This is a genomic window from Anaerovibrio lipolyticus DSM 3074, assembly GCF_900141865.1.
GTDB classification, from domain to species: domain Bacteria; phylum Bacillota; class Negativicutes; order Selenomonadales; family Selenomonadaceae; genus Anaerovibrio; species Anaerovibrio lipolyticus.
In genome coordinates this window covers 1-57,671 of sequence record NZ_FQYW01000007.1, presented here as the reverse complement: position 1 = coordinate 57,671, position 57,671 = coordinate 1, and the positions used below count along the sequence as shown (strand labels likewise).

At 40.7% G+C, this 57,671-nt stretch carries 51 protein-coding genes (1 of these 51 running past the window's edge); 42 read left to right on the top strand and 9 right to left on the bottom strand.

Going from position 1 to position 57,671, the window contains the following annotated elements; translation table 11 throughout:
* On the top strand, positions 1-186 hold the 3' portion of the coding sequence (locus tag B6K08_RS04360; RefSeq protein WP_080325494.1) for a hypothetical protein. The gene continues 123 nt to the left of window position 1, outside the view; the window shows 186 of its 309 coding nt (coding positions 124-309); its start codon lies off the left edge, out of view; its stop codon occupies positions 184-186.
* A 287-nt stretch (positions 187-473) separates the two neighbouring features.
* Here B6K08_RS04360 and B6K08_RS04355 read toward each other — a convergent pair whose 3' ends face one another.
* Entirely contained in the window at positions 474-1,592 is a 1,119-nt protein-coding gene (locus B6K08_RS04355) for an IS110 family RNA-guided transposase (protein ID WP_080325493.1), read from the bottom strand.
* Between the two features lie 128 nt (positions 1,593-1,720).
* Between B6K08_RS04355 and B6K08_RS04350 the strand changes: the two genes are divergently transcribed.
* The 9 genes from B6K08_RS04350 to B6K08_RS04310 all read left to right on the top strand — a co-directional run bounded on the left by B6K08_RS04350 (position 1,721) and on the right by B6K08_RS04310 (position 11,617).
* Positions 1,721-4,234: an ATP-binding protein gene (locus B6K08_RS04350; protein WP_080325492.1), complete on the top strand. Its 2,514-nt coding sequence runs from the start codon at positions 1,721-1,723 to the stop codon at positions 4,232-4,234.
* A 76-nt stretch (positions 4,235-4,310) separates the two neighbouring features.
* The gene (locus tag B6K08_RS04345; RefSeq protein WP_080325491.1) at positions 4,311-5,126 is read left to right on the top strand and encodes a dioxygenase family protein; all 816 of its coding nucleotides are present in this window, start codon (positions 4,311-4,313) and stop codon (positions 5,124-5,126) included.
* A 28-nt stretch (positions 5,127-5,154) separates the two neighbouring features.
* On the top strand, positions 5,155-6,162 hold the full coding sequence (locus B6K08_RS04340) for a hypothetical protein (protein WP_080325490.1): 1,008 nt from the start codon (positions 5,155-5,157) through the stop codon (positions 6,160-6,162).
* Between the two features lie 410 nt (positions 6,163-6,572).
* Positions 6,573-7,682, top strand: a complete 1,110-nt coding sequence (locus B6K08_RS04335; protein ID WP_080325489.1) for a cyclic nucleotide-binding domain-containing protein — start codon at positions 6,573-6,575, stop codon at positions 7,680-7,682.
* Between the two features lie 84 nt (positions 7,683-7,766).
* On the top strand, positions 7,767-8,660 hold the full coding sequence (locus B6K08_RS04330; RefSeq protein ID WP_080325488.1) for a YitT family protein: 894 nt from the start codon (positions 7,767-7,769) through the stop codon (positions 8,658-8,660).
* Between the two features lie 151 nt (positions 8,661-8,811).
* Entirely contained in the window at positions 8,812-9,093 is a 282-nt protein-coding gene (locus B6K08_RS04325; RefSeq protein WP_027406558.1) for an ArsR/SmtB family transcription factor, read from the top strand.
* A gap of 47 nt (positions 9,094-9,140) precedes the next feature.
* The gene (locus tag B6K08_RS04320; RefSeq protein WP_080325487.1) at positions 9,141-10,808 is read left to right on the top strand and encodes an FAD-dependent oxidoreductase; all 1,668 of its coding nucleotides are present in this window, start codon (positions 9,141-9,143) and stop codon (positions 10,806-10,808) included.
* Positions 10,809-10,829: 21 nt separating this feature from the next.
* The gene (locus B6K08_RS04315; protein WP_080325486.1) at positions 10,830-11,033 is read left to right on the top strand and encodes a 4Fe-4S binding protein; all 204 of its coding nucleotides are present in this window, start codon (positions 10,830-10,832) and stop codon (positions 11,031-11,033) included.
* Positions 11,030-11,617, top strand: a complete 588-nt coding sequence (locus B6K08_RS04310; RefSeq protein ID WP_080325485.1) for a hypothetical protein — start codon at positions 11,030-11,032, stop codon at positions 11,615-11,617. Before B6K08_RS04315 ends, B6K08_RS04310 begins: the two co-directional genes overlap by 4 nt.
* 121 nt (positions 11,618-11,738) lie before the next feature.
* Here B6K08_RS04310 and B6K08_RS04305 read toward each other — a convergent pair whose 3' ends face one another.
* Positions 11,739-12,476, bottom strand: coding sequence for a PrsW family glutamic-type intramembrane protease (locus tag B6K08_RS04305; protein WP_159446686.1), 738 nt, complete (start codon positions 12,474-12,476; stop codon positions 11,739-11,741).
* Between the two features lie 189 nt (positions 12,477-12,665).
* On the opposite strand from B6K08_RS04305, the gene B6K08_RS04300 reads away from it, so the two are divergent.
* The gene (locus B6K08_RS04300; RefSeq protein ID WP_080325483.1) at positions 12,666-13,193 is read left to right on the top strand and encodes a hypothetical protein; all 528 of its coding nucleotides are present in this window, start codon (positions 12,666-12,668) and stop codon (positions 13,191-13,193) included.
* Between the two features lie 62 nt (positions 13,194-13,255).
* On the opposite strand, the gene B6K08_RS04295 is transcribed toward B6K08_RS04300, so the two are convergent.
* The gene (locus B6K08_RS04295; RefSeq protein ID WP_080325482.1) at positions 13,256-13,591 is read right to left on the bottom strand and encodes a helix-turn-helix domain-containing protein; all 336 of its coding nucleotides are present in this window, start codon (positions 13,589-13,591) and stop codon (positions 13,256-13,258) included.
* Between the two features lie 477 nt (positions 13,592-14,068).
* Between B6K08_RS04295 and B6K08_RS04290 the strand changes: the two genes are divergently transcribed.
* From B6K08_RS04290 to B6K08_RS04255, 9 genes are read left to right on the top strand one after another with little or no spacing between them, the layout of a single operon-like run.
* Entirely contained in the window at positions 14,069-15,547 is a 1,479-nt protein-coding gene (locus B6K08_RS04290; protein ID WP_234985208.1) for a phosphoadenosine phosphosulfate reductase domain-containing protein, read from the top strand.
* 16 nt (positions 15,548-15,563) lie between these two features.
* Complete coding sequence (locus B6K08_RS04285; RefSeq protein ID WP_234985206.1) at positions 15,564-16,454, top strand: DUF4007 family protein; 891 nt, start codon at positions 15,564-15,566, stop codon at positions 16,452-16,454.
* 11 nt (positions 16,455-16,465) lie between these two features.
* A complete protein-coding gene (locus B6K08_RS04280) occupies positions 16,466-20,071 on the top strand; it encodes a hypothetical protein (RefSeq protein ID WP_080325479.1) in 3,606 nt (1,201 codons plus the stop codon).
* 18 nt (positions 20,072-20,089) lie between these two features.
* The gene (locus B6K08_RS04275) at positions 20,090-21,229 is read left to right on the top strand and encodes an aminotransferase class V-fold PLP-dependent enzyme (RefSeq protein WP_080325478.1); all 1,140 of its coding nucleotides are present in this window, start codon (positions 20,090-20,092) and stop codon (positions 21,227-21,229) included.
* Positions 21,230-21,260: 31 nt separating this feature from the next.
* Positions 21,261-23,438, top strand: coding sequence for a DUF262 domain-containing protein (locus B6K08_RS04270; RefSeq protein WP_080325477.1), 2,178 nt, complete (start codon positions 21,261-21,263; stop codon positions 23,436-23,438).
* Positions 23,439-23,463: 25 nt separating this feature from the next.
* Positions 23,464-25,638, top strand: a complete 2,175-nt coding sequence (locus B6K08_RS04265) for a DEAD/DEAH box helicase family protein (RefSeq protein WP_080325476.1) — start codon at positions 23,464-23,466, stop codon at positions 25,636-25,638.
* Positions 25,626-25,790, top strand: a complete 165-nt coding sequence (locus tag B6K08_RS13705) for a hypothetical protein (RefSeq protein ID WP_159446685.1) — start codon at positions 25,626-25,628, stop codon at positions 25,788-25,790. Before B6K08_RS04265 ends, B6K08_RS13705 begins: the two co-directional genes overlap by 13 nt.
* Before the next feature lie 9 nt (positions 25,791-25,799).
* A complete protein-coding gene (locus tag B6K08_RS04260; RefSeq protein ID WP_080325475.1) occupies positions 25,800-27,809 on the top strand; it encodes an AAA family ATPase in 2,010 nt (669 codons plus the stop codon).
* Between the two features lie 5 nt (positions 27,810-27,814).
* Positions 27,815-28,366, top strand: a complete 552-nt coding sequence (locus B6K08_RS04255) for a hypothetical protein (protein WP_080325474.1) — start codon at positions 27,815-27,817, stop codon at positions 28,364-28,366.
* 181 nt (positions 28,367-28,547) lie between these two features.
* Here B6K08_RS04255 and B6K08_RS04250 read toward each other — a convergent pair whose 3' ends face one another.
* Positions 28,548-28,739 (bottom strand): hypothetical protein, encoded by a 192-nt coding sequence (locus B6K08_RS04250; protein WP_080325473.1) that lies wholly within the window; start codon positions 28,737-28,739, stop codon positions 28,548-28,550.
* Between the two features lie 295 nt (positions 28,740-29,034).
* On the opposite strand from B6K08_RS04250, the gene B6K08_RS04245 reads away from it, so the two are divergent.
* The 12 genes from B6K08_RS04245 (at position 29,035) to B6K08_RS04190 (ending at position 39,098) form a co-directional block, all read left to right on the top strand.
* A complete protein-coding gene (locus B6K08_RS04245; protein ID WP_080325472.1) occupies positions 29,035-29,880 on the top strand; it encodes a KilA-N domain-containing protein in 846 nt (281 codons plus the stop codon).
* A 206-nt stretch (positions 29,881-30,086) separates the two neighbouring features.
* Positions 30,087-32,192 carry a PcfJ domain-containing protein gene (locus B6K08_RS04240; protein ID WP_080325471.1) on the top strand — a complete coding sequence of 702 codons (2,106 nt, stop codon included), beginning with the start codon at positions 30,087-30,089 and terminating at the stop codon, positions 32,190-32,192.
* A 45-nt stretch (positions 32,193-32,237) separates the two neighbouring features.
* Complete coding sequence (locus tag B6K08_RS13700) at positions 32,238-32,387, top strand: hypothetical protein (protein WP_159446684.1); 150 nt, start codon at positions 32,238-32,240, stop codon at positions 32,385-32,387.
* Positions 32,388-32,439: 52 nt separating this feature from the next.
* Positions 32,440-32,574, top strand: coding sequence for a hypothetical protein (locus B6K08_RS14165; protein ID WP_268761929.1), 135 nt, complete (start codon positions 32,440-32,442; stop codon positions 32,572-32,574).
* Positions 32,575-32,623: 49 nt separating this feature from the next.
* The gene (locus tag B6K08_RS04230) at positions 32,624-33,364 is read left to right on the top strand and encodes a hypothetical protein (protein ID WP_080325469.1); all 741 of its coding nucleotides are present in this window, start codon (positions 32,624-32,626) and stop codon (positions 33,362-33,364) included.
* Between the two features lie 736 nt (positions 33,365-34,100).
* On the top strand, positions 34,101-35,102 hold the full coding sequence (locus tag B6K08_RS04225; protein WP_080325468.1) for an HNH endonuclease domain-containing protein: 1,002 nt from the start codon (positions 34,101-34,103) through the stop codon (positions 35,100-35,102).
* A gap of 30 nt (positions 35,103-35,132) precedes the next feature.
* Entirely contained in the window at positions 35,133-35,492 is a 360-nt protein-coding gene (locus tag B6K08_RS04220; protein ID WP_080325467.1) for a hypothetical protein, read from the top strand.
* Between the two features lie 461 nt (positions 35,493-35,953).
* Positions 35,954-36,478: a hypothetical protein gene (locus tag B6K08_RS04210; RefSeq protein WP_080325465.1), complete on the top strand. Its 525-nt coding sequence runs from the start codon at positions 35,954-35,956 to the stop codon at positions 36,476-36,478.
* A 632-nt stretch (positions 36,479-37,110) separates the two neighbouring features.
* Complete coding sequence (locus tag B6K08_RS04205; protein WP_039212438.1) at positions 37,111-37,440, top strand: 7(1) septoil knot domain-containing protein; 330 nt, start codon at positions 37,111-37,113, stop codon at positions 37,438-37,440.
* 60 nt (positions 37,441-37,500) lie between these two features.
* Complete coding sequence (locus B6K08_RS04200) at positions 37,501-37,869, top strand: ACT domain-containing protein (RefSeq protein ID WP_080325464.1); 369 nt, start codon at positions 37,501-37,503, stop codon at positions 37,867-37,869.
* 32 nt (positions 37,870-37,901) lie between these two features.
* Complete coding sequence (locus B6K08_RS04195; protein ID WP_080325463.1) at positions 37,902-38,429, top strand: GNAT family N-acetyltransferase; 528 nt, start codon at positions 37,902-37,904, stop codon at positions 38,427-38,429.
* Between the two features lie 96 nt (positions 38,430-38,525).
* A complete protein-coding gene (locus B6K08_RS04190; protein WP_080325462.1) occupies positions 38,526-39,098 on the top strand; it encodes a cob(I)yrinic acid a,c-diamide adenosyltransferase in 573 nt (190 codons plus the stop codon).
* 48 nt (positions 39,099-39,146) lie between these two features.
* Here the strand turns inward: B6K08_RS04190 and cydC are convergent, their stop codons facing one another.
* The 5 genes from cydC to B6K08_RS04165 form a co-directional block, all read right to left on the bottom strand.
* Positions 39,147-40,811, bottom strand: coding sequence for a thiol reductant ABC exporter subunit CydC (gene cydC / locus B6K08_RS04185; protein WP_080325461.1), 1,665 nt, complete (start codon positions 40,809-40,811; stop codon positions 39,147-39,149).
* Entirely contained in the window at positions 40,804-42,396 is a 1,593-nt protein-coding gene (locus tag B6K08_RS04180; protein WP_143254830.1) for an ATP-binding cassette domain-containing protein, read from the bottom strand. The genes cydC and B6K08_RS04180 overlap by 8 nt, the downstream gene beginning before the upstream one ends.
* Positions 42,386-43,396: a cytochrome d ubiquinol oxidase subunit II gene (gene cydB / locus B6K08_RS04175; RefSeq protein WP_080325459.1), complete on the bottom strand. Its 1,011-nt coding sequence runs from the start codon at positions 43,394-43,396 to the stop codon at positions 42,386-42,388. The genes B6K08_RS04180 and cydB overlap by 11 nt, the downstream gene beginning before the upstream one ends.
* Positions 43,396-44,778 carry a cytochrome ubiquinol oxidase subunit I gene (locus B6K08_RS04170; RefSeq protein ID WP_080325458.1) on the bottom strand — a complete coding sequence of 461 codons (1,383 nt, stop codon included), beginning with the start codon at positions 44,776-44,778 and terminating at the stop codon, positions 43,396-43,398. Before B6K08_RS04170 ends, cydB begins: the two co-directional genes overlap by 1 nt.
* A gap of 170 nt (positions 44,779-44,948) precedes the next feature.
* On the bottom strand, positions 44,949-45,929 hold the full coding sequence (locus tag B6K08_RS04165; protein ID WP_080325457.1) for a diaminopimelate dehydrogenase: 981 nt from the start codon (positions 45,927-45,929) through the stop codon (positions 44,949-44,951).
* A gap of 182 nt (positions 45,930-46,111) precedes the next feature.
* On the opposite strand from B6K08_RS04165, the gene B6K08_RS04160 reads away from it, so the two are divergent.
* The 10 genes from B6K08_RS04160 to B6K08_RS04115 all read left to right on the top strand — a co-directional run bounded on the left by B6K08_RS04160 (position 46,112) and on the right by B6K08_RS04115 (position 57,299).
* The gene (locus tag B6K08_RS04160; RefSeq protein WP_080325456.1) at positions 46,112-48,706 is read left to right on the top strand and encodes an EAL domain-containing protein; all 2,595 of its coding nucleotides are present in this window, start codon (positions 46,112-46,114) and stop codon (positions 48,704-48,706) included.
* A gap of 87 nt (positions 48,707-48,793) precedes the next feature.
* Entirely contained in the window at positions 48,794-48,985 is a 192-nt protein-coding gene (locus B6K08_RS04155) for a helix-turn-helix domain-containing protein (RefSeq protein ID WP_039207939.1), read from the top strand.
* Between the two features lie 76 nt (positions 48,986-49,061).
* The gene (locus B6K08_RS04150) at positions 49,062-50,045 is read left to right on the top strand and encodes a DNA-directed RNA polymerase subunit alpha (protein ID WP_039207942.1); all 984 of its coding nucleotides are present in this window, start codon (positions 49,062-49,064) and stop codon (positions 50,043-50,045) included.
* Positions 50,046-50,189: 144 nt separating this feature from the next.
* Complete coding sequence (locus B6K08_RS04145) at positions 50,190-51,122, top strand: exonuclease domain-containing protein (RefSeq protein WP_080325455.1); 933 nt, start codon at positions 50,190-50,192, stop codon at positions 51,120-51,122.
* A gap of 66 nt (positions 51,123-51,188) precedes the next feature.
* Positions 51,189-52,280, top strand: a complete 1,092-nt coding sequence (locus B6K08_RS04140) for a hypothetical protein (protein ID WP_039207946.1) — start codon at positions 51,189-51,191, stop codon at positions 52,278-52,280.
* Between the two features lie 185 nt (positions 52,281-52,465).
* Positions 52,466-54,298: an indolepyruvate ferredoxin oxidoreductase subunit alpha gene (iorA, locus tag B6K08_RS04135; protein ID WP_039207949.1), complete on the top strand. Its 1,833-nt coding sequence runs from the start codon at positions 52,466-52,468 to the stop codon at positions 54,296-54,298.
* Entirely contained in the window at positions 54,291-54,887 is a 597-nt protein-coding gene (locus tag B6K08_RS04130) for an indolepyruvate oxidoreductase subunit beta (RefSeq protein ID WP_039207952.1), read from the top strand. Before iorA ends, B6K08_RS04130 begins: the two co-directional genes overlap by 8 nt.
* 41 nt (positions 54,888-54,928) lie before the next feature.
* The gene (locus B6K08_RS04125) at positions 54,929-56,164 is read left to right on the top strand and encodes a phenylacetate--CoA ligase family protein (protein WP_039207954.1); all 1,236 of its coding nucleotides are present in this window, start codon (positions 54,929-54,931) and stop codon (positions 56,162-56,164) included.
* Positions 56,165-56,326: 162 nt separating this feature from the next.
* Complete coding sequence (locus B6K08_RS04120; protein WP_039207956.1) at positions 56,327-56,602, top strand: hypothetical protein; 276 nt, start codon at positions 56,327-56,329, stop codon at positions 56,600-56,602.
* A 61-nt stretch (positions 56,603-56,663) separates the two neighbouring features.
* The gene (locus tag B6K08_RS04115; protein WP_052212085.1) at positions 56,664-57,299 is read left to right on the top strand and encodes a hypothetical protein; all 636 of its coding nucleotides are present in this window, start codon (positions 56,664-56,666) and stop codon (positions 57,297-57,299) included.
* The last annotated feature ends 372 nt before the right edge of the window (positions 57,300-57,671 follow it).

Here is a 57,671-nt window from a genome sequence, read left to right as displayed (position 1 = left end):
GGCGTTGTTTTGCAGTCTGGTGTAGCCATGACTACGGATTCAGGGGTGTACTACGGCTTTGACGCAGAATTTATGTATAAAATTGCCCAGTATGCCAATCTTAAGCCAATTTTTCATCCATATAAGGACAATGTTGAAATGTTCAAGGGACTGATATGTAATGACCTCTTGTCAAGTATAAAATGACAGGAATCACCACAGACATGTTCATTTTTCTGAAGACATCGGGAAAGAGCCTCGGAGTATCAGTTCCCGGCTTTGGCCACTCTGATATACGTGGATTGATTACCTACAGGTCAATGGTCCGCCGTGAACTCTACTGTCTAGCTGCGTGGATCACAGATTAAACTGTGCCAACATAGTCCCGTCGTAGATAGCTCGAACCTTGAAATGACCGAAGCCCCTTCAAGATGCCTTCAGTTATTAAGTTATTATTGGCCAGATGTAAGTGGCACCAGCCATCTTACATTTGATTAAGCTATGTTATCTGTCATCATACCCCACATAAAACAGGCGAGCTCTCTGGCTATCGCAGTTTTGGCTACGTTGTGTTTTTTACTTTTCCCAAGAACCATTTTGAAAAATTTTCGTTTTAATCTCTCATTGGCTTTGTCTGCGTATGCAATAACCTGAGGAGTATTGCCTTTCTGACGTGCTTTTAGTGCTTTGGGTTTATATCCAACTGCACCTCTTGTATAACCCTGAGTAGCTTCTGTTAGCAAAACTCGCACATGGCGATTGCCTGCCTTGGTAATACCAAGTCTTGTAGTACTGTCGCCACTGGAATTTTCACCTGGAACAAGCCCTAAATATCCAGCGAATTTTTCTGCTGATGGAAAACGCTTGAAATCACCTACTTCAACCAGGACTGATAAGGCAGTATGCGTCCGCACACCAATGAAACAGCATAGTTTCTTCACTGATTCTCTGTATTCGTCCTTGGCGGCAAGTTCCTCTATTCTTTTATCAATGCGCTCAATCTTATCACTTAAGGTTGTATACGTCAGCAAATATTCATCGAGGATTTCCTTATAAAGAGCCTCAGGATTTAGGTTTTTCAACCATTTTACATGTCCTACAGTCCAATGACTTTTTCCCTCATAACGATAGTTATGCCTCAGGCAGAAGGATAGTATCTGCTGCTTAATCCTTTTTAGAGCAAGTTTATGGTCATCTCTCATTCTGAGATATTCCTTGGTTTCTTCATCAGTGGCTGTAGGGATGTGAACAGGACTGTAATTGTGTTGGGCGAGGCATTTTGCAATTAATTCAGCATCCCGCTTATCAGTTTTTATTCTCTTTCCACTACGTTTTTCAAGCATAGTAGTAGGTGCAAGAATAACGCAGTTAACGTTATGATTTGTTAGCTGATGATATAAAGTATAGCCGAGGCAACCGGCCTCATAACCGCATACAAAGATAGTATCCCTTCCGTAGATGGTTCTAAGGAATTCAAGGTATCTTAAGACTTCCTTATAATCAGCAGGCATGTGTCTGAAATGTGATGCTTTTTCTGTTTCGATCTGGTATTCACATAGAGTAAAACTTTCCTTATGTACGTCCATTCCTACGAAAATTGTGGTATTATTCATATAGTGACCTCCTTTTGTATGCGGTAATCCCTGTTACCCTTTGATTTATCATCTTTAGTATACAGGTAAATCCACGTTGCTACAAAGTGGAGGTCATTACATATTGTCTAGATGATGGGGACATACAGATGGCCCTCGGTATTTCACCTAATCCTGAAAGGCTTGAGAGGTTTTTATTTGGCAGCCATGGATTATTTACCAGTCAGGCCAGCATTAGGGTGCGTGACGATGACCCACGATTCAGCTATGGCAATCCTACCGAATACAATGGCAAGGTTTTGGGTGTAGTGAAATCATCCATTATGTATGATCGGGCCAGGGAGTGGGCCAGCAAGAACGATATTCATCCTATTTTTAAGACCTATGATAACGATGATGAACTTCAAGAGGCTATGAATAACGGAGAAGTGGATGGCATTGTGACCTATGGGTCGAAGCTGACCCACAATTATCGGGCTTCCTTTAATATTGTTGCAAATACCTATTATCCTATTTTTTCAAAGGACCAGATGGCCTTGAAAAATAAGGTGGATGCTGCCATGAGCAGGATTCTCTACGAGGATGTGCGCTACCCTGAAAAGCTCTATGATAAATACCGTCATTTCCATTATCAGGATAGTATACCTCTTTCTGTTGAGGAAAAAGAATATATTGCCAATCATCCGGTGCTGAAGGTGGCAGTCCATGGAATGAATCCACCTATTTCCTATGTGGACAGCAATGGGGATATCCGTGGTGTAGCACCTGACCTGTATAAGCAGATAGCTCAGGAATTAAATTGGCAGGTGGAGTTTGTTGTTTTTAACGATCGTGAAGAGATAGCCAAAGCTCTTAAAGAGGGAGAGGTGGATGTTTATGGCGTGACCTCTCAGGACATAATTGGCAGTGAAAATATTGGCCTGGCCATAACAAAGACATATTTTACTCTTAGCATTTTATGCTTGCGACGTTCTGATGTGGCAGAAATCCATACAGCCGCTTTTGTGGGTATGGTACCGCCAAATGTGGAAAATGCCATAAGGGAAGGGGCACCAAATATGGAGCTTATTTCCTTCCCAACCATTGAGGAATGCTATGAAGCCATGAGCTCCCATAAGGTGGATGCGATATATTGTAATATGGCACAGCTGAACTGGCTGACGGCAAAGCATGGTTCCGGAAACTTTACGGTAGAAGGCGTGGATGATCTGGGGATCGAGTTCAGCGGTCAGCTCATGCCGGGTAATTCCGTCCTGAATTCTATTCTTAGCAAGACTGTCCAGGGTGGTAAAATCAATATTACCAATATCCTCAGCAAAAACTTGTACACGGATCAGACCATTAAGGACTATATCCGTTCAATACCTACCAGTTTGGTGGTAATACTGTTTGTCCTGATTTTGGTTATTACCATCATGGTAAGCTATGCCATGTATACATCCCATAAAAAGCAGGTAAGTGCTGAGCTTAGTGCCAAGCAGGCGGCTCTTGATGCATCAGAGCAGGCCCGTCAGGCAGAGAGCAACTTCCTGTCCACCATGAGCCATGATATGCGCACGCCGCTGAATGGTATTTTGGGATATACCAGATTGGCCCGGAGAACTGAAAATATGGATGAAATCCAGCAGTATCTGGAGCGAATCGACAGCTCCAGTAAATTGATGCTGGCTCTGGTAAATGATGTTCTGGATCTTTCCAAGCTTTCCAGTGGCAAGATGGAGCTTCGTGAAGATAGAATAGTGCCTCATGAGCTGTTTAACATTATCAAGGATGCCATTACCATGAATGCCAATAATCACCACATTGATTTTAAGGCTGATCTCCATGTGGATGATGATGTGGTGGTATATTCCGACCGCCTTCGTCTACAGCAGCTGGCCATGAATCTTCTCAGCAACGCGGTGAAATACACCAAAGCTGGGGGCCATGTGGTTTGGGATGTTCATGTAAATGTGGAGGGTGACAAATCAACTCTTGTTGAAATAATTCAGGATGACGGTATTGGCATGAGTGAGGAATTCCAGAAGCACATGTTTGATGTGTTTACTCAGGAGGTGCGCCAGGAAACCGTAAATACCAGGGGGACTGGTTTGGGCCTTTCCCTGGTGCATAAGTTTATTACCATGATGGGTGGTACCATAGAGGTAGAAAGTAAGCTGAATGAAGGCACTACCTTTATTTTCAGTGTTCCTATAAAGACCGTAAGAGAGGACGCAAAGGCATTGGCTGCGGAAGGAAATTCCGATACAAATAATAGCGAGGCAATATCCAAGGACTTGCTGAAGGATATGCCTATATTATTGGTGGAGGACGATGAAATCAATGCAGAACTTGCTCAGCTTATGCTGGAGGATTACGGGGCAAATATGATTGACTGGGCCCATAATGGCCTGGAGGCTGTGGAAATCTACAGTGTCAGTGAGCCATCCCATTACAAGCTGATTCTTATGGATTTAAGAATGCCGGTTATGGACGGTCTTACTGCCACCAGAAAGATTCGTATGCTTCATCGCCCTGATGCAGGTGTTGTGCCGATAATTGCCATGTCCGCAGATGCCTATGAGGAAGATATTCGCAACTGTATAGAGGCCGGAATGCAGAACCACATAAGCAAGCCGGTGGATATCAATAAACTTATGAAGGCTATTGTAGATGTGCTTTGATTTACTAGGATGCTTTAGATATTTTTGTGTTATACTAAAATATGGAATGATTGTATAGAAACTCGAGGAGAATATTATGGATGATATAAGGATGCCGGTCATTTTTTCCGGACATGGAAGCCCCATGACGGCTCTGGATATGAATGACATTACCGCAGGGATGCGGGCTGTAGGGGAATCTGTCCTCAGAATATTTGGCAAGCCAAAGGCTATATTGGCTATTTCTGCCCATTGGTTTACGGATGGTACCTATATTCAGAGTGCAGCCCAGCCAAAGCAGGAATACGATTTTCAGGGCTTCCCGGAGGCGCTTTCCCAGGTGGCCTATCCTGTTACGGGCTGCGCTGATTTGACTCAGCGGGTGCAGGAGCTGCTGGGGGATAAGGTGTCTGTAAATGACGAATGGGGTATTGACCATGGAACCTGGTCCATACTGGTTCATATGTTTCCGAAGGCAGATGTACCCGTTGTACAGTTATCTGTAAATAAAAATTTCACGGCCCAGGACTGCTTTGATTTGGGCAAAGCCCTTGTGCAGCTTCGCAGTGAGGGATATCTTATCATTGGCAGCGGCAATGTGGTATATGATCCGGAGAAGGTGGGCTATACCTCTGACAAGGTGGCTCTTAGAAACCGGGAGGGCACCCAGGAGGCTATTGCCTTCAATAACTATATTTGCCGTGCTGTGGAATACCACCATGAGGACAGGGCCCTTAATTGGGAAATTGGCCCAAATTCTGAGTATGCTGTGCCAACTGTGGATCATTATTGGCCATTGCTCTATACTCTGGGGGCGGCAGACGGCGACGACGGAGTGGCTGTAAACAGAGTATTTACCATGGGTTGCGTAGCAATGACCATGTTTGCTTTTGGCATGTTCCCAAAGCAGTAATAAATCACCTTGAAGGGGTGGGTGTAATATGAAGGAATGTAGGCTCCTGCTTTTGGCGATTTCCATGGTGTGGGGAGGCTGTTGCTTTTTCCTTGGGACTAATCCCGTAATGGCGGCAGAAACCTTGGAAACAGTTGAACAGGTTGAAATGGAGGAAAACACTTATGCCGTGTCTGATACGGCATATCTTAATCTCGATTGGCTGGCGGGGGCCGGCAACGAGGATGCAGCTACCATATTGAAGCTAATCGGCAATCGGACTATTGCTGTGGACAGCAGTTTGCCGGATTTTAAGCGTATCAGCAATATGAACCAGACCCTTCGGCGAATAAACTATGATGCCCTTAATCTTTATTGTCTGGCCCACGGCTATACGGAAATAATGGAACTGGGCTGTGGCTATTCCCCAAGGGGCATTTATATGTGCGAGCGGGGAAAAAACTACACGGGCTGTGATTTTGCCTCGGTGATACGGGATATGAGAAAGCTCACTTCATATCTGACTCCACAAGAAAAGGCATTTCTCCATTATAAGATGGCCGGAGTCACCAGCGGGACGGAAATGCAGCAGGCCTCTCAGGAAATAAAGGCTCCGGTGTGCATGGTAGCCGAGGGCTTGTGGATGTTTCTGGGCAATGAGGAAAAAAAGAAGGCGCTTTCAAATATTAAAATGATTTTGGACGCCAAGGGTGGCTGCTTTATCACCACGGATTTCAGCTTTAAGGAATACGGCTGGAATGTGGCTGAGGCCCTGTATCCGGGCCACGGGGAGGCCATAATGGATGAAACCATGGAGCTTTATGATGTGGTTTCCAGGGATGATACAGGCAGTAAAATTTTTAAGAGTCCCCAGGAGGCGGAGAAATTTATTAAGTCATGTAATCTTCAGGTGCAGCGGGTTCCGCTGATTTTTGGCAACTACGAAATGGACCCCAATAATTGTCTTTCCGACGAGCAGGAGCACCAGCTGCTGAATGTGTTGGCAGAGCATTATTTGTGGGTTATTACCTCAGACAGCAAAAAACCACAAATGTAGTTTTTAAATTATAACTGGAAAATAACGGCAGGGCCCGGAATAGGGTCCTGCCTTTTAAAATGCATTAAAAAGCTATTAAAATTTTGTTATAGGACTTATGCTTTGACAGTAAAACTACGATTATAAGGTCAAATAAAGCACATAAAGGTAGTTATACTTTACATAAGGGATTGTATAATTGCTTCAGTGCACAAAAGCGGCGAGTAATCCCCTAAGAAGATGCTGTTTACGAGCGGTATCCTCTTAGGGGATTACCAATTTTCGGGGTTTTCCTTTTTTGATTTTCGAAAATCGGTTATTTGTCCTATATATTTGCTAGTAAATATATAGGGTTGATGTTAATATTAAATGGGAGATTTCGATAAAATTATCAGAAAGGATTCAAAGTTTAGAGAAGGAGTCTCTGTGTCATGGATGTTATTTCAACCAATTCCAAGCCACGGTTCAGGGTGGGCAATGTAAGCTCCACCATGATGGATGAGCTTAGGAAGATATATGGCAATAATATAAAGGATATTGTGACTGTGGATGAGGAGGAGCTGAAGGTCCTAAATGAAAAGGGGCAGCACTCCAGAGCCGCTGTGCAGGCTATTTTCCGCGTGGGTGGGAGAATTGCGCCCGTGTCCTATTTGGGTTTCCTTCGTGACGAGGTTATGAGCGACCCTTATCTGCGGACCAATTATTATTTTGGCAACGGCAAGCTGTGGCGTATTATTTTGAATTCCAACACCATTCAGCCTGTGTTTAGGGCGGCGGATTCCCTGGGCCCAAATGATTTGATGGATACCATGCACCGCATTGCTGAGGCAGACCGTCGGCGTCCCTTCGATTTACGGAAGGGAAAGCTGCTTCGCATGTACATTTTCCGCATCAGTAACGAGGAGTACATGTTCCTTTTGAGTTGGCCACTTTTGATAGACAAGCATTGGACCCCTCACAATCTGTTCCACCATCCGATGATTACTTACAGCAGAATGGAGGAATTCAGCGTTGCTGAGACCGTTACTATGGAAGGCAATGAGCTGGAGTATAATATAGGTCTTCTCAGCGAGACCCCGCTTCTGCTTAGTCTGAATAAGACTCAGATCAGGTCCCTTTTGGATTCCTGTTGGGTGACCTCCTACCAGAAGGATGATGTTATCCTTAATGAAAATGTGAACCAGACCGCCATGCTGGTGCTCCTTACGGGCAGGGTGGCCCGCTTCAGCAAGGGGGATGACGAGTGGATGAAGCCTCTTGATGAGGTGGAGGAAGGGCAGCTGCTAAATCCACAGGTGGTGCTGGGAGTACCTTCATCATTCCTGCTGGAGGCAGTGGAGGAATGCCAGATTTTGCACATTCCGCGAATGCAGTTCAAGCATTTGCTGCAGAACCACAACGATGTGGGCTGGCAGGCCTTTAAGGCCATTACCAGGGAACTGGACCATTATCAGAAGTGCTGGACCAAGGCCCAGGAAAGCGTTAAAAATAAAAATAATGCTCCAGAAGATCAAGAGGAAAAAGAGGATAAAGTAGTTTGACACCCGTTGTGTTGATGGAGAAGCCCCACATAGGGGAGATAATCGGCACCAGCGGGTGTTTTGTTGGGAAAGCAGGTGTGGTATATGACAAAATCGGCAGTTAAGGTTATTTTGAGACTTTGCCTGATTTTATTGGGATGTTTTATAACGGCAATGGGATTTAACCTATTCCTTATTCCGGCCCATCTCCTTACTGGTGGTATAAGCGGTATTTCAATGATCGTGTACTATCTGACGGGGTTGCCGGTGGGTGCCCAGAATCTGGTGTATAATCTGCCAATTTTATACCTGGCCTATAGAATTTTTGGCAAGCGGTATTTCATGGATACCATAATAGGTACGGTGGCCTTTTCTCTTATCCTTGATGCCACGGCCTTTGTTATTGACTGGAGGGTGTGTGCCGATCCTATTTTAAACGCAGTATTTGGCGGCGTATTAAGTGGTATCGGCTTCGGTCTGGTGTTCCGTGCCAATGCCAATACCGGGGGCCTGGACGTGCTGGGGGCAGTTATAAAGAAGTTTTACTCTGTGGATTTGGGTACTGCGGTGGCGGTACTGAACTTTGCCATTGTGTCAGCCTCTGCATTTATGTTTGAGCTGGAGGAAGCCCTATTGTCCTTTGCGGGAATATATGTAACTGCTGAGCTTACCAACCGCGTGGTGGCAGGCTTTAACAGGGAAAAATCCATCGTGATTATTTCACCTAAGTCCAGCGAAATATGTGATGAAATAATGTCCGGAATCCATCGCGGGGTAACATACATCAATGGTCGGGGCGGAATGTCCGGGACAAGCTGTGATGTTCTGTTCACAGTGGTGCGGCTCACTCAGGTGGCCCAGGTGAAGGCTATAGTGGATCATTATGACCCCCAGGCCTTCATGATAGTCTCCGATACCTCTGAGGTAAGCGGCAGGGGCTTTACCATGGAGTGTGAAAGCTATGAGGAGGCCTGTAAAAAATGGGCACACAATATCTAAAAATATCATAGTTATAAAATATATTAAAATCGGATCTGGTAACGGGTCCGATTTTTTTTCGAAAATAATTTGACAACTATATTCAAAAATCGTAATATACAAATATAATAAAATGAAGTTAAAATTGGAATGAAATACATGGAGGTAGACAATGATTGAAGATATGAAATTTTTGGAAGAGCAGGCAGAGCTTTTGAAGGTCATTGCCCATCCCGTCCGCCTTTGCATAGCCCGCGGCCTTTGGCGCAGTGGCAGCTGCAATGTGAGCCACATGCAGTGCTGTCTGGAGGTGCCTCAGTCCACCGTTTCCCAGCATCTGGGTAAATTACGCCAGGCTGGAATCATTGAGGGAGAGCGAAATGGTCTGGAAATTACTTATAGATTGAAGGATGAACGGGTTAAAGCCATTTTATCCTGTTTATTTTCTCAGTAATCATATTATGAAGTTAAGATTGTTGAAAATTTTAGGAGTGAACTGATATGAAAAAGTATTTAATCGTTGGGGGCGTGGCCGGCGGCGCAACTGCGGCTGCCAGACTTCGCCGTCTTGAAGAAGATGCAGAGATAATTATGTTCGAGCGTGGCGGGGATGTTTCCTTTGCTAACTGTGGACTGCCCTATTATGTAGGTGGCACTATTAAGTATAGGGACGACCTGCTGGTGATGGATCCGCCTGCCTTTAAGAAGCTGTTTAATATTGATGTGCGTATTTACAGTGAAGTGGTTTCCGTGAATCCTGAAGCTAAATCAGTACAGGTGAGATTTGGGGATACCCAGTATGAGGAGCACTATGATGCTTTACTGCTGGCTCCGGGAGCTAAGCCTCTAACTCCGGGGATTCCAGGTATCGAGCATAAAAATATTGTTACCCTTAGAAATGTTCCAGATGCGGATATACTTCATAAGCTGAGCCACGACTATCCTTCCGGCAAGGCTGTGGTCGTAGGTGGTGGCTTTGTGGGCATTGAGTCTGCAGAGAATATAAGACAGCAGGGGCTGGAGGTAACTGTTGTGGAGGCGGCACCTCATATTTTGGCGCCCTTTGATACGGATATAGTGGTGCAGGCGGAAAATGAACTGCGAAGCAATGGGGTAAATCTAAAGCTGGGTGACGGTGTGAAGGAATTTCATCACGAGTCGGACGGCAGCATTAAGGTGGAGCTTTCCTCCGGGGAGATGCTGGCAGCAGATTTCGTGGTACTGTCCATAGGTGTGCGCCCGGATACGGGATTTTTGCAGGAAAGCGGCATTGACTTGAATGACAGGGGCTATATCGTTGTAAATGAATATATGCAGACTAATTTCAAGGATATCTACGCTGTAGGAGATGCAGTGCAGACCTATAACGGGCAAACCAGTGAAGCAGGTTCACTGGCCTTGGCAGGACCTGCTAACAGTCAGGGGCGGCTGGCAGCTGATAATATAAACGGTGCCCAGCGAAAATATCGTGGCTTTGTGGGCAGCTCAATTTTGAAGGTATTTGAACTTACAGCGGCTTCCACCGGCATGAATGAAAGGGCCCTTCAGAGACAGGGGCTGGTGTATGGTAAGGACTACAGATTTACCGTTACCTTCCCGGCAGATCACGCCACCTATTATCCAGGAGCCAAAAATTTTACCCTGAAAATGATCTTCAGCATGAAGGATGGCAAGGTGCTGGGAGCCCAGGCCATTGGCCCAAAGGGTGTAGACAAGCGCATTGATGTAATCGCCTCCGTGATTCGCTTTGGTGGCACTGTGCAGGATTTGATGGATTTGGAGCTGGCCTACGCTCCACCATTTTCCTCAGCCAAGGACCCTGTAAATATGGCGGGATACTACGCAGATAACATTATGCAGGGGATGACGAATCCGCTTCTGCCAAATGAATTGGAGGCTGAGCTGAATAAGGGGGCACTCCTTATTGATGTGAGAAGTCCTGAAATGTTTGCGGCAGGCCATATAAAGGGGGCTGTAAACATTCCGGCTCCTAAGCTAAGAACTCAGCTGGATAAGCTGGATAAAAATCGTCCTATTATAGTTAGCTGTCGGGTGGGAATCAACGGCTATTATATGGAAAGAATGCTTATACAACACGGGTTTACAGTGCGTAATCTGATGGGTGGCTTCTCCTATGCCAGATGGTTTGCCCTGGATTTACAGAACTAATCAGGAGGAGGATTTTTAATCATGGGAAAATTATCACCCCGTCATGCGGTGGTGGATAGCAATATGTGTGTGGCTTGTGGAACCTGTGCAGACGTTTGCCCCACTGGCGCTATGGAAATAGTCAGTGGCGTCTTTGCCAAGCCTATAGAAGAAAAATGTGTTGGCTGCGGAATGTGTGCTAAGGAGTGTCCTGCATCGGCTATTAGGGTGGAGGTGCGGTCATGAAGAAGCAGCAACGCCATTGGTACCATTATCTTTGGATTTGGTCCATTATCTATTTTTCTTTAGGATTTGTGAACATTTTATTTGCCTGGCTGGGGCTTATCAGCTTCTGCCTGCCACTGATTTTTGCCATTGGGGGCGGCAACAAGCTATTTTGCAACCGCTACTGTGATAGAGGCCAATTTCTGCGGGTAATGGGAAGTCAGGTGGGACTCTCCCTCCGTCGGGAAATGCCGGAGTGGATGAAGGGCAAGGCTTTCAGATATGGCTTTATGGTTTTCTTTTTCGCCATGTTCTTCAATATCATCTATGTATCCTGGCTGGTGGGCAGTGAAATACAGGGGATTCAGGAGGCAGTAACTGTGCTGTGGACCTTCCAGCTGCCATGGAACTGGACATATTCTGTGGGAATTACCCCATGGGTGGCCCAGTTTGCCTTCGGGCTATATAGCTTGATGCTTACCTCTGAAATTATTGCCATAGTGGCAATGCTTATCTATAAGCCTAGAAGCTGGTGTGTGTTCTGCCCAATGGGCACTCTGACCCAGACCATCTGTAAGGCTAAGTATGTGCCAACAGCAAAATAGATTCAAATAAACGTTTTTTTAAGTATTAAATAACATTTAAAAAACATAAAAAATAAAAGGCAACCTGCCATATATCACATGAGATATATAGCAAGGTGCCTTTTTGCTGTCATGAAGCAATTTACATCAGCATCTTCGAGTATTTCTCTGCATCACGCTTCACGTGCTTTATAGCAACAAATTGGAAAATGGTGGTAAAGACGATACAGACTAAACCAATTAATATCCATATTCCTGTCCGTTCATCATCAATGTTATTAATAAAGATGGCTGGATTGAATACGGTGCAGACATCATAAATGGTATGTAATATCACTGGAACAGAAAAGGCTATCAGATATTGGCGCTTATATGGAAGACCATTTTTCTTGTTGTATTGTCCGATTCCGATATATTTACCCATGATAATACCAAATATGGTATGAACCCCAAGAGTAAGTAATCTTAACAGGCCTTCGATGTCCTCACCATAGACGAATTCCTCGAGTAAGGTAATACCGATACCCACCGCGGCACCAGTCAAAATGTATTCATAAACATTTTTAGGCTTAAATAACCATATTGCCAAAATAATCATCAGTAATCTGGATATTTCCTCAATTAATCCGGCTCGCCAAAAGGATGTTACGAAAGATTTTATAACCACATTTTGTATATTTTCTATGGTAAACCCCATGTTCATAAACGTAAAGGCAATTCCCAATGCAAATACCAGGGTTAGTATAGTGGCAAGAATTCCTAAAAAAATTGGTACAAATGCCTGTTTCCTATTAATGGACATATCACATTCCCATTTCAGCATTTTTTTGTAAACTATTCCCAATATGATAGAAGTTAAAAGCACCTGAATAATCATCATTTTAGACAACCCCCTTTGGAGTATAATTTTACTACTATTCTTTATATCCATATAGTTTTAAAAGTGTTACTGATTTGAAAAATATTTATCTGGAAAAAAGTAGAAGGAATTTTTCCATGTGGGTGGAATAATCATTTTATATAGTTTGGGAATAATTGTATTACAGAAAAAAATTAGGAGGATTTCGCGATGAAAAAGAAGATTATTGGCTTATTATCCGTATTAACTATAGGAACCTTCTATATTAGCACGGCCAGTGCAGCTGAAAAAATGGTTGGAATGCCAAACCCTATGGTGGCTTATAATACTGTGGCAGAGGCAAAAGTAGCAGCCGGGTTTCAGCCCTTATACCTTCCATCCATAAGTGGATATCATGTAAATCAGGTCTGGGTCATTGGCGGTGATCTTATCGATATAGAGTATGCATCAGATAATGAGCCGGTGGGCAAATTCCGCCTTCGTACAGCCCGTTGTACAGAGCTTACCAATGACAATATCAGCGGCATATACGGAGCTACCTGGAATAAGGAAAAAATCAATGGTTTGTCTGTAGCTATAGCGGAGATTTATTACGAGAAGGATATGCCGATTGACTATGCTGCCCATTGGACCCACAATAATATGCTGTTTTCTGTAAGCGGAGAGAAGCTGACCTATAGGGAGTTCTGGCGGTTATTGGAGCATGGACTTGTGGAGCTTAGTCAGAATTATTTTTAAGATAGTATAATAAAAAGGCTTTTGCGGTGCTGCGGGATTTGCTCCTACAGCAGGCAAAGGCCTTATTTTTGTGGGTCGGTATTAAGTTTAATAATAGCATCGATGATGTCCTTGGATTTTTCATCTAGGTTAGAATATACACGGATAATGGCTTCAAGGCGCTGGTCTGGTGGTGTATCTTGATGCGTGGTGGTAGCATTATTGGTGGGAATAAAGTAATCTATCGGAACGGATAAAGCCACAGACAGCTCATGCAAGTCTTCAGAAACAATACCAGTAGTATATCCCCGTTCCCAATTGGAAATAACCTGCGATGATTTATGTATTTTTTGCCCAAGCTCGACTTGTGTCAGGTCTAGCTCTTTTCGCCGTTTCCTAATTTTATAGCCAATATCCATGTTGGTTACCACCTCAATGGTTATTATACCTAAAACAAATAAGCCAAAAACAAAACTAACGGACTTTAATAATAATAGGGCTTTAAACCTTGTAAACTAACTGAAATGGTTATAAAATTAAGTAGAATAAGATTAATCGGGTGATGGATTTACAAAAGAATGTTAATTAGATGTTCTATTTGGCCATCACCTTTCTTTATATGTTTATAATAACGGAATTCGTTAATAAAGGATAAATAAATGTGGTGCAAAGAGTGTAAGATAGAAACATTAAGCGATAAGTGTCCCATTTGTGGTCATGAGACTGAGGCCAATATACCAACAGAAGTTCATTGGTGTGGCTATTGTAATATACCAATTATTCGTAAGGCAAATGAAACAGAAAAATCACGGTGCCCGTTATGTAATAGTGAGACCAAATACATTAGTACCGATTTACGACCAGTATTTCCTCAGGAAAGACTGCTTTTGGAATTGATGTGGAAAATGGAGCCAAATAGTTTAGCTGATAAATCAGTTTGGGCCAACAATAGCCGATGCTATATTAATGGCAAAGCTAAGAATGTAACGGCAGCATTATATAGAAAACAGGATATAAATTTATTGCGGCAACAGTTGAAAAAATATGAGCAGGAAAATAACGAAAAGTTTTTCGAGCTGAACATAAATAAATTTATTGATGCAAATAAACAACATTTGGCGGAAATAATTAATGAGGCACATGATTTTATTCGTAGCGAAGCGGAAAAGTATCCTCAGGAAAATATAGTGTTGTCTTTTTCTGGGGGAAAGGATTCTACAGTAACAGCGGATATAGTTACCAAGGCGTTGTCTAACCCTAGCTTGGTTCATATTTTTGGAAATACAACTCTGGAATTTCCGACAACTATGGAGTATGCCAATAGATTTCGTGATAATCATCCACAGGCAATTTTTCAGGTGGCGGAAAATCGCGAACAGCATTTTATGGATATGTGTGAGGAAATTGGTCCGCCTGCCAGACTTATGCGCTGGTGCTGCTCAATGTTTAAGACAGGTCCAATAACCCGTGTAATTAACAATTTATACCGAAATCAGCAAATATTAACCTTTTATGGTATACGGCGGTATGAATCGGTTAGCAGAAGTAAATACAATCGTGTGGAGAAAAACAGCGAGTCAGTTAAGATACAGCAGCAAACTGTTGCAGCTCCAATATTTAATTGGAAAGATATAGATGTGTGGTTGTATATATTGGAAGAAGGAATAGACTTTAATGATGCGTATCGTCTTGGCTATGATCGGGTAGGTTGTTGGTGTTGCCCTAATAATACGGGGCGTGCTCAATTTTTATCCAGCATTTTTATGCCGGATAAATCAGCTAAATGGCATAATTTTTTGGTGAACTTTGCTAAAAAAATAGGTAAGCCTGACCCTGAAGTTTACGTAGAAACAGGAAAATGGAAGGCAAGGCAAGGTGGTAATGGTCTGTCGTCCGCAAAAACTGTAAAATTACAATTCACAAATTGTACATCAGAGGAAAATTCAAAAATATATAAGCTATTTCGTCCTTATGGCGATGAGCTAATAAACATGTTCATACCTTTTGGGCGAGTAGCCCCTGAATTGGGACAGAAATTATTACAGGAAACTATTGTGTTAGATAGTGCTACTAATGTTCCGATTATTTCAATTCAACCATTTGCCCAGGATGGGTATGACTATGCTGTTAAAGTTAAAACGATGAATGTTAAGGATCATGAAGGAATACAACGCATGGTAGGCTATCAAATTCGAAAATACAATGCCTGTCGTCGTTGCCTGAAATGTGAATCCTTATGCAGAACGGGAGCAATTTCTATTGTAGGTGACAGCTACTACATCGATGCAGAAAAATGTGTCCATTGTAAAAAATGTATGAATGCTAAGTTTTTGGCTGGTGGTTGCACTATGGACAAGTATTTAAGAACAAAGTAAGTAATGTGAGGTTTTAATGATGAAGTTTAGGAGCCATGAAACTTTTTTTATCCGTAAGGGTTGGCTTAGTAAGGGAATGAAATATGTTAGCAAATATGATGATGTGTTTGTCACCAAGGACCCTAAGCCAATGGATAGGCTGGGGATTGGCTCTAACATGGTCAAATCTTTGCGTTATTGGATGCAGGCGACTGGCCTTACCGAGGAACCAAAAAGTGGCAAACGAACTCAAAAATTTACTGATGTAGGTCAAATTATATTTGATAGGGACCGTTATCTGGAAGAACAGGGAACCTTGGCTTTAATCCAATGGCAATTAGTTAGTAATAGCGAATTGGCCACTTCCTGGTATTATTTCTTTTATCTTTTTAAAATGCAGGAATTTACTAGAGAAGATTTCGTTCAAGGGTTGAAAAACTATGTATTAATGGAGAATGCAGGGGAGGCAGCAGCCGATCGCTCTTATCAAGATGATTTTAATTGCATTATCAACACATATTTACCAAGGTATAAGACTAATACCAGGCATACTTCTCCAGAAAATAATATTGCTTGTCCTTTGGGAGAGCTTGGTTTGGTGGATATTGCCAATAAAGAGAAAAAGCTGTACCGTAAGGCAATGCTTTTAACTTCTATGTTGCCACCGCATATTGCATTGGCCATAATTCTAAATGCCCATGAAGGACAGAGAGAAATTGATATTTCTAAGATTCTTAATGATGAAAAAAGCCTTGGAAGAGCGTTTAATATGGATATGATTTCTCTACTGGATGTACTACGGCGCATTGAATTATTAGGAGAAATTAAAATAATTCGGACCGCTGGTTTGGATGTGGTTAAAATTCTGACAGAAAAATCAGCATTGGAATGTGTTAACCAGTACTATCAGGATCTAGAGAAAGATTAAAAAGGTGAAGTATGAAAGATATGATAAAAATAGCAGCAGGGTTTCAGAATTCTGTAAATTTGGTTTATGATTTGCACCACATGGAAAAAATCGAAAATTATATTCCAGCCAATGCTGCGTTAGATTTTATAGAAGATGTGATAAAATCGACGGATGATAACGGCACAGAGCGGGCAAGGGTTCTTATAGGGCCTTATGGTAAAGGAAAATCCCATATGGTCTTAGCTTTATTGTCCTTGTTGTTAAAAAAGGATCTTAATAAATTTATTCATTTATTACCTAAGTTAGAGGAAAGAGCCAATTTAAAAATATTAATTGATGGATATTATGAAAGCAATAAAAAATTATTACCTGTAATAATATCTGGAAGTAGCAGTAGTATTTCACAAGCGTTTTTATTGGCGTTGGAGCGTACATTGAAGGATGAGGACTTGCTCAATGTTATGCCTGAAACCAATTATAAAGCTGCAGTAAGATGTATTAATAAATGGCAGACAGAATTTCCGGATACTTATCAGCAATTTGTAAACGGCATTAAGTCAACAGGACAGGATTTTATAGAACGATTGGAGTCCTTTGACATAACTGCTTATGAGGAATTTGAAAAGATATATCCTAATTTGACGGCGGGTAGTGTTTTTAATCCATTCCTGGGTTTTGATGTGGCAGAGCTTTATGAAAGTGTACTTAAAAGTATAAAGCAAAAGGGATATACAGGTCTCTTTGTTGTATACGATGAGTTTAGCAAGTTTTTGGAGGCTAATATAAAGGCTGCTTCAGTTAGCGATACAAAGCAACTGCAGGATTTTGCGGAAAAATGCAATCGCAGTGGCAAAGAACAAATGCATTTGTTGTTGATATCCCACAAGGAAATTGCCAATTATATTGACCAATTGCCAAAACAAAAGACTGATGGCTGGCGTGGAGTATCTGAGCGTTTTAAGCACACTCATTTTAGTGATGAATATATTCAAACATATGAGATAATCGACACAGTCATCCAAAAGGATCAAGTAAAATGGCAGAAGTTTGTTAAGAAAAATAACAGTGTATTTGCCGAGTTAGAAAAAACATATAAAGATCATGAAATGTTCAGGGATATTCCTGTTGATAATGTCTTGAATGTACTACAAGGAGCGTATCCTTTACATCCATCTTCCCTGTTTATATTGCCAAGACTTTCAGAACGGGTGGCACAGAATGAACGGACGTTATTTACATTCTTGTCGGCAAATAGTCATAACACCTTACAAGAATATTTAAAACTACATAGTGATGAAAAATTTTTCCTGATAACCCCAGATTATATCTATGATTATTTCCAGCCATTATTGGAAAAGGAAGTTAATACTGGAACCATTGGCAAGAATTATGAACTGGCCAAAAATATATTGCCCAAAATATCCGATAGTGAAATCCAGCCCAAAATCGTTAAGATTTTGGCAATGATTTATATGCTTGAGCAATATGATGCTTTACCTCCTACCAAGGAAGAAATACAGCACATACTGGAAAAGGATTATACACTTTCAGAAATAGATCGTGCCATAGATGATTTAATCGCTAAGGAATATGTAATTTATTTGAAACGCAGCAATGGATATTTGTGCCTGAAAAAAGCATCAGGAATAAATATTTATGCCCAGATCTCCAATGGCAAGGAAGCCAATGCTCATGCAGATATTAAAGAAATATTGAACACTTTAAATTTTGACCGCTACATGTATCCTTCTCGTTATAACGATGATAAGGAAATGACGCGCTTTTTTGCGGTGGAATTTATTAATGCATCTGATGTTACAGATGAAGTAAATTGGCATATAAAAAGTGAAAATATCCCAGCAGACGGAGTAATTTATGCTGTACTGGGGGAATCAGAGGAAGAAATTGAGATAGCAAAAGACATAATTGAATCCTCTACCCAAAATGCAGAGAGAATAATATTTGCATTACCTCATCAATATTTATCTATAAGAGATAAAATTATTGAATTGCATGTTGTCCACCAGCTTAGGGAGGCAGCTGTAGGGGATGAAGTGCTATACGGCGAATATGATCTGATTTATGATGACTTGTATGCCATGGTAAAGGACTTTTTGCAGGGGTATACGAGACCGGAAAATAAGACAGTTAGCTTTTATTATTTAGGTGAGAAGCAGAAGTTTTATCGTAAGTCCCAGTTATCGGAGTTGATGTCAAATATTTGTCATAAGATATATTCTGATACACCAGTTATAAATAATGAGGTTATTAATAAAAATGAAATTACTTCTACTGCCCTAAATAGCCTTCATAAGGTGTTGACAGCAATTTTACGAAAAGATGTGGAGTCAGAGCTGGGGTTAAGTGGTTTTGGACAGGAAGTATCCATTATGCGTAGCACCATTATGAATACGGGGTTATTGTCAAACAATGATGATGTTTGGACTCTGAATAAATTTTCTGCAGATGAAAAAATAAATGGTGTTATGAAAACCATATATAGCTTTATTGATGGGGCTGGAACCGGAAATCCGAAATCTTTCAATGAATTGTATCAAAAACTCATGGGACCTATTGGAAAAATTGGCCTTCGCCGGGGCGTAATTCCAATTTATATTGCTGTGGCATTACACATTTATCAGGGACGAATCATTATTTATGATGAAAAAACTCCAGTGGATATAAGTGCTGATATTTTGCAACAAATTAATGTGGAACCAGAGAAGTTTTATCTGGAGCGTATTGATTGGTCAGAGGATAAGGAAAAATATATAAAAGGGCTAGAAGATATTTTTGCTGATTATATACCTGCTGCAGCTACTAACGGAGATTTGTTTGAACATGTGGCTAGGGGGATGTATGGTTGGTATTTGTCATTGCCTAAGTATGCCAAAGAACTAACGGTAACGGTTAGTGGGAATACTGTAAAGCGTGAATATCTGCAAATTATCAAAAACATAAAAGGCATGCAAAGTGCGAATGACTTACTGTTTCAAAAAATTCCTCGGAGTGTAGGTATAGATATATCCAAAAATAACGAATTGATTCAGCTTATTAATGATGCCAAAAGGTTATTTGATGAAGCAGTACCAACCTTAATTCAAGCCATTGGCGGCTATCTGCGGCAGACATTTGGTAAAAGCCAGCCTAAAAGAGCATCGCTGCAGTCTATAATGCTGGATTGGTGTGAGACACTTCCAAATGGAGTGCTGGAAGAAAGCTTTGCTGATGGGACAGAAAAATTTTTGGAACTTTGTCAGCAGGAAGATTTTAGTGAGGCTGACTGGTTATTGCATATAGCGAGAATGACTACTGGATTACGGTTTAATGATTGGGATAAAAATACTTTTTCATTATTCAGTGAGCGAGTGTCGCAATATAAGTTAAGCGCTGAAAACTTTGTTGCCAAGCCTTTTAATGATGCAGATTCTGATGAGTTACAGGAAGGCTTTGAATTTTCCTTTGTAAATGATAAGGGCAAAACGCAACGTCGTCGCTTTGCTACGGTGGATTATTCTCCGCGAGCAAAGTTGCTTCTTAATAGTATTGAAGCAAACATAGACGCTATGGGGCAGTCTATTAGTGAGCAAGAAAAACGCCAGGTGTTGGCTGAAATATTAAAAAAATTATGTTAATCGTTGGAGGGAAGTAGGATGGCCTACTTTAATAATGCGGCAACTACATATCCTAAACCTGAGTGCGTATATAAAGCTATGGCTGATTTTGGAAGTCAATATGTTGGCAGTAGCGATAGGGGCGGCGGAGCAAAATCAGTGGGGAAATTGATATCTGATACTCGAAGCTTACTTAAGGAGCTTTTTCATACTCATAATCATGAGGTGATTTTTACACCGACAGCGACGTTAGCTTTAAATATGATTATCCAAGGGCTAGTGGTTTCTGGAAGGAAAAATATCTATATAACACCTTTTGAACATAACGCTGTAACCAGAGTTCTGCATGGTTTGGGGAAAATGTATGAACTGAAGGTACAGGAGCTAAAAGTAAAACATGATTATACTTATGATTTAGAACGAATTGGTTATCAATTTTCTGAAGTAAAACCAGATGTGGTGATAGTATCCCATGCCAGTAATGTTTTTGGCTTGGTTGCTCCTGCTGATGAAATATTTTCCTTGTCAAAGAAATACCAAGCTGTGAACGTGTTGGATATGTCACAGACAGCAGGGTTAATAGACACAGATCTTGGGAATTTGAACTGTGATTGTGCCGTTTTTGCAGGTCATAAAACTCTTTATGGACCAACGGGGATTTCAGGATTTTTACTTAATCCAAATATTGCATTAACTCCGGTGATATATGGTGGAACAGGTGTTGACTCAGCTAATCAAGATATGCCAAGAGAGTTGCCTAGCCGTTATGAAATGGGAACCATGAATGCCTGGGGTATAGCTGGGCTTCATGCGGCGTTGACTTGGTTAAAAGAAACGGGCATTGAACATATTCATAAGTTGGAACAAATCAATAGGGGAAAGTTGCTGGATATATTAGGGGAATATGAATTTATCCAGCTTGTTGGTATAAATCCAGATTGTGAATATGTGGGTGTTGTTTCAATGTTGATAGATGGTATCAGCAGCGACAGTGCAGCATCTATTTTCGATCGTTTGGGGATAGATGTCCGGACAGGACTCCAATGTGCACCATATGCCCATAAGTTTTTGGGGACCTTCCCAGCTGGAACTATTCGGTTGAGTGTAGGGTATTTTACTAGTGATGAGGACTTCCAGAAGCTGCGGGATGCATTGGATTATATAGGGGATAATTTGTAGGGGATATATTATTTGTTACGGGGGTATTTAAATGGAAACATGCGTAGAAGCATTAAGTAAAGTTATTGATAAAATCACGTCAAAAGAGATTTTATTGCCGGATTTCCAACGTAAATTTGTTTGGAAAGAAGAGGAAAAGCAAGCCAAATTAGTCGCTTCGGTATTAGCAAAAATGCCTGTAGGCAGTATTCTTTTATTAAAAAGTGATTCAAAGGATTATGCGTATAAACAAATCGGATGTAAGGAGAGAAAGACAAGTCAGGAATTAGATATTACAGGGGAAATTAAGGCACTGCTAGACGGTCAGCAAAGAGTAACTGTATTGACCAATGCTTTTTCCAATGTTGTATTTGATATGGCTGGTAAACCAAGTAATTTAATAAATCAAAATGCACTGAAGAGAAGATTTTTTCTAAGAATACCTAAATACAGTACTTCGGATGGAGCTGTGGCAGATTTATTCAATGCTAGAGGGTTAGATTTGCCATGGAAGGATGCCGAAAAGGATGAGCCAAATTTTTTGGCAGATGAAATATATGAGGCAATAAAAATCATAAATTTTACTAAAGATGGTGCGGAATGCTTTAATCCATTTAAAAATCCGCAGTCTCCTAAGAGCGAATTGGTAAATTACTGTAGTGCAGGAGATGAATATTTAGTACCACTTTATTTGCTTACAGGGAACAATGATGCTTGGCTAAATCAAATATTGACCAGAATAGCAGATAATATTCAGTTAGAAATCCTATCTAAATATGATTCATTAGAACAAGATGAAAAGGAACCTTTTGTAAAATCAATTATTACAGAAGATATACAGGAATTTGCTGCAGACAAAGACCGTATGGCAGAACGTGATGACTTTCAAGACTTACTGAAAGAGCAAGGCAATATGTGGGTTGGGAATCTAAAAAGCTATTTGATGTCTTGCCTCAATAGAATACAGCTTAACCAGTTAATAGTAGATAATCATAATCGTGCAAGAGCAATTAATATTTATGAAAATTTAAATAAAGGTGGAGTATCTCTTGGTACGTTTGAATTAATTATGGCAAAGTTTGCTAGTGTTAGTAATGAAAATTACTATGATAAGCTGGTTGGTTATATAAAATCTCCACGAAATTATGAAGATGTGGTTTATAGCGCCAATCTAAGTAATGATGAAAAAGTAAAAAGCTATATTAATTCCAATAAATATACTGCTACTTTAACTTTGGGGTGTTTGGATAAGATAAATGAAGAAATATCTGGTGCCTATATCGAAGCATATTTAGATGTTATAAGTTTGTTTGCTTATTGCCAAGATTTTGATCCAGATAAGCTTAATATATCCTTGATTAAACGTGAAAAAATTCTTGCTATAAGTGCAGAGGATTTAAGAGATAGATGTGAAGAGGTATGTGATGCATTAGACCAAGCATTGTTCTTTATGCAGATGAGATGCGGTATTAGAAATGTTAAGGATATTAATTACAAGTTAATGCTGGTGGTTGTAGCTTATATTTTATTAAATTCAAAATATAGAAGTGAAAAAAGAACGTATGACTTACTAGAAGCCTGGTATTGGATAAGCATTTTCTCGGGGTATTTTAATACAGACCAGACGGAACGGACAATTGCTTCTATAAGATATCTCATTGAAATATTGGAAAAAGGTGATATTGCTTGGCTTAAAGGATTGTACGATCAAATTTTTAAAGCTAGCTATTTTACAGAAAAGGAATTTTTACTGTTAAAAAAGCCAGATGATACTGGAATTTATCCTAAGGAGTTTTTACGTGACGTAATTTGCCAATTCTTTTTGATACAAAACTATAAAGGATTAATTGAAAAAAATGTGCCTATAAATCCATTTACAGAAGAAAGACTTGAAAAACACCATGTTATTCCATTAGGATCGCTAAAATATCCGGATGAAAAGATAAAAAATTCGGAGGATAAACTGAGAAGCAAAAAAGATTATTTCTTAAATTCTCCAGTTAATTTTGTATATATTACAGCTGCAGAAAATTTGGCAATATCAGATGACAAATTATCCGATTATGCTCCAAGGATAAAAAATTATGCATCCAAATCAGTGTTAGGCTTGAATGGAGACTTTGATACTTCCTCTGAGGCTTCCTGCAGAAAAATTTTATCACAAAGATATGATGAATTAGTTGGTAAAGTTCAACAGCATATTAATATTTTAATTCCTTCGTTGTCGTGATGAAATATTATTAGGTGTGAATAATATGGCGTTGTCAGATATAGAAGTAAAAACTCAATACAAATCCCTTTATGATGATTTGGTTCGGTCTTTTTATGTGCCGTTATTAAGGGAAGGGTGCATCTATAGGAGGGCCGTCGGGTTCTTTTCCTCTACGGCCTTGTCTTTAATTGTGCCAGGTTTGGTCGATTTTGTAAAAAACAATGGAAAAATTGAAATAATCGCTTCGCCTAGGTTAAGTGAGGAAGACATCAAATCAATGTCAGAAGGTTATAGAAAACGCAAGGAACTTGTTGAAGAAAAATTATTGGCCTGTCTGGAAGAAAAGTTTGATGAGTTGTCTAAAAATCGTTTAAATCTATTGGCTAATCTAATTGCTCATGGAGTATTGGATATAAAAATAGCGACCTTAAAAACTCCAGGAATATACCACGAAAAGCTAGGTATAATTGCTGATGATAATGGCAATACGGTTGTGTTTACTGGTTCATTGAATGAAACTAAAACGGCGATTTCATATAACTATGAAACAATCGATGTATTTTGTTCTTGGAAACCATCAGATGCTGTTAGAGTAAACGAAAAAATTAATGGTTTTGAGACCATGTGGAACAATGAGGATCCAAAGCTGGAAACAGTAGCATTTCCCAAGGTCAACAAGGCGATAATAGAAAAATATAAAAATACTTCATATGATGAGGCAATTGCTATTGTAGAAAGAGAACAAAAAGTATCACACTTGTCGAAAGATATTCAAAATAAGTTTGTAATACCAAATGATGTTCAGTTATTTGATTATCAAAAAGAAGCTATCTTAAGTTGGAAAGACAATAGATTTTCTGGAATTTTTGATATGGCAACAGGAACAGGAAAAACATATACTGCGCTTGGTGCGGCTGCATATTTGTCAAGATTTGTTGAGCATCTGGCGGTTATCATAGTTTGTCCTTTTCAACATTTAGTAAATCAATGGAGTGTCGATGTAGAAAAATTTGGTGTTAAACCAATTATTGCTTATAGTGAATCGCCACAAAAAGATTATAAGAATCGTATTAAAGAGGACATATTTGCTTATGAAATGCAAGTAAAGAAGTTTATATGCGTTGTTATCACGAATGCTACTTTCCAGAGCCAGTTCTTTCAGAATAAAATTTCAAAGATAGCCCAGATGAACTGCTTACTTATTGTCGATGAGGCACATAATTTTGGGGCACAGTATTTAAAACAAACATTATCTTTGAAATATACGTTTAGATTGGCATTATCAGCAACTATAGAACGTTTTAATGATCCCACGGGGACTGAGGATATTATCTCATTTTTTGGAAAGAAATGTATTGAATACGATTTAGAACGGGCAATAAAAGAAGATAAACTAACCTCATATTATTACTATCCGGTGGTTGTCTATTTAAATTCAGAGGAGTTAGGAAAATACAAGGCACTATCTGAGAAAATTTCGCGATGTATAATACATCATCGAGATGGAACTAGTAGTTTGAATGACGAGGGGAAAAAACTCTTGTTGAAACGAGCGCGGATAGTTGCTGGAGCATCAGAAAAAGCAGAAAAACTATTGGAATTGGTGGATAGATCATATAAAGAATGCAACGATATGTTGGTTTATTGTGGTGCGACAACAACTAATGACACGTCTTTATTAGACGATGAACCAGAGGATGATTTAAGACAGATTGACTATATTTCAAGATTATTGAATTTTAAATTAGGTATGCGAACTGCACAGTTTACAGCAAAGGAAACTAGTGAAGAGAGGGATGATATCATTCGAGATTTTGAGCAACAAAGGCTGCAGGCATTAGTTGCAATAAAATGTTTGGATGAAGGGGTTAATATACCACAAATCTCTACAGCATTTATTTTGGCTAGTACTACTAATCCAAAGGAGTATATTCAGCGTAGAGGACGTGTACTGAGAAAAGCTCCAGGTAAACGGTACGCGACAATATATGACTTTGTTACATTGCCTCGACCGTTGGATATAGTACCTATGTTAGGTAGAGAAGAAGTGTCATCAGATTTATCTTTGGTTAAAAAAGAATTAAATAGAATTAATGAATTTAAAAGACTTGCAATAAATGATTATGACGGAGATCGTTTGATGTCAGAAATAATAGATGCATACGAATTATATGATTATGTAGCAGAATTGGAGGATAGAGATATATGGATGGAGTAAATGAGCTTGATATGGAAGTACTTAAAAATATAATGGATCAGGTTGCTGAGTTAGAAAATCGGAATATAGAACATGAAAAGTATACCGAAAGTCAAATGATTGACAAAATAGTAAAAATCATAAAACGAGAAGTTGATAAAAATATGGAGTAAGGTGAGATTATGTTAATAAAAAAGATTGAATTGGAAAACTTTAAATCATTTAAAGGTACACAGTATATAGATTTTGCTACAGATAGTGTAAAAAATGTTACTGTAGTTATGGGAGATAATGGTGCCGGAAAAACTACTTTAGAGCAGGCTTTTGTATGGTGCTTGTATGGTGAGGTTGAAGGATTAGGGGAGAATCTGTTAAATTATGAGATTCAAAATGAGTTAATGTATGAACAGATTAGCAAGGCATGTATGAAAGTTAAACTTCTGGTGGAATATAGAGGACAGAATTATATAATTTCTAGATTTCAAGATTTTATATATAAGTACAACAAAGTAGTCGTGGATGGTGATTATTTTATAGTTGAAAAGCAAGATGAAAATGGTTCATGGATAAGGTTAAAGACTACGGAGAGTTTGGTATTTATAAAAAAATTGTTACCACAGGAACTATCGGGTTTTTTCTTTTTTGATGGAGAGCATTTAGATAGAATGAGTACGGAACTTTTACAAAAAAAGAAAAGTATTAATTTTAAAAATGCGGTACGTGGCCTTGTGGGATTAACTGCACTTCGCAATACTTTAATCCAATTAGGTCCTGCAACAAAAAAGAGAACCGTATGCGGGAGATTTAATTCTGAAATTAATTTAGGTTCAGATGACCGTATACGTGACTTGTCTAATGATATTGACAGATTTTCAGAAGCCATTGAAAAGCATGAAAAAGAAGTGGAGAATCTCGAGATTGAAATTGAACGGCATGCAGGCAATATAGCTGATTGGAAACAACAACTTAGCAATTTACAAGATGATGTAAATAGAAAAAAAGAATATGATGCTTTAGAGAAAAAGATAGTGGACAATGAAAAAAGAGAAAATGCTTTAGTTGTTTCGTTATTTAAGGATTTTGCGAAGAATTTTGGGACAGAAATATCTCAGCCTCTTTTTAAAGCAGCTTTAGAAGAAATAGAGTCTGTTTCTAAACCGGAGGAAGTAAGACCGTATATACCTGTGGATACTATTAAATTCTTATTAAATGCTAAAGAGTGTATTTGCGGATGTAAAATAGAGGAGGGTAGTGAAGTATCAAAACGTTTAATGTCTTTGATGGAAGACTTGCCATCGGATAGTATAGGAAATAGCATAGTACAATTTTCAAAAGATATTAGAGCAAGATTGAGAAATATTGGAGAATTTAAGAATAATTTTGAACAATGCATAGTTGATAAAAGTAACTATAGTGAAGAGGCTCGTAAAGCATCTGATGAAAGGAGATTGCTTGAGGATACTTTAAAGGACACCAGTCAGGTAGAAAACTTAAGGAAAAATATAAATGGCAGTACAGCTAGGATTAACGATTATAGGGATAGAGTGAGAAACTATAGAAAAGACATAGCTAAGGATGAAATACAGCGAAATTTAGCCCAAACTAACAGAGATAAGTTATTAGCGGTGAGTGAAAAAAATAGGAAAAATATTGCTTATTATAATTATGCAAATTCTTTGTATGAAATGCTTTCAAATACTTATATGAAAAAGGAAAAAAATACTCGCCGTGATTTGGAAGTAATAATCAATGAAATTTTTGATGACATCTATGATGGTGACATCAAAATTGCTGTCGATGAAGAGTATAGAATTACTTCTACGTTAAAAGACGTATTAGGAGGTGGTGGTAATTTGGCAAGAAATACTGCCCAAAACTATGCAATAATATTTGCGTTTATAGTTGGGATAATTAAACTTGTAAAAATAAATAAAGAGAATAAAGAGAATAAAGATGATTTAACCTCCTATGAAGATGGTTATCCTTTAGTTATGGATGCACCCCTCTCTTCGTTCGATGAGACAAGAATAAAACAGATATGTCAAACAATACCTGAAATAGCTAAACAAATAATTATTTTCATAAAAGATACAGATGGAAAAATAGCTGAGCAACATCTTTCCAGTAAAATAGGTGCTAGATACGATTTGAAGCCAATTAGTAAAACACAATCAACAATTGAGAAGAGGTGAATAGTATGTTTGATAAAAATATGACATTTTATGGTAAGCATGCTAATTATCTACGCCAGCTAGCTCCATCAAAAATTTCTGGTGGATCCGTTGAACAGAGAAAATCAATTTTCGATAATAATATGCAAGTAATCGAATTAGCATCTATCATTGGTTTTATTTATAAAAGAAAAGGTGAAGTTGATAAGGACGTTAATATACCACCGAATAATATCTTTTTGGAACAGGTAATGAAAATAAAAGATACTTTAGAATTGAATTATAGGGTAATTATGTTATTAGATGGAAAAAATAAGCTATCTCAAGATGAAAGATTAGATAGAGCTTTTCGCTATGATCGGGACGAAGAAAGAAGAACAGCTGGAGATAAAATTTTTCTTGCATACTTATTGGGCGGAATAGAATTGCTTTATGAAGAACTGATAGAGGACTCAACATCTACAGAAGATGATTATGAGAACTTATGTAGGTTCGTTAAATCGTATTATAAAGATAATGAAAGCACCGCGACGTCGGTAGATGACATTTTAAAACTATGCAATCAAGTAGGGATATGATCTACTTTCTGGATTACGTTGAGTAGGGTATGTTCTTTCTGGGATACATAAAAAAACAGGGGCGTGATTATTCACGTCCCCGTTAGGCAACATACCTCTGTAGTAAAGTTGTTGATGATGTTAGAAAGGAGGCTTGTTGAGGTTGAGGTATGTTAAGTAAGCTGCGATAAAAAAAATGTCATTATTCTTCTGGATATAATGGATCACTTGTTGCATCTTCGTAGGCATCTTCCAGATCATCGTAGTTGCGTTGTAAATCCTCGTGTTCCCGCAAAAGCTTGTAATATTCGTATTCATAATCTTCAGCCCGGTATGTGGCGGGTGGTGGGGAGCATAAAGCTAATTGTGCGATTAATGCCATTTCTAAAATCATAGAAATCATCTCCAATCAAAGGATACAGGATAGTAATGATTTGTTTGTTGATGTGATTATAGGGTATGAAAATAATAGGGGCAATACTTTGGTGGGCGAAAAAAGTCGCTATGTCGAGAACATATGTTTGTTATGGTGTCTGGATTCCAGGCACCATTTTTATTTTTTAAAAATGATGTTTGAGGTTGAATACAAAACATAAGTTTGATATAATTTGGTTAGCAGATTGTTTGTTCGGTGTTATATATTTTTTGTAGTATGTAGCAAAAGAGTAAAGGTGAAGGAGGGAAAACCAATGACAACGGTCAATGGAAATATTGAAGCAAAAGGATTAACCATCAGGGCCAACTTATCAAGCGATGGGGATGATTATATTTCGCTTACGGATATTGCAAAATATGAAGATGAAGATAATCCGCGTTATATAATTCAAAATTGGATGCGTAATCGTAGCACTGTAGATTATTTGGCAATTTGGGAAGAATTACATAATCCAAATTTTAACCGTGTCGAATTCGAGGCGGTTACAAAAAATGCCGGGAGAAATGCTTTTGTTATGACTCCTCAAAAATGGATAGATTCTACTAATGCAATAGGTATTATTTCAAAATCTGGTCGTTATGGTGGCACCTATGCTCACAGTGACATAGCGTTTGAATTCGCTTCTTGGATTTCAGCAGAGTTTAAATTGTATATTATCAAGGATTATCAGCGATTGAAGCAGGCTGAAAGTGATCATCTTTCCCTTGATTGGTCAGCACGCAGGGAAATCGCCAAGACCAACTACAAGGTTCACACTGACGCAATTAAGGAACATATTATTGATGAAAAGCTCCCTGCCAGATATGTTAATTTTACCTATGCAAATGAGGCCGATGTTATCAATGTTGCTCTTTTCGGAATTACTGCCAAAGAGTGGAGGGATACCCATCCTAAAGAAAAAGGTAATGTTCGTGATGCAGCCAATCTTGCTCAGCTTATTATTTTGGCCAATCTTGAAATGCTCAATGCAGAATTTATAAAAGCCGGATTGTCACAGCGAGATAGACTCCAAAAACTTCGCGATATTGCAGTATCCCAGTTGAAATCCATTTCTAATGTTGCCAGCGTAAAACGGTTACAAAAACGATTTGGTAAATAAAACAATACAAAAAGCCGTTGAACTCTAAGTTCATATAATAAGTGACCAAAGCCCCTGTTTGAGAACATAAATTCTCTAGCAGGGCCATTTTTTTGACCAGTGTATTATTGAAAAAAATAGTCGTTAATATAGAATATAGTAAAGAATAATTATTAACTAATATTGAACGCTCAATATAAACAAGTCATATGTAGGGAGGTGTTGGTATGTTAGATGCTACTTTTATATATAGTTATGAAAATGGCAAATGGGTAAGATGTACTGACGCCAAATATGTTGATAAAGATATTGAATATACCCCTTGTTTAACTGTTGTTGAATATACAGGATATCCTTATGACTATTACCATGCATTAGATACAGATTATATTTTTTGTCCGATTCATAATACCATTGAGGAAATAGAAGAAATATCAGATAATCATGTCGTATCACAGGAAGGTTGCTGCTTAGATGGATTATTGGGCCATGCGTCTCTAAAATTAAGTTATATGCCTGAAAAGCACGAGATGGCATTCGTTCCTTATAGGTGGAGGGTATTCCAAAGAACCCCGGACAAATCAACCAATATTGCCTGCGATGTAATGAAGGTACAATATTGCAGAAATGGTATTATCCGTAGATGGTTAAATTATTCATTAGCTGTTGATTTTGTAAAAGATAAAGTCATGGTATCTAAAATAAAACAAATAGATAATACCCGAATTGACTGGACGGAAACTGATATTGATGTTCCCGATGTTGTTGTTGAAACAGCAATTGAGGCTATGCGGGATAATACTCTTTGTGCTACCGGCATCAAGCCAAGCGTATTATGCCAAATAAAAAATAAAACCACATTATTGGGTTATATTGAACGGCCATTTGATGTAAATATTGTTTTTTTAAAGAAATTCTTTCAGGAATTTATTAAACAGGATGATACTGATGTTTTTGATGAGATATTTACTAAGGAAGAGAAAAATAACTATAAGATAATCTGTGATTTACTGGAAATAAATCCGCCAAAGGGCCTGCGCAAAGCGTATGCTTTCAATCCTTATGCCATTGTCTGGTACATGATATTTAAGCAGTGGGGGATAAAAGATATTAATTTTATGCACAAATTCTTTTATTTGGACGATTGTATAGCCAATTTGTATCTACATAGATTCCATTATGACAGGGAAGAAAAGTGCGTTACAAGAGATGTAGCTATAGTTCGTTGGATCGTATTGGAATTTTATTGTAAATGGCTCCTTGAACAAAAAGGTGAAAAGAAAATGTTGAAATGGTTGTATGTAGTTTCAAGGGATGCAAGTATGACCGAATTACAATGGGATATACTTAATTCATTTCATGCTTTTTATAAGGACCTGTCTGAAGAAGTAATAGCACGATTATTAAAAGATGGGTTGACAGACTATGTACATGATGCAATCAGTACGGAAGTCACTGCATTGTCTGAAAAATGGGAATCTACCAAAGTAAAATACAATAAGATAGAGCAGACTTATGCTTGCAGGATAAATGGATATGAATTCAGATTATTGCCGAATACAAGAATGCTTTCCAAAATAGGTGCAGCCTTTAATAATTGTGTGGCTACTTATCGGGATAGAATACTTAATCGAGAGTCCGTAATAGTTTATGTCATGAATAAGGAGGAATACTCAGCATGTATAGAACTAAAAAAGGGATGCCATATAGTACAGGCATCAGGAAAATATAATAGACAATTGGATAGAGAAGTAAATAATGTTTGTTTTTACTGGGCTAAGCATAATCATTTAGAAATAGATGTGGATGATATAGTCCCTATGTCTCCGGAAGAATTGAAAGAATTTGATGATGTAATTGTTGAGCCTATTCCTTATGAGAAATCAATAGACGAGATGAACCTAGAAGAATTAGTAAATATTGATGAGGATAAAATATGTGATGGATATTATCTGATGTTAGAATGGGCCCTGAGACATTCAAATAAATATCCATTATCTGCCCCATATTGGATGGAATTTACCGATGAAATAAGCAGACTAACATATCTTTTGCCGGAAGGAGAACGAATTTTCAAAGCGGCTGGTAGTGGAAATACTGAGGCTATGATTGCTCTGGGGCGTATGTACTTTAGAGGTAGGGTAATACGCCAGGATTATGACAAATCTTTGGAGTGGCTGGAAAGGGCAGGTCAATTAGGGAATCTAAAGGGGTGTATGATAGCTCACAAAGTAAGAGATTACATGAACCGTGATTTATCAGACCGGGATCGTGCAATATTGCTTGGACTATCAGAACTAAGGCACCGCGTGGCTGTAGGAGGATTAGGTTGAGAGGTGATTGCCATGGAAGAATTATCTAGGAAGCAAGGAATAGAATTGATAAGGAAACTTCGACAAAGTACCGATGTGGATGAGATTTTGGAAATATCCCAGAAGCTAGGTATGGATTTTGACCGGCAAGCGGCCATTGAGTATGCAGAAACGAATCGACAAATAGAGGCTTTGGATGAACCCCGAGAGAATTGAGGTGGACACTATGTCTGAGAAGAACAAAAACGATTTAGAGCCAATGTAGGAAATGCCGATTTCTGCTGAAGAATTCTTCGAAATACTATTTCATGAACCCAAAGAAGATCGTGTGCGACTCTTTCTGGAAGTCTGCGACAAAGGAATGAAGAAAATCCAAGAGGCAAAAGAAATAGAAGATGGTTGATTTAAGTATTCGATGAAGCAAAAAATACAGCTCCAAAGGAGGCGTTATTATGGGAAAACTCTCTGAAACAGATATGAAAATGTTGGAGAAGGCTGCGACCGAATTTTTGAGGGGAGATAATTGGAAAAAACTTTTTCTTTCGCCCAAAATGCGTCGCCCAAAGGGACAAGATTACCCATCGTTAAAAGGCAAGGGTTATTTAGAAATTCTTGAAGGAGCTTATGGAGATGAATACTATTTTTGGATTATGCCCGTTAAGATTTTCAACGCTAAACCTGATGGAGATCTACGGAACATTGAATTTTTTCCTAAAGGACAAATATCTATTGATGAAGACTATATAATGTGTTTTCTACGGGTATTTGTGGAAAAGTATCTTAATAAGGATTTTAAAGTATGGGGAACCCATTTTGACTTTGAGGGTTTTGAATGGTGGGGAGAGAATATCTATTCATATTCAGATATAAAGAAAATGCTTAAGGAAATTACTGAAACAGCAAAACTGCTGGAAAAAGATTATGATAATCCTGTTTTAGATAAGGTCAAAAAAGATTATAACTATCATTATTTGATTTACAGCCACATACCTGGATTAACTGAAGAAGGCGAGAATAATGTGATCAAAAAGAATATAGGTGTAGTAACAGACTTTTATCGTAGATTTGTAAAGCGTATTGAATTGATGATGAAGCGGTATCCTGACTGTACTCATATAGCATTTGAGTATGGTCTTGAAGGAACTTTTAGGATGAGAGAGGAAGAATGGTTAAAGAAATCTAAGCACCCTTAATTGGGTGCTTTTTCTTTTGGGCGGGGCGTATACCGGGGGGCGGCGATCTTACACTATTTCCCGTGGGGCCAGAGCCTCACGTGGGAAAGACTGTTCTATGCCTGCCGTTTATCTTGTTTTAAGTTAACCTCGCTGATGTAAACGATTCTTTTTTCTGTCCTTGACGCCCTGTAACAACTTTGTTAAACTGACCTCAACCTTATTCCAAAGCCGACTTATGCTCGGTTTGTAAGGAACTGTTCTTGTTTTTATTTTTGCTAAGCCTGGCATAAAACAGGACCCTGTTTGAGAATATAAGTTCTCTGGCAGGGTCCTTTTTTTGCCCATTTAGATATTGCAAATCATGCCGGTTAATATAGAATAAAGAAAAAGAATAATTATTAACTAATAGTGACAGTTGTCATATTGCAAATGGTGTTTAGATTATTGTGTTGGTTAGTATAGGAGGGATTAGCTATGTTACTTAAGGATATGGATCCCAAAGCATTAGATTTTATGAACAATTATTTACTTGAAATTATTACTGGTGAAAAATAAGCTGAATTTGACTCAAAAACTATTGAAGAAAATCTAACGACAATGGGGGATAAGGTTTGTTTGACTGGCGTTTTCCTTTTCATTATAAAGTTTTGTCTGCTTAATGGAACTTTTTATGGACTATTTCAGCAGGAATGAGTAAAGATATGACGAAATAATTTAAAAAAGTAAAGTTAAATTTTGTATACATGCGGAGTATATGATGGCAGGATGGGACTTAAAATACGGACCAATAAAAGAATTCTACATAAACGATGACAGAATATGGTCATTATTTAATTATGTTTTTTCCGATTCATGCAGAAAGAGAAATACGTATAAATATGGACTTATTAAGTCGTTGCTTGATAGCTTATTTAGTGGCAAAAAGACTGGAATGGGGATTTTTTATACGTATGAAGAGTTATTTGCCCGATTTACTGAAAACTATTGGAATCTAGTTATTAAATATGATTTACGACAGATGAGGCCAGATGGTAACTCTAGGTTATCTAAAATAGAAACCATATTAAAAAGGGCAGCTACAAGTAATGGTATTTTATCTACATTGGAGTTTAGTGCTATTGATAAAATAGAACGTAATAAAATAGTACAGTTAGTAACTGCAGATTGTAAGAAGTATGTTGTAGGTGCACTATATGCTGATTTTGATGGGTATATTTATGCATTTGATTTAAATGCGGAAGGTTTAACACTTAGTTATTGTTTTTATGAATTTATGTTGAAATACAAGGCTGAATTGGAGCGGTTAAATTATTATTCTTGGGCTAAGTTTTTAGAAAAGGTTAACCAGGATAATTTGGTCGTCAGGGTTATAGAGAAATTAGAGTTAGCTACTCCTCGGCGCAGTGATTTGTCGGTTTATAGAGAAATTCTTAGAAAAGAATTTGAGGAAAATACCTGTTTTTATTGTGGTAGAAAACTTAAAGACAATGTTCATGTTGACCACTTTATTCCGTGGTCATTTGTTAAAGATGATAAGTTATGGAATTTTGTTTTGTCGTGTCCAACCTGTAATGAGAGGAAAAATAATCGGGTGCCTTCCAAAGAGTATTTGCTTCAAATCAATAACAGGAATAAAATATTACAAAAGTCACATGATATAGTAATATTATCTGATTTTGAAAGTTATACAGATGGTTTGTTGGATAGTATGTGGGAATATGCTAAACGTAGTGGTATAAAAGAGTTTAACTGGTAAAATTGATACACTAGATTGGGATGAAAGTGAATGAGTTTGAAGGATAAAGAAATCGAAATAGGGGTATGCTTATCTAGTGAAAAAGAATCAGCCTCGTTAGGATTTGGTAAGTATTATAGTATAAAAGAACACCCGGATGGACCCGGAACGGACTGGATTATCGAAGGTATGGGTGATGCCTTTAATGAGAACTATTATGAATTCGAGCCGGGAATAGAACGTGCTAGAAAACTTGTGTGTATGAATCCTCAAATGTCATCTAGAGATGCTCTATTTGAAGTTTTTGGGAATTTTACCATATGCTATGAAGTAGATGGTATAGAAAAGAATTGGAACTATGATATCAACCTTGAGGATCTTATGTACTCATTTCTGGAAGATTCCGTGTAATAGGGACAATATAGCCCGTGTCATCTATTGTCTCCTAAAAAATATCTGAAGGTAGTGACAAATTCCGTAGCCAAACATCGATAGTAAAGTATAGCGTTCTAGCGACAGGGAGGCGTGTCAGTAACAATCAGCATGATCTTTGCAGATAGTGTTTCAAAAATATTTGATAATATATATGTTGTGCAAAGATGTGTGACTATTGACGATAAATATAATATCGTTTTGGCTACTACTGGTGCAGAGCTTGATCTAACCGGAGGTTTGAGGGTAATACAATATTTTACTTATGTTGGAGGTTTGGTCAAGTTGGCATCACTAAGAATACTATGACGATAACGGCTATCATCTGGACTGTCGTGAGGACAGATAGAACTATCGTCAGTCTGGGGGCGGAACACGTCGCTGGAGAAATTAATAATAGATTGTTGACTTGTACCAATGAAATTTTGAGGTGGAGAAATATGCTGACGGATGTAGAAGTGTTATTGGATGATGAATCTGTATTGGGATATATGCTGGATGGAAGATATAAAACCGTATCGTATGCTGTTTTTCAGCAATACTGGCCTGATGCAGAACCTGATTTTGTGGAAAATTCTGGTGTCCGTTGGAGCAGTAAGGGTAACACTATAATTGGTTATTTGACAGGAGCCAGTGGGCAGTCGGGTGTTATTTTTGGTTGGAATGCAGTAACCGAAACATTTTTCCACATCTCTGATGGAAATTTTGTGGTTGGTATTGCTTGTACGAATAAGACAATGTATAGTTTGGCGTGTGTTTCCTATTATGGTCATCCGGCATCTTATTGTTTAAATGCTGCCCCTATTGAGGCAATGAACATAGAAGCTGGTGAGGAAATCGAGATGATTACTGAGTTACCGGGAACTACAGATGTGATTGCCAATAGTCTTTATATTGATTCAGGTAAAAATATGCTAATTGTGAAAACAGAAGATGAGAATATTGAGCTTTACCGTATTGATTAATAAAAATGCCAGTCATTTATACGGCCCCCAATCGTTAGATTATTATTCTAATTTTAATGGGGCATCTCGGATATTTGACTGGCGTTTTCCTTTTCATTATAAAGTTTTGTCTGCTTAATGGAACTTTTTATGGACTATTTCAGCAGGAATGAGTAAAGATATGGCGAAATAATTTAGAAAAGTAAAGTTAAAATTTGTATACATGCGGAGTATATTATGTGAGCACGTTTATAATAGATGCTTTTAGATTGAGGTATAGTCTATATTTATGTAAAAAAATAGCACTTGCTGATAAATTATGCAAATGCTATAATGTGCTTAGAAAAAAGGTGCCGCCTAGCGGTCGCCCTCGTAGTTAATCGTTTTTACACGGAATAACCGCTCGGTCTGGCCGGACTAGGAGCGGTTATTTTTTGTTTCCATGATGATGAGCAGAATTAATAGTAAAACCACTATAACACTGTCGTTCATGGGCATCACCCCCTTAATATAGAGGGCAAATAAACCGCCAAACAGCACCCAGCGATATTATACCAAACATATGTTAGCAAATCAATATGTGAGAATATGCAAAACGTAGTGGCGTAAAAGAATTTAGATGACAGCATTGGCTTATCAGAAAGGATATCATCATGGCTAAAAAAATAATTGCACTATTTGTGGCATTGCTGATTATTGCTGTTTCGGTTCCAACCATGGCGGCCACGGTTATAAACAAGGACGGGTATTATAAGGGTATCAGGCTCAATGGAAAGGTAAAGGTAGTGGACCATTTCCCTGATATCAAGGTAAAAGTAGTGGATGCTTTTCCAGATATACGGGTGAAAACTGTTGACGCATTTCCAGATAAAATCGGGGAGTGGCAGTTTGTAGAATATGGCGAGGATTTTACCATTCAGTTTGTGGAGAGTTTTCCGGACATAAAAATAAAATTTGTAGATGCGTTCCCGGGAGTTGACTGAGGGGAATTTCCTTTAGTGAAACGGTATTGAGCAATTGCTTTTGAAAATGGAGGTCAAATTATGGATCTGACAGCAATTAAGGATAATATTACAGTTTGTAAAGTAAGTGATATATCGGAAATAGACATGACAAAGGATTTTTTCTTTCTGGCCAAAACCAATGATGAAATATCTCTTGTATGCAAAACGGAGCAGGCCCCTGAAAATTGTATAAGCAGGGAAGATGGCTGGAAGGGATTTTACATTGATGGAATGCTGGATTTTTCCATGGTGGGTGTATTGGCAAAAATTTCCACTATTCTTGCTGACAATGGTATCAGCATATTCTCCATGTCTACTTATAATACAGATTATATCTTAGTCAAAGAACATAAATGGGGAAAGGCTATGTCCATATTGATGAAAGCAGGATATAGATTAAAGCAATAACCCATGCAAAATTTTGTTAGGAGAAAGATTAGATGCAAGAAGCTATTATTCGCTCTGCTACGGTGAATGACGCGGAGCGCCTTTTGGAGATATATTCTTATTATGTGACGGATACAGCTATTTCCTGGGAATATGATGTGCCTTCAGTGGAGGAGTTTCGGGGGCGTATCGAGGACGTACTAAAAAAATACCCATATTTGGTGGTAGAGGAGAAAGGGGTTATTTACGGCTATGCTTATGCTCATCCCTTTGTCGGGCGGGCTGCCTACGACCATTCCTGCGAGCTGACAATTTATCTTGATAAGGATGCCAAGGGTCGGGGCTATGGCCGAAAGCTGTATGATGTTTTGGAAGCACAGCTGAAGAAAATGGGGATTTTGAATATGTATTCCTGCATTGGGGACCCTGTTGAGGAAGATGAATATTTGACCAGAAACAGTGAATTGTTCCACCAGCATTTGGGTTTCACCAAGGTGGGGACATTTTATAAATGCGGCTATAAGTTTGGGCGCTGGTACAACATGATCTGGATGGAGAAAATCATCGGCGAGCACCGTTAAATATGAATTTTTGGTTAAATCCAAAGGCGTAGCCAATTGGTGGCATTAATTGATTGCATTAAAAAGATTTTGTGCACTTAGGAGTGAAGGATTGGTATGCTTCAGATATATACAGGCAAGGGAAAGGGGAAAACCACGGCGGCTATTGGGCTGGCCATCAGAAGTCTGGGGGCCGGGCATCGGGTGTATTTTCTACAGTTTATGAAAAGTCTTGCCTACAGCGAGCAGAAGGTACTTAAAAAGTTTACCCCAGAGCTTCAGCTGCGCACCACGGGCAAGCCTTTCTTCGTGGCTACAGAGGGAATGCTGTCTGATGAGGAAAAGGCAAAGTGGGGGGATAATGTGGTGATTTTTCCGCCGGGTCATCCCCCAAAGGATTATGTGGAAATGATAGGGGAAGAATTTAGGGCTGCAAAAAAAGAAATTCTGGCTATAAAGCCAGAACTTTTGGTGTTGGATGAAGTAAATGTGGCCCTGTTTTTCGGCCTACTTCCTAGGCAGGAAATTGAATCCCTACTGGAAGAACTGCCAGAATCCACAGAGGTGGTATGTACGGGCAGAAATGCTCCACAGTGGCTGCTGGATAGGGCGGATCTGATTACGGAAATGAAGGAAATCCGTCATTATTATACCAAGGGCGTTGAGGCCCGCAAGGGAATAGAAAGTTAAATAAAAAGACCGAGGAACCAGTAAAATTCTGGCACCTCGGTTTTTTTGTCATATTGTAGCAGGCGAGGTAAGGTGAATTGCTTGGGGCAGTTTCCTGGCGACCTCCTCATCATGGGTAATAATCAGTAGAGCTTTTTGCGTTTCATGGGCATGGGCCATAAGTGCATCCACAAGTGAAGCCGCGGTGTATTTGTCCAAGCCGTCAGTTGGCTCATCTAAAATTAGATATGGGGCGTCACTGGCCAGGGCCAAGGCGGTCAACAGGCGATTGCGTTGGCCACCGGACAGGCGATGGCCATTTTCTCCCAATGGTTCCTCCAGCTTTAGAGGGAATTGGCGAACGGTATCACCTAGCTGGGCGATATTTAACGCATGCCATATTTTTTCCTCGGTAATATGGGGGTGGAGACGGGTAAAGTTGTCCCGGATGGATTCAGCAAAGATATGGCAAGGCTGAATGGAGGCTGAGAAATATTTACGCAGTTCAGGTGTAGGCCATTCATTATAAGCTATGTGGTCAAGGTGCAATTCGCCAGTGGTTACTGGCCAGAATTTGAGTAGCAGCTGGGCCAGGGTAGTTTTGCCACTGCCACTGTCCCCACGAATAGCAAGCATTCCGCCAGGGGGAAGGGCAAAGGAGAGAGGGGAAAATACTGGCGTGGGATTTGGTCCGTCATCATTATAGGTGAAGGTTATTCCTTCACCTCTGAGAATTGCATCCGTGGTTTCATGAGCCTCTGTGATAGTGGGGGAAGGTAGGGGCTGGTCATCATGGCTGGATAAATCTTCGGCAGTAAATATGCGGTGGGCAGCTTTTTGGGCTTTATGCAGGTGGGGAGCCGCTGATGACAGGTCATAAAATTCGCCGAATAGTCCCATCCCTAACAGGACCCACACAGCTAACCAGCGAGGCTCCAACAGATGTACGCTTAGTGCATTGGTGAGCAGGCAAATATAGATAATAAATCCTACGTGACGAAGTAAGGATAAAAGGGTGTCAATTCTTTCCTGACGCAGCTGAACCTGTGTATAGGCATAGCTGTAGGTAGTAGCAGCTTTATCCAGACCGTCTATAAAGCTGTTCATGGAGCCTGAGGTTATCAGCTCATCCTGTCCCATGGCATAATCCACCAGCTTGTCCCGATAAGAGGCTTCTTGGAGACAATCATTGGTGTATTTGCTCATAAGAGCTGGGAGGATAAGATGTAGGGCAAACAGAAAGCATAGCAAACAGGCTGCTGGCATGGAAATGGTCTGGAGCCATAGGGTAAGGCACAGAGTTAATAGGCCTGTGCTGGCAATAGGCAAAAACCAGCGAATATACATATCCCGCAGGGTTTCGGCATCATGGCTGAGTTGTTGAAGGTATTGGCCCTGCTGGGGTAGCCCTGTGCGTAATGGTAATTGTTTGCACATAGCCCCATAAATTAGCAATTGTAGCTGCTCATAGGCTTTAAAGGCCAATTGGTGGGAAAAAAGGCGCATGAGATAGCGTGTAGCTGCACGGCTTAGTCCAAAGAAGCGCACGCTGGTTATGCCGATGGTCAGGGCATATAGGGGCGGCTGAAGGGCGGCATAGCTTATAATCCAGGCGGCGGCCCCAATAAGGCCAATGCCAGTGAGACCAGAAAGGAATCCGGCGGCTATCATTAACAGCATATTACTGGTACCAGCTATGGATATGAGTTTGTTTAGTATAGGGATATTATTCATGATGTACCTCTATAGCAATATCGGCCCATTGACGAACGGTCTGGTGATGGGAAACTACAATGATGGTTTTCCCCTTGGCAAATTGGCTTAACAGCTGTAGGAGATTTTGCTCTTCCTTTGCTTCTAATCCTGAAGTAGGTTCATCTAACAGGACTAGGGGGCGATTTTGGTAAAGGGCCCGGGCTAAGCCTATTCGTTGCCGTTCTCCGTGGGATAGATTCAACCCACCGGCCCCTAACGGAGTATCTGGCGATAAATGAAGCCCCACGTCATTTATAATTTGAGTAATTTTTAGCAGCATTTCATCAGTATAGGAGGCCCTTTCAAAGAGGCAGATATTATCCGCCAGTGAACCTTGAAATACATGGGGGGATTGTGGAACATAGGTAATCAATTTATGTCGGCTGTCCAAGGATATTTGCTTGAGCTCTTTATCCTCCATCTGGACGTGGCCAGTCTGTGGCTGGAGTAATCCCGCCAACAGCTTTAGGAGAGTGGTTTTGCCCATACCGCTGGTTCCATATATACAGGTGATACTTCCTGCAGGAAAATCCAGAGATAGATTTTCCAAAGTAGGTAATGGTGCATCGGGGTAAGTGAAGGAAGCATTGGTGAGGTGAACTCCAGGTGGTAGGCGTAGTGTATCCTGATGTTCAGTTATGGATTGATTTGGCTGGTGGAATATTTCCTGTAGATTTTTCCAGGCGGTCTTTACATCGATATAGGCATGAAAGGCCATACCGCTTTGCCGTAATGGCTGATAAAATTCTGGTAATAAAAGTAAAAGGAAAAAGGCCAGCTGAAAAGATATTTCCCCATATAATAGCCTAAAGCCGATGGATACGGCCAGAATAGCAATGGTAAGGGTAGTAATAAGCTCTATAGTAAAGCTGGAAATAAAGGCCAGACGGAGGACCTTGAGAGATGCTTGGGAAAATAAGTGGCTAAGGGTTGCTAAATGGGATTTTTGGCGGTTTTCCTGGCGGAAAATTTTTAGGCTGATAATTCCCGCCAGAGTGTCTTTAAAGGCCAGGGTCAGTTCATCCAATTGCTTCCATTGGTCTACTGTAGCACGTCTTGTCATATGGCCGATAAGCCATAACAGGATAGGAGCTATAGGCAGGGTAATCATCATTATTAGAGCTGACCATGGGTCAAGATAAAGAATGGTAATAAGGATTATGGGGAGTAAAAAAATGAGGGATAGAATCGGTGGAGCAATAAAAATAAATATCTTATCCAGGGCTTTAACGCTGTCTAAGGCGAGGAGCTGCAGTCGATGGCTGGGCAGGGCATGATAACCTATACATTGGTGGAGGCGTTGGCGTAATACTATTTGGAGATGCTGGGAGCTATTATGGAGGGATTTTTTTAAGCAAAAGGTTAGCAGAGATTTTACCAGCAAGAAAAATAACAGCAGTCCCAAAGTGACTGCTGTATTGCTGTAATCATTATTAATGAACACATCAAAAACCGCCTGGTTAAGCTGCCAGGCTATACCCAGAGTAAAGAATGAAATTATAAGCTGAAGCAGGCACGTAGTAATTAGTGCCTGCTTTTTGATAGGAAATGACTTAATATTCATGGTGTGTATCAATTTTTATCCGATGTCTAAAGGTCCAATAGGTCCACCCTTGATAAATGAGCACCACTGGTACAAGGCACAGAGCTGCAACAGTCATTATTGACAGGGTGTATTCTGAGGAGGCGGCATTGGTGATGGTTAGACTCCAGTCAGGATTTAGATTGGAAACCATAAGCCGTGGGAACATGGCCAAGAAGAAACCGGCTGTTAATAGGATAATACTGCCACTTGTCGCAATAAAGGCCCGCTTTTCATGGAGGTGCTTTAAATCTATGGCACTGGCCAATAGAAGGGCTATTGCCAGCACAAACACCACAATTTCAGATGCCTGGAAGGACAGCAGTCCCTTTGTAATGGGAATAATCAGGAGAATTAGGGTTAGGATAAAGGCACCAAGGAAGCTACGCAGACCTGCACGCCGAATGGCTACATAAAGCTGTTCGTTGTCCAGCTTTAAGGCCAGGAAATTTGCCCCATGGAAGGTGAACAGACACAGCGTCATGAGACCACCCAGTATAGAATATGGGGTGAGCAGATCAAAGAAGGTTCCTTGATAAATCATGCTTTGGTCAATGGGGAGACCTACCATAAGGTCAGTCATCGCCACACCCCAAAGGAAAGCGGGTACAGCTGAGCCAAAGCATATAGCCTTGTCCCACACCTGATGCCAAACCAGAGAATCATGACGGTGACGAAGCTCAAAGGCTGCCCCGCGTAGTATAAGGGCTATCAGCATCAAAAAGAGGGCCATGTAGAAGCTGCTGAACATGGTGGCGTACACATGGGGGAAGGCGGCAAACAGGGCACCACCGGCCGTAATCATCCACACCTCATTGCCATCCCAAACAGGTGCTATGGTGGCTAAAATCTGACTGCGTTCTTCCTCCCGCTTCGTCAGTAGGGGCATTAAAATACCAACTCCATAGTCAAACCCCTCAAGAAAGAAGAAGCCGGTAAATAGTACCGCAATGAGGATAAACCAAAGTACGTTATAATCCATCATAAAGCCCTCCCTTCATCATTAGCCGTATCAATGGTAGTCTGATGGATAATACGGCATATAACGTAGAAAGCAATTATCGCCAAAATCAGATAGACAATGGTAAAGCCGGACATGGTGATGAACACCTCTCCAGGGGTTAGATTAGGGGATACCGCATCGGCAGTCTTTTGTAATCCGACCACAATCCATGGCTGGCGACCAGCCTCGGCGATAAACCAACCAGCCGAATTAGCCAAGAATGGTAATGGCAGTAGGAAAGGCGTAAGGGCCAGCAGATATTTGTATTTTAATAACCAATCCTGCTTTACCCATGCCAAGCCACCGATGAGGAAGGCCAGACCGGCGATGGCACCACCGCAGGCAATCATCATGCGGAAGCACCAGAAGAGCCCGGTTACATCAGGAATATAGTTGCCGGCACCATATTGCTGTTCCGCAGCGGCCTGTAATTGATTTATTCCCTGCACAGCCCCTTCTGGCTTGTTGTACAGCATAAAGGAAAACATGCCAGGAATCGTTATTTCTGTATCGTTTTGCCGTTTCTCCTGATTAATATCCGCTACTATGGCGAATGGGGCGGGGTCTTCAGTCTCCCATAAGGCTTCCATGCTGGACAGCTTCATGGGTTGAGCCTCTGCCAGATATTGGGTATGGACGTGACCTGTGCCCATGGCCCCCATTATGCCGATTATCAGATAAATGGAGACGGCCTTTAGGGCCTGTAGGAATACCTCTCTGGACGCATCATCAACAGCGTATTTCCAGCAGCAGATAATTAACAGGACAAAGCCGGCTGTAGCAATACCAGAGAATAGGGTGTGACTCATTTCACCAATTACGTATGGATTAGTAATAAGGGCCATAAAATCGGTCATTATAGCCCGGCCATTTTCTATGGCGTAGCCAACCGGGTGCTGCATAAAGGAATTGGCGACTAAAATCCAGAAGGCCGATAAATTACTACCAATGGCCACTAGCCATATACAGGCACAGTGGAGCTTTTCCGGGAGCTTATCCCAGCCAAATACCCAGATGCCGATGAATGTCGACTCCAAAAAGAAAGCTGTGAGGGCTTCCAAGGCCAATGGTGCACCAAAAATATCCCCCATGAAACGGGAGTATTCGGACCAGTTCATACCGAAGTGAAATTCCTGAACAATACCCGTGACCACGCCCATGGCAAAGTTTACCAAAAAGATAGCCCCGAAAAATTTTAGCAGCTTTCTACAAGGCTCCTTCCAATGAGCACGCTTTGTGGTGACATAGCAGGTTTCCAGTAGGGCTAGAAACAGGGTTAGCCCCAGGGTTACAGGAACAAATAGGAAATGATAGATGGTAGTAATGGCAAATTGCCAACGGGAGAGTAATACTATATCCATAAAACCACTCCTTTCACATATTGTGACCATATGAACAAGATCATTATTATTCCTATGTAAATAGTATCACATATTGGCGTGGTTTCAAATGTATACATAATAAAATTATAAGGCATAAAAAAGAGAGCTGTGATTTTTCACAGCTCCCAAGGAACGTTTGATTAAAAATATTACAGCATGTGGGCTCTCAGCTCTTCACTGGAAAGTGGGCTCAGATATGCAGGTGCAATGTCAAATACAGTTTTGCAGCCAATGTTTCCTTCCTGATGGAGGCGGTTAATGGCGCGGGCATAAGCCACAATTACAGATGCAGTAAACTCTGGGTTGGAGTCCAGCTTAAGACTGTATTCAATAACGTGCTTGTTTTCGTTGTTCCAGCCAGTGGTACCGGTGCGGAATACAAAACCGCCGTGTGGAATACCGCTGTGATTCTTCTGCAGCTCTTCCTCGGAAATAAAGTGTACAGTAGTATCATAGTCGGAGAAGTAATTTGGCATTTCCTTGATTTCCTTTTCAATGGCCGCCTTATCTGCACCCTCCTCAGCTACAACGAAGCACTCACGGGTGTGCTTCTGACGGGTGGTAAGGTCAGGGTTTTCACCGGCACGTACAGAAGCCAGTGCGCTGTCTACAGGAATGGTGTACTGCTTGCCATTCTTTACGCCCTTTACACGGCGGATAGCATCGGAATGTCCCTGGCTGACGCCTTTGCCCCAAAAGGTGTAGTCGTTGCCATTAGGCAAAATAGCGTTGGCATACAGGCGGTTCAAGGAGAACATACCTGGGTCCCAGCCAGCGGAAATAAGGGCAATATGGGCACTTGATTTTGCAGCTTTATTTACATTTTCAAAATGCTCCGGAATGCGGGCATGGGTATCAAAGCTGTCGATTACATTAAAATGCTTTGCCAATGCAGGAGTCATCTCAGGCAAATCAGTGGCACTGCCACCACAGATTATCATGACGTCAATCTTGTCAGCAAATTTTTCCACGTCCTTGGCAGATGCAACGGTTACACCGGCAGTCTGAATCTTAACAGTAGATGGGTCCCGGCGGGTAAATACAGCCACCAGCTCCATATCTTCGCTATTCTTTACAGCACATTCAATACCACGGCCCAGATTGCCGTAACCATAAATACCAACCTTCATAGTAAATCACCTCATTAAAATTCTATGCTTAACTAGTATACCACTTTCAATATTTATAACGCAATAGTTATATTATGTATACATTATTTATTATTGTAAAAAAAAGAAGGGGAAAAACATCCTATATATTAATAGCCATGTCGTTATCTTATATGGTAGAATGACCTAAAGGGGTGTCAGATATGAACGAAAACGACAATGTTCAGCAGAATACTGCCAAAAAAATGAAGGGTGCAGTGAATATTGACCAGCTAACGGGCTTACCGCTGATGCGCTCTTATTGGGATCTTGTAGCAGAAAAGATAGAGAGCAATCCTGTTTGTAGCACTATGATGTCCGTAAATATACTGAACTTTCAGTATTTCAACAAATGGTACGGACGTGATAAGGGAGATGCTCTGCTGGCAGAGCTGGGCAAATATTTCCAGCAGCTGTGTCATGAGCATGATATGATCGCCGGATACATGGGCAATGACTATTTTTCTGTATTTTTTAAGGAAGATGCTGATTTGGTTGATGCTCTTATCGAGAGCGTTAAACTGATTGTAGGCAGATATATGACGGATCCGTTGTTCCGTCCGGTGTGGGGCGGCTATAAATATACTGATGGTGATACCACTGATGCCATTGATATGTACGATTATACCATCATGGCTATTGGCAAGTGCTATATCTATTCCTATGCGGATATTAATTGGTTCAGCGAGGGTATGGCCAGGGATTTGGCTACTACTGTTGATTTGATGCCTCGCATTCAGCGTGCTATGTCCAATAACGAATTTACCATTTACCTCCAGCCAAAGTGCCAGATTGTGGATGGGCGAATCGTGGGGGCAGAGGCTCTTGTACGGTGGATAACTGCCGATGGGGAAATGATTTCACCTGGTAAATTTATTTCCTTCCTGGAAAAGAACGGCTATATTACGCAGTTGGACCAGCATGTGTGGGAAATAACCTGCCAGACTATACGCCATTGGATGGATACAGGGCTTCCAGTGGTTCCAGTTTCTATTAATGTGTCTCGTATTGATATCCAGAATATGGATGTGGTGCGGATTCTCACTGAGATGGTACATAAGTACCAGATTCCTGTAAGCACTTTGGAGATAGAGATTACTGAAAGTGCTTATGTGGAAAATGAAGGCGTTGTAAAGGAAACGGAAGAGGCGCTAAAGCGTAATGGCTTTAAGATTATTATTGATGATTTTGGCAGCGGCTATTCTTCCTTGAATATGCTTAAAGACGTTGACGCAGATGTGTTAAAGCTGGATATGCGATTCCTGGATTTTTCCAATGGTAATCGGGGGCGTGGCATTAACATTATTTATTCCATCATCGATATGGCGCGACAGATTGATTTGCCAATTATTGTGGAGGGCATTGAAACCCTGGAACAGATTGAGCTGTTGTCCATGATGGGCTGCGAGTACGTTCAGGGCTATTACTTCTATCAGCCAATGTCCATTGAGAGTTTTGAGACATTGATTTCCGATAAAAATAATGTTACTACATCTAATATACACAAGCGGAAAATGACCCGTTCCTACCTGCAGGATATTACCGCCTACTTCTGGAAGGTTGCCGAGGTAAACCCATGGACAGGGGAATACCATTTTATTAAGAAATCCGAGGTTAAAGACGGGATTATGAGTCCACGTCCACAAACTATTGAGGACTATTCAAAGCGCTATGTTGAAACTGGCATGGTGCATCATAGTGACAGTGATGCTTTTATCCATGAGACTTCCATAGTGGCAACTCAGCTGCAAATTGCCAAGAAACAGCATCGTCGCAGGGTTCATTTGCGGTGCATGAAGGATGGGCGTTATGTTTGGATTACCTTCGAATGTATAGTGCCCAATGTGTTCTCCAAGAGCAATCCATGGGTGCTGTACACCTGGAAGATTGCCGATACTGATGTGGCTGCCCGTCAGGACACCATGAATTTGATTGACAAAACCTGCAAGACGATTCTGAAAATGGATGGTTATACTGGTATGTGTGAAATCATCCAGATTGATAGTGAAGAGGAGAATCTTGGCTATCATATTTCCAAGCATTTCGATACTTGGAATCACAATATCATCGATAATCATCTTATTCATCCGGAAGAGCTGCAGGCCTATAAGCAATTTACGGATATGAAAACCATGACGGAGCGGCTTGCTTTGTCGGATAATCCGTTACGATTCCAATATCGCCGTATGGTAGGAGATATTTATCGTTGGGTTTGTATGACAGTATCCAGAAGCCTTGACTACACTGATGAACATCCGATATTGATGATTATGGTTCAGTATATCAATTATCTGTACGAGCCATGTTTGCCTGAAGAGTTCTCAGAGACGGATTCGGTGAAATCTATACTTAATAATTTGGTATTTGTATCACATATTAATATAACCAAGGAGACCTTTGTTTCTGCTCAGGATTTGGCAACGGTGGAGGTAGCCACTGGTATTATGAGTGATACAAATTATATGGTAGGCATAAGACGATTGGTGAAGGAATTGGTACTGCCGGAATTCAAGGAAGCCTATTTGGCTTTTATGAACCGTGAGTGGCTTTTGGAAAAATTCGGTGAAGGGCATACCAGCCTTTTCTTTGAATATCAACGGTTGGTTGATGGTGAACCTAAGTGGCACCTTATGTCCTTAGTTCTATACCGGGATAAAAAGACAGGCCATATAATGGCTACGGAATATGTCTACAATATAGACTCTCAGAAACGTATAGAGCTTGAACTAAAGGCATCTGTGGCTGCATCTAAAAATTAGTGTAAATTTCACTTTACAAAACCCTGACCATATAATACAATGTCATTCGTTTGGAAAACCGACAGTCAAAAATTGCGGTTACAGTTTATGACAAAGGGGATTTATAATACAGTGGTTTTGGAAGATTTGCAGGCCATGCGCCAGGCAAAAGGATATAGTATTCACATGGTTGCTGAGATGCTTAATATTTCAGTGGACAGCTATTTGGAGCTGGAGTATTCCGTAAGGGAAGCCAGTGACCAGGAAATGAATATGCTGGATAGAATTTTTAGCGAATAGCTTGATTTTGGATTACTCTTGTGATAAGATATATGGTATGCGATAATGGATTAGAATACCTGAGGGGAGTTTTGATATGCTGGATGTCAATACAACAAAAATTCGTTGTTCCGGAGATGTAACCGATAAAACTCATGGTCAGTTTATATGCGGGCCTCTTGATCGTGGTTATGGTACTACCATTGGTAATAGCCTCAAGAGAATTCTCCTGTCATCCATCCAGGGTGCAGCAGTTACTGCTGTGAAGATTGCTGGTGCTACCGCCATGGACAGCAAGCTTTCTGACACCCATGAAGATGCAATTGATATAGTTTTGAATGTAAAGAGCCTGTGCATTGAGCCTGTTGAGAACGAATTGGTGGCTCATATTGATGTTAAGGCTGATGGTGAGGATTTGGAGGTTACTGCTGCTGATATTACTGCAGACAGTGAGCTTCAGATTATTAACCCTGAACTTCATATTGCCACTGTTAAGGCTGGCAAGAAGTTCTCCATGGATCTGAAGATTCAGAATGGTTGCGGCTACGTGCCTGCCGACAAGAATACTACTGCAGAAAAGGGCATGTTCCCTATTGATGCACTGTTTTCTCCAATTGATCGCGTAGATTATGTGGTTAAGAATACCCGTGTTGGTAACATTACCAACTATGACAGCCTGACTCTGGATATTTTCACCAATGGTTCTGTTATGCCTGCTGATGCGTTGAAGCTGGCAGCTAACATTATGATTGAGGGCTTGAACCCATTCCTGGCTCTGTGCGAGGATACTGTTGTTGATGAGCCAAATCCTGAGAGCTATAGCCTGTCCTCCGATGATGGGGATAGTGCCCATGAGGCAATGGAGGAGCTGTTGAATGCTCCTATCAGCGAGCTGGAGCTGAGTCAGCGTTCCACTCACTGCATGCAGCGCAACAATATCTTTACTATTGGTGATCTTGCAGCAAAGACTACTGAGGAGATTATGGGCTTCAGAAATCTTGGTGCCAAGTCCTTCAAGGAGATTTGTGACAGATTGGCTGAGCGTGGCTTGTCCTTAAAGTCTGGTAGCTCTGTTGACTGATAGTTATTGTTCTTATGAAATTTTGATACGCCGTTCATTCTGAGCGGCGTATTTTAAATTTGCAGGATTTTTGTTTCGGATGTAGTAATATATAAAGAAAGTAAATTTTAAAATTACCAAGTTTTATTGAGAGAGGGTTCGGATATGCATATCGCTTGCCTGGATACTGAGTCCACCAGTACAGGAATCAGCAATGAGATTTTGGAGTTGTCAATTTTAAACGAGCAGGGGGCTCTGATTCACAATCAGCTTTATAAACCAAAGAAGGTTCATAAATGGCATTATGCCGAGAGAGTACATGGCATTACTCCTGAGATGGTGGCAGACAAGCCGTATTTTGTAAAACATATACCCAAGGTCCAGAAAATCTTTGACAAGAGCGAAATGATTTTGGGGTTTGCAGTAGACAATGATATAAGGGTTTTGGAAAAATATGGTTTCCAGAATTTACCGGAAAAGGCCATGGATGTCCGTGACCTCTATTGGGCTGTCTTCCATGAGGAAAAGGATTTTGATTATTATCATGTGCCACGACTTGTGATTTGTGCCGAGGAATGCGGCTATGTGTGGCGGGATGGCTCTGCCCATTCTGCAGCGGCTGATGCTGAGGCCACACTTTTCTGTTTTAACTATCTCATCAAGAAGTTTGTGGAAAAGTACAATCTCTTTGAACTGCAGGATAAGCCTCATCTTAGTACAGAGGAAATTAGTATTGTGTGGGACTACCTGCGTAAGCTGCTTCGCGAGGAACGTCACAACAAGGCTGTGGAAAAGGCCAAGGGTATGCTGTATTTGGTGGATACACCTCAGGGCTACGCCATTTACGCCCGCAAGCGTCCTCTTACAGAGGAGGATCAGGAGCGTTTCAAGGAAAAGAATCGGAAGATTATTTCTGTTGTTGAGCTGGCGGATTCCCAGAAGGGCTACGAGGATTTATTGGCCCGCTTTGCCCCAAAGATGATTGGCGGGGAAAACTATTACAAGGCCTTCTATCAGCTGGACGACCAGGACATCGAGCTCTTTAAGAATTATACCAATGAGTTCATCGACGAGGCCTATTTGGAGGAACAGAACTAAGCCTTCGGTTGACAAGAAAATCCCTTTTGGTACAATTTACAATGAGGGATAGAGACGGAGGCTTTTATGACATTAAAAAAGAAGATTATTTGGTCCACGATTTCAGTATTTGTGCTTTTATGCTTTTATGTGTGCTATGTGGCGCGGCCGGTGGATGTGGCCACTGACACAGAGGTGGAGGGCTTAAATAGTGAGGTGGAGCAGATATTGTATTATGCAGGGCTTGCCCCAAGCTCTCATAATGCTCAGATGTGGGATGTGAAGGTATATCCTGCAGAGGGGAAGATAGTTATTTCCCCGGATACTTCCAGACTTTTGTACGCAGTTGACCAGGAAAGCAGAGAAGCCTATATTTCCATGGGTGCCTATGCCCGCAGCTGTATGTTGGCTTTCGAGGCTTATGGATATAATACTAGTCTCCATGTCAGCGACAACGGCCAGAGTATCACTGTAATTTACACCAACAGCGGCATGGCCAGAGATGAGGGACTCCTTAATTTGATGAAGCGCCGCCATACAGACAAGCGGGAATATACATCGGCTGCTATACCTGAATTTTTTCAGGAGGGTCTCAAGGGAATAAGGGGGGCCGTATTTGTTCCTGAGAGCACTGAGGCATTCTCTCTTATAAAGGATCAGACATTGTCTGCGGCTGAGGAACAGAGGGATAATCAGGAAATAAGGGATGAGCTGGCTGATTGGCTTCGTTTTTCCAATTGGGAGGCTGAAAAGAAGAAGGATGGCCTTACTGCAGAGCAGAATGGCATTACCGGCTTGGGAAAGGTTATATATTATACCTTCGGTACTCGCTGGTTTGCCAAGGGAGATACCTTTGCTCAGACTGGATATGAAATGGCCCAAAGACAGGCGGAAAATTGTGCAGGCTATCTTTTGATTATCTCAAATGATACCAATATAGGCTACATTGAGGCTGGTATGCATCTTACGGAGGCGTGGCTTTATGCTGTTCGTAATGATATAGAGGTGCAGCCTATGAGCTTTGCTGTGGAAAACAAGGCTCGCCGTTTTGCCATTCAGAATGCCTTAAAACTGCCATATACGCCACAGATGGTACTGCGTATAGGGTATGTGGATGGTGCATATGGCACAAATGCATTGGTTCGCCGTGATTTAAAAGACTATATAGAAGTTAAATAAACGTATTAATTGCCTAAAAATACCGTTGTGGAGTAGCAAAACTCTGCAGCGGTTTTTTATTACTAACACACTTTAAAAAACTAAAGTATTTCTTTGCTTTCCTGTCCACCTGTGGTAGAATGATTGTGTTGTCGTGTAAGTGCGTGTATCGTTAGAGAAAATAAATGTCGTTAGGAGAGATACAGATGCATCAGGAGTTTTTGATGGGCAATGAAGCCATTGCTATGGGTGCCATTGCCGCCGGTGTAAATCTGGTGGCTGGATATCCGGGGACCCCATCTACTGAAGTGCTGGAGACTGTGGCGAAGCACAGGCCACAGGACACCTATGTGGAATGGTCCATTAATGAAAAGACGGCTATGGAGGTAGGGGCCGGGGCTGCCTATACCGGGGCCCGCGTTATGGTTACCATGAAACAGGTGGGGCTAAATGTGGCTACGGATCCACTTATGTCCCTTGAATATATAGGCGTTAAGGGTGGTATGGTGGTTTTGGTTGCGGATGACCCAGGCCCGATATCTTCCCAGACGGAGCAGGATACCCGTCATTTTTCCAGATTTTCAAAGCTGCCATGCTTTGATCCCTCCACAGTACAGGAGGCTTATGAGATGGTGCAGGATGCCTTTGAGTATTCGGAAAAATATAGGACACCTGTCTTTCTCAGGTCCACAACCAGAGTTTCACATGGATATGCTTCTATTAATGTGAAGGATGAAGGTGAATACAAACATAATAAGCCAGAGGGATTTATAAAGGACACCAAGCGTTGGGTTATATTCCCCAAGCTGTCCTATCAGTCTCATATAAATATTGAGGCCCGAAATGTGGAGCTTTCCAAGGATTTTTCCTCTTACCCTAAGAATTTGTTGCTTAATGTTGAAGGCAGCGCATTTCCCAAGAAGGGTATTGCCACTGGCGGCTTTAACTATACCTATGTTTCCGAAGCATTAAAATCTGTAGGTGATGTGAGACTGTTAAAGGTTTCTACACCCCATCCTTTCCCGGAGGAACTGGCTGTAAGGTTCCTGACGGGCCTGGATGAGGTGGTATGCATAGAGGAATTGGATCCTGTTATTGAGCGGGAGCTTATCTATATAGCGGGAAAATATCAGCTGCCTGTGAAGGTATATGGAAAGCTGACACTAGATGTAAAAAATTCCGGGGAAAATACCCTTGATTCTGTTATGGGAAATCTGACTAAGTTTTTGGGTGTCAAGCCTCCGGAAAATGCGGCCCTTACTGAGGCTGACATGGCAGAGATGCCGGAACTGCCAGTTCGCCCCCCTGTTCTTTGCGCCGGCTGTCCTCATCGAGCCTCTTTCTATGCTGTAAAACAGGCTATGAAGGGGAAAAAGACACTGTTTGCAGGGGATATTGGTTGTTATACCATGGGAAATGCTATGCCTCTTGATATGGTGGATACATGCCTCTGTATGGGAGCAGGTCTGGGAATTGCTCAGGGGGTGGACCATATTGAGCCGGACACCAGCTGCTTTGCCTTTGTAGGTGATTCCACCTTCTTTGCGGCGGCAATCCCGGGAGTAATAAATGCTGTTTATAATCAGGCGGATATGACCCTGATTGTTCTGGATAACTCTACCACTGCCATGACTGGCCATCAGCCTCATCCTGGTACTGGTCAGACCATGATGGGGGATGTGGTTAATAAGGTTAGTATAGAAAAAATATTAAAGGGCATTGGCTTGGAATTTGTGGAAACAGTTAATCCGTTGGATTACAAAAAATCCGTGGAAACAGTAAAGGCTGCTGCGGCGTTGCCTGGGGTTAAGGCAATTATCTTTAAATCTCCGTGTATCGCAATTGTCAAATCTGATAAATGTCTGTCAGTGGATCATGAAAAATGTATAAACTGCCGTAAGTGTATCCGTGAGATTGGCTGTCCAGCCCTTATAATTCGTGATGACAAGGTAGTTATTGATGATTCCCTCTGTACTGGTTGCGGACTTTGCAGTCAGATATGTCCGACGGGAGCAATTGGAGGTGATTGTCATGAGTAAGAACATTGTACTTTGCGGTGTTGGTGGTCAGGGAACTATTCTGGCATCAAAGCTCATTAGTGGAGCAGCCATGAACAAGGGGATTCCTGTCAAAAGTGCCGAGACTATTGGTATGGCTCAGCGTGGCGGCAGTGTATTCAGCCATTTGAGGCTGGGTGATGATGTGGACTGCCCAATGATTGCCAGTGGCAGTGCTGATATAATCATAGGCTTTGAGCCGGGAGAAACGGTTCGTATGCTTCCATATTTGAAAAAGGGTGGCCAAGTTATTGTAAGCAGTCGCCCTGTGATGCCGGTGACGGCTGCGTTGGCAGGCTCTAACTACAATGGGAGTGAAATGCTGGACTATATCAGAAATAAGGTCGAAAAGGTTATTGTTATAGATACCGAAAAGGCTTGCAAGGAATTGGGCTCTGCAAAAATCGTAAATCTTCTTCTTTTGGGGGCGGCCGTAAACAGCGGGGCCTTGGGACTTGATGATGAGGATATTCGGAAGGTTATCCGTACAAAAATCCCTGAAAAATTTCACGAGCTTAATTTTAAAGCTCTGGAATATGCTAAAAATGCAGCCATTAATATACTTATATAAATTAGACAACCTAAAATAATTAACTGATAGGGGAATTCATAATGAAGATAACAGAGGAACAGCTTAAGCTTGTAAATGATCGCATAGATGCTCTGGAGGCTGCCAACAGCTTTTATGGCAAGAAGCTGGAGGAGGCCGGCATAAATCATGTATCTTCTCCAGAGGAATTTGAAAAACTGCCGTTTTCTGAGAAAAATGATTTGCGGGAGGCTTATCCATTGGGGCTGATGACAGCACCCCAGGAGGAAATAGTACGCATTCATTCTTCCTCCGGTACCACGGGCACTCCTGTAATTATTCCATATACCAAGAAGGATGTGGATGATTGGGCAACCATGTTTGCCCGCTGCTATGAAATGGCAGGAATTACCAATAAGGATGTTATTCAAATTACTCCGGGTTATGGACTCTGGACTGCTGGTATCGGATTTCAGGCAGGCTGTGAAAAGCTGGGAGCCATGTGCGTTCCTATGGGACCAGGCAACACGGATAAACAGCTTCAGATGATGCAGGATATGGGCTCCACAGTATTGTGCGCAACTTCTTCATATGCATTGCTTTTGGCTGAGGAAATTGAAAAAAGGGGTATTAAGGATAAAATACATCTCAAAAAGGGCGTTATTGGTTCTGAACGTTGGGGTCAGAAAATGCGTGAGCGCATTTCCACGGAGTTGGGAATAGAGCTTTATGATATTTACGGCCTTACCGAGATTTATGGACCTGGTATTGGTATTAATTGCAAGCATGATACGGGAATGCATTACTGGGATGATTTCATTTATCTTGAGATTATTGATCCGCAGACATTAAAGCCAGTTCCTGATGGGGAGTGGGGTGAGATCGTTATCACCACCTTGGTGAAGGAAGGGGCTCCGTTAATTCGTTATCGGACCCACGATCTGTCCAGAATCATTCCGGGGGAATGCCCATGTGGCAGCAAGTTCCCTCGTCTGGATGTTATCGGCGGTCGTACAGATGATATGATGAAAATTAAGGGCGTTAATGTATTCCCTAAACAAATTGAGGAGATATTGGCAGAGTTTCCAGAGCTTTCCAGCGAGTATCAGATTCGTATTTCCCATCTGGATGGCAAGGACACCATGCGTATTTATGTGGAAACAAACGGCAGTGTGGACTTTTTGGATATGGCCAAAAGAGTTGCGGCCAGAGTCAAGAGCCGCATAGGCTTTACTCCTCTGGTAAAGGTTGTGGAAATTGGTTTGCTGCCTAGAAGCGAAAAGAAGAGTAAGCGAGTTATTGACGAGCGTTACGACTAAGTACAATATGGATAACAATAGAAAAAATAAGTAACCGGTATGTGAATACAAACGGTAACATTATGGGGAGAAATCTGTAAAGGGATTTCTCTCCATGTTTTTTTCATGAAGAATATGCTATACTAATAAAAAGTCAAAAAGTTAAAACGGAGGGGAAATTATATGTCTCAAAGAATGACTTTGGAAGAGGTTTTGAAGGAGTACGGCGTACCTCAGATAAAATTGGATATTCATGCCAAGGGCAGTGAGTGTCGGGCGTTGAGGGAAAAGCTGATGGATATTGTTAACCTGAGTGGTGGCCGGGAGCAGGGATATTTGGATATTGACTGTAAGCTATACATTGATATTGATGATATCGATAGATATCTATCCGGGGAACGGGATACGATTGGTGAGATTTACGCATTTCCGGATGATATAAAGGCCTACAAAGGTTGATTATCTACTGTGAGTTTAGTTGAGGATAATTCTTGTGGTATGAAGTAGTGACGGAGGATATATGAATTTTAGAAAAATCACATCAGTTATGGTGGCGGCAGCATTGGTGTTATCGGTAACCGCTGGTACGGCGGATGCGGCAAGGGGAGGAGCCAAATTAGGTGGTGCTCCTAAAATATCTACGCCTGCGCCAAAGGCAACCACCCCATCCACCAGTCAGAAAAAAACTGGACCCAACAACAAGGAATATGCACCTTCGAAGAATGCCAATGAGTATAGTAAAACGGCCCCTCAATCTGGAGCTGGTCAGGCGGCCACCGCACCAAATACCGGAACTCGTTGGGGTAATGTAATGCGGGGGATCGGATTCTTTGCGGGTGGTATGTTGCTGGGACATTTATTAAGTAATATGCTTGGTATGGGCGGCGGTTTCCTGGCGGATGTCTTCGGCTTGTTGTTTAATATTATTTTGGTTTATGCTGTGTTTAAACTGATTTTGTATGTGATTCGTCGCTTTAGAAACCGTGGTAAGGGAACGGGTTACAGTAGTCCATATACCGATTACAATACAATCGATAACGATTATAAAGCATCGAATAATAGCCGTGGGTTTAAAATACAGGATATTGGTCAGCCATCTGACAGTGGTGCAGACTATGATGCAAAAACTACGGCAAACAAATATCGTAATATGTAACATGAATAGGGGACCAGAGGTCTGTGAGGCAGGCTGGTCTCCTTTTATTTTGCAATGTATTAGAGATTAAAAAAAGCTGTTGACAAAAACATGAAATGGCAGTATCATAATCAACGTTGTCATAGCAAACGCTTCTGAAGCGCATCGTGACCACACAAAATAATATCAAAAAAGTTCTTGACATAAAGGAATGAATACGGTATTATAAACAAGCTGACTCACGAAGCAAAAGCTTCTGAGAAGGTGGTGTTCTTTGAAAACTAAACAATGCAACAAGAATCATGCACACATGATTCAAGCCAGATGATGGTACTGTTTTTATAAACAGTAAACATACATAATAGTTTGTGCAAAACTATGAAATTCCTTTAT

Excerpts from the sequence above, each read along its gene's own strand:
- B6K08_RS04140 (WP_039207946.1), top strand. The coding sequence starts at position 51,189 with ATGACATTAAAAAAGAAGATTATTTGGTCCACGATTTCAGTATTTGTG.
- B6K08_RS04275 (WP_080325478.1), top strand. The coding sequence starts at position 20,090 with ATGGCCTACTTTAATAATGCGGCAACTACATATCCTAAACCTGAGTGC.
- B6K08_RS04180 (WP_143254830.1), bottom strand. The coding sequence starts at position 42,396 with ATGAATATTAAGTCATTTCCTATCAAAAAGCAGGCACTAATTACTACG.
- B6K08_RS04260 (WP_080325475.1), top strand. The coding sequence starts at position 25,800 with ATGTTAATAAAAAAGATTGAATTGGAAAACTTTAAATCATTTAAAGGT.
- B6K08_RS04145 (WP_080325455.1), top strand. The coding sequence starts at position 50,190 with ATGCATATCGCTTGCCTGGATACTGAGTCCACCAGTACAGGAATCAGC.
- B6K08_RS04230 (WP_080325469.1), top strand. The coding sequence starts at position 32,624 with ATGGGAAAACTCTCTGAAACAGATATGAAAATGTTGGAGAAGGCTGCG.
- B6K08_RS04195 (WP_080325463.1), top strand. The coding sequence starts at position 37,902 with ATGCAAGAAGCTATTATTCGCTCTGCTACGGTGAATGACGCGGAGCGC.
- B6K08_RS04350 (WP_080325492.1), top strand. The coding sequence starts at position 1,721 with ATGGCCCTCGGTATTTCACCTAATCCTGAAAGGCTTGAGAGGTTTTTA.
- B6K08_RS04330 (WP_080325488.1), top strand. The coding sequence starts at position 7,767 with ATGACAAAATCGGCAGTTAAGGTTATTTTGAGACTTTGCCTGATTTTA.
- B6K08_RS04170 (WP_080325458.1), bottom strand. The coding sequence starts at position 44,778 with ATGGATATAGTATTACTCTCCCGTTGGCAATTTGCCATTACTACCATC.
- B6K08_RS04340 (WP_080325490.1), top strand. The coding sequence starts at position 5,155 with ATGAAGGAATGTAGGCTCCTGCTTTTGGCGATTTCCATGGTGTGGGGA.
- B6K08_RS04265 (WP_080325476.1), top strand. The coding sequence starts at position 23,464 with ATGGCGTTGTCAGATATAGAAGTAAAAACTCAATACAAATCCCTTTAT.
- B6K08_RS04255 (WP_080325474.1), top strand. The coding sequence starts at position 27,815 with ATGTTTGATAAAAATATGACATTTTATGGTAAGCATGCTAATTATCTA.
- B6K08_RS04305 (WP_159446686.1), bottom strand. The coding sequence starts at position 12,476 with ATGATGATTATTCAGGTGCTTTTAACTTCTATCATATTGGGAATAGTT.
- B6K08_RS04120 (WP_039207956.1), top strand. The coding sequence starts at position 56,327 with ATGTCTCAAAGAATGACTTTGGAAGAGGTTTTGAAGGAGTACGGCGTA.
- B6K08_RS04115 (WP_052212085.1), top strand. The coding sequence starts at position 56,664 with ATGAATTTTAGAAAAATCACATCAGTTATGGTGGCGGCAGCATTGGTG.
- B6K08_RS04345 (WP_080325491.1), top strand. The coding sequence starts at position 4,311 with ATGGATGATATAAGGATGCCGGTCATTTTTTCCGGACATGGAAGCCCC.
- B6K08_RS04310 (WP_080325485.1), top strand. The coding sequence starts at position 11,030 with ATGAAGAAGCAGCAACGCCATTGGTACCATTATCTTTGGATTTGGTCC.
- B6K08_RS04220 (WP_080325467.1), top strand. The coding sequence starts at position 35,133 with ATGAGTTTGAAGGATAAAGAAATCGAAATAGGGGTATGCTTATCTAGT.
- B6K08_RS04225 (WP_080325468.1), top strand. The coding sequence starts at position 34,101 with ATGATGGCAGGATGGGACTTAAAATACGGACCAATAAAAGAATTCTAC.
- B6K08_RS04205 (WP_039212438.1), top strand. The coding sequence starts at position 37,111 with ATGGCTAAAAAAATAATTGCACTATTTGTGGCATTGCTGATTATTGCT.
- B6K08_RS04160 (WP_080325456.1), top strand. The coding sequence starts at position 46,112 with ATGAACGAAAACGACAATGTTCAGCAGAATACTGCCAAAAAAATGAAG.
- B6K08_RS04210 (WP_080325465.1), top strand. The coding sequence starts at position 35,954 with ATGCTGACGGATGTAGAAGTGTTATTGGATGATGAATCTGTATTGGGA.
- cydB (WP_080325459.1), bottom strand. The coding sequence starts at position 43,396 with ATGGATTATAACGTACTTTGGTTTATCCTCATTGCGGTACTATTTACC.
- B6K08_RS14165 (WP_268761929.1), top strand. The coding sequence starts at position 32,440 with ATGCCGATTTCTGCTGAAGAATTCTTCGAAATACTATTTCATGAACCC.
- B6K08_RS04200 (WP_080325464.1), top strand. The coding sequence starts at position 37,501 with ATGGATCTGACAGCAATTAAGGATAATATTACAGTTTGTAAAGTAAGT.
- B6K08_RS04250 (WP_080325473.1), bottom strand. The coding sequence starts at position 28,739 with ATGATTTTAGAAATGGCATTAATCGCACAATTAGCTTTATGCTCCCCA.
- B6K08_RS04280 (WP_080325479.1), top strand. The coding sequence starts at position 16,466 with ATGAAAGATATGATAAAAATAGCAGCAGGGTTTCAGAATTCTGTAAAT.
- B6K08_RS04290 (WP_234985208.1), top strand. The coding sequence starts at position 14,069 with ATGTGGAAAATGGAGCCAAATAGTTTAGCTGATAAATCAGTTTGGGCC.
- B6K08_RS04125 (WP_039207954.1), top strand. The coding sequence starts at position 54,929 with ATGAAGATAACAGAGGAACAGCTTAAGCTTGTAAATGATCGCATAGAT.
- B6K08_RS04285 (WP_234985206.1), top strand. The coding sequence starts at position 15,564 with ATGATGAAGTTTAGGAGCCATGAAACTTTTTTTATCCGTAAGGGTTGG.
- B6K08_RS04270 (WP_080325477.1), top strand. The coding sequence starts at position 21,261 with ATGGAAACATGCGTAGAAGCATTAAGTAAAGTTATTGATAAAATCACG.
- B6K08_RS04240 (WP_080325471.1), top strand. The coding sequence starts at position 30,087 with ATGTTAGATGCTACTTTTATATATAGTTATGAAAATGGCAAATGGGTA.
- B6K08_RS04165 (WP_080325457.1), bottom strand. The coding sequence starts at position 45,929 with ATGAAGGTTGGTATTTATGGTTACGGCAATCTGGGCCGTGGTATTGAA.
- B6K08_RS04320 (WP_080325487.1), top strand. The coding sequence starts at position 9,141 with ATGAAAAAGTATTTAATCGTTGGGGGCGTGGCCGGCGGCGCAACTGCG.
- iorA (WP_039207949.1), top strand. The coding sequence starts at position 52,466 with ATGCATCAGGAGTTTTTGATGGGCAATGAAGCCATTGCTATGGGTGCC.
- B6K08_RS04190 (WP_080325462.1), top strand. The coding sequence starts at position 38,526 with ATGCTTCAGATATATACAGGCAAGGGAAAGGGGAAAACCACGGCGGCT.
- B6K08_RS04335 (WP_080325489.1), top strand. The coding sequence starts at position 6,573 with ATGGATGTTATTTCAACCAATTCCAAGCCACGGTTCAGGGTGGGCAAT.
- B6K08_RS04300 (WP_080325483.1), top strand. The coding sequence starts at position 12,666 with ATGAAAAAGAAGATTATTGGCTTATTATCCGTATTAACTATAGGAACC.
- B6K08_RS13705 (WP_159446685.1), top strand. The coding sequence starts at position 25,626 with ATGGATGGAGTAAATGAGCTTGATATGGAAGTACTTAAAAATATAATG.
- cydC (WP_080325461.1), bottom strand. The coding sequence starts at position 40,811 with ATGAATAATATCCCTATACTAAACAAACTCATATCCATAGCTGGTACC.
- B6K08_RS04150 (WP_039207942.1), top strand. The coding sequence starts at position 49,062 with ATGCTGGATGTCAATACAACAAAAATTCGTTGTTCCGGAGATGTAACC.
- B6K08_RS04130 (WP_039207952.1), top strand. The coding sequence starts at position 54,291 with ATGAGTAAGAACATTGTACTTTGCGGTGTTGGTGGTCAGGGAACTATT.
- B6K08_RS04295 (WP_080325482.1), bottom strand. The coding sequence starts at position 13,591 with ATGGATATTGGCTATAAAATTAGGAAACGGCGAAAAGAGCTAGACCTG.
- B6K08_RS04155 (WP_039207939.1), top strand. The coding sequence starts at position 48,794 with ATGACAAAGGGGATTTATAATACAGTGGTTTTGGAAGATTTGCAGGCC.
- B6K08_RS04315 (WP_080325486.1), top strand. The coding sequence starts at position 10,830 with ATGGGAAAATTATCACCCCGTCATGCGGTGGTGGATAGCAATATGTGT.
- B6K08_RS04355 (WP_080325493.1), bottom strand. The coding sequence starts at position 1,592 with ATGAATAATACCACAATTTTCGTAGGAATGGACGTACATAAGGAAAGT.
- B6K08_RS04325 (WP_027406558.1), top strand. The coding sequence starts at position 8,812 with ATGATTGAAGATATGAAATTTTTGGAAGAGCAGGCAGAGCTTTTGAAG.
- B6K08_RS04245 (WP_080325472.1), top strand. The coding sequence starts at position 29,035 with ATGACAACGGTCAATGGAAATATTGAAGCAAAAGGATTAACCATCAGG.